Source organism: Streptomyces sp. NPDC001219, assembly GCF_053597915.1.
Map to the genome: position 1 here is coordinate 1 of NZ_JBSFJF010000034.1, position 57,671 is coordinate 57,671.

At 72.3% G+C, this 57,671-nt stretch carries 40 protein-coding genes (1 of these 40 running past the window's edge); 13 read left to right on the forward strand and 27 right to left on the reverse strand.

What is annotated here, in order from left to right:
* Window positions 1-317: 317 nt before the first annotated feature.
* Window positions 318-866 (reverse strand): peptidoglycan DD-metalloendopeptidase family protein, encoded by a 549-nt coding sequence (locus ACWC9R_RS21735; protein ID WP_450733759.1) that lies wholly within the window; start codon window positions 864-866, stop codon window positions 318-320.
* Between the two features lie 1,369 nt (window positions 867-2,235).
* Between ACWC9R_RS21735 and rpsB the strand changes: the two genes are divergently transcribed.
* The 5 genes from rpsB (at window position 2,236) to ACWC9R_RS21760 (ending at window position 6,903) form a co-directional block, all read left to right on the forward strand.
* Complete coding sequence (gene rpsB / locus ACWC9R_RS21740; RefSeq protein WP_235467547.1) at window positions 2,236-3,126, forward strand: 30S ribosomal protein S2; 891 nt, start codon at window positions 2,236-2,238, stop codon at window positions 3,124-3,126.
* 108 nt (window positions 3,127-3,234) lie between these two features.
* The gene (gene tsf / locus ACWC9R_RS21745; protein WP_450733761.1) at window positions 3,235-4,071 is read left to right on the forward strand and encodes a translation elongation factor Ts; all 837 of its coding nucleotides are present in this window, start codon (window positions 3,235-3,237) and stop codon (window positions 4,069-4,071) included.
* Window positions 4,072-4,233: 162 nt separating this feature from the next.
* Entirely contained in the window at window positions 4,234-5,004 is a 771-nt protein-coding gene (gene pyrH / locus ACWC9R_RS21750) for a UMP kinase (protein ID WP_386687803.1), read from the forward strand.
* 175 nt (window positions 5,005-5,179) lie between these two features.
* The gene (frr, locus tag ACWC9R_RS21755; RefSeq protein ID WP_030087489.1) at window positions 5,180-5,737 is read left to right on the forward strand and encodes a ribosome recycling factor; all 558 of its coding nucleotides are present in this window, start codon (window positions 5,180-5,182) and stop codon (window positions 5,735-5,737) included.
* Entirely contained in the window at window positions 5,737-6,903 is a 1,167-nt protein-coding gene (locus ACWC9R_RS21760; RefSeq protein WP_450733763.1) for a phosphatidate cytidylyltransferase, read from the forward strand. The genes frr and ACWC9R_RS21760 overlap by 1 nt, the downstream gene beginning before the upstream one ends.
* Window positions 6,904-6,989: 86 nt before the next feature.
* Here the strand turns inward: ACWC9R_RS21760 and ACWC9R_RS21765 are convergent, their stop codons facing one another.
* From ACWC9R_RS21765 to ACWC9R_RS21775, 3 genes are all read right to left on the reverse strand, one after another.
* Window positions 6,990-7,787 (reverse strand): bestrophin-like domain, encoded by a 798-nt coding sequence (locus ACWC9R_RS21765; RefSeq protein ID WP_450733765.1) that lies wholly within the window; start codon window positions 7,785-7,787, stop codon window positions 6,990-6,992.
* Between the two features lie 226 nt (window positions 7,788-8,013).
* Window positions 8,014-8,649 (reverse strand): DUF732 domain-containing protein, encoded by a 636-nt coding sequence (locus tag ACWC9R_RS21770; protein ID WP_450733767.1) that lies wholly within the window; start codon window positions 8,647-8,649, stop codon window positions 8,014-8,016.
* A gap of 353 nt (window positions 8,650-9,002) precedes the next feature.
* Window positions 9,003-9,404 carry a hypothetical protein gene (locus ACWC9R_RS21775; RefSeq protein ID WP_450733768.1) on the reverse strand — a complete coding sequence of 134 codons (402 nt, stop codon included), beginning with the start codon at window positions 9,402-9,404 and terminating at the stop codon, window positions 9,003-9,005.
* 280 nt (window positions 9,405-9,684) lie between these two features.
* On the opposite strand from ACWC9R_RS21775, the gene ACWC9R_RS21780 reads away from it, so the two are divergent.
* The 5 genes from ACWC9R_RS21780 to ACWC9R_RS21800 all read left to right on the forward strand — a co-directional run bounded on the left by ACWC9R_RS21780 (window position 9,685) and on the right by ACWC9R_RS21800 (window position 15,314).
* Window positions 9,685-9,933, forward strand: a complete 249-nt coding sequence (locus tag ACWC9R_RS21780; protein WP_450733770.1) for a DUF7660 family protein — start codon at window positions 9,685-9,687, stop codon at window positions 9,931-9,933.
* 124 nt (window positions 9,934-10,057) lie between these two features.
* The gene (gene rlmN / locus ACWC9R_RS21785) at window positions 10,058-11,164 is read left to right on the forward strand and encodes a 23S rRNA (adenine(2503)-C(2))-methyltransferase RlmN (protein WP_450733772.1); all 1,107 of its coding nucleotides are present in this window, start codon (window positions 10,058-10,060) and stop codon (window positions 11,162-11,164) included.
* Window positions 11,165-11,424: 260 nt separating this feature from the next.
* Window positions 11,425-12,501 carry a thiamine ABC transporter substrate-binding protein gene (locus ACWC9R_RS21790; protein ID WP_450733774.1) on the forward strand — a complete coding sequence of 359 codons (1,077 nt, stop codon included), beginning with the start codon at window positions 11,425-11,427 and terminating at the stop codon, window positions 12,499-12,501.
* Window positions 12,477-14,222, forward strand: coding sequence for an ABC transporter permease (locus ACWC9R_RS21795; RefSeq protein WP_450733775.1), 1,746 nt, complete (start codon window positions 12,477-12,479; stop codon window positions 14,220-14,222). Before ACWC9R_RS21790 ends, ACWC9R_RS21795 begins: the two co-directional genes overlap by 25 nt.
* Window positions 14,223-15,314, forward strand: coding sequence for an ABC transporter ATP-binding protein (locus ACWC9R_RS21800; protein WP_450733777.1), 1,092 nt, complete (start codon window positions 14,223-14,225; stop codon window positions 15,312-15,314). It abuts the gene before it with no gap.
* A 7-nt stretch (window positions 15,315-15,321) separates the two neighbouring features.
* Here ACWC9R_RS21800 and ACWC9R_RS21805 read toward each other — a convergent pair whose 3' ends face one another.
* The 7 genes from ACWC9R_RS21805 to ACWC9R_RS21835 all read right to left on the reverse strand — a co-directional run bounded on the left by ACWC9R_RS21805 (window position 15,322) and on the right by ACWC9R_RS21835 (window position 21,726).
* Window positions 15,322-16,254: a hypothetical protein gene (locus ACWC9R_RS21805; RefSeq protein WP_450733778.1), complete on the reverse strand. Its 933-nt coding sequence runs from the start codon at window positions 16,252-16,254 to the stop codon at window positions 15,322-15,324.
* Window positions 16,255-16,416: 162 nt separating this feature from the next.
* Window positions 16,417-17,583, reverse strand: a complete 1,167-nt coding sequence (locus ACWC9R_RS21810) for an LOG family protein (protein ID WP_450733780.1) — start codon at window positions 17,581-17,583, stop codon at window positions 16,417-16,419.
* Between the two features lies 1 nt (window position 17,584).
* Window positions 17,585-17,716 carry a hypothetical protein gene (locus tag ACWC9R_RS21815; RefSeq protein ID WP_450733782.1) on the reverse strand — a complete coding sequence of 44 codons (132 nt, stop codon included), beginning with the start codon at window positions 17,714-17,716 and terminating at the stop codon, window positions 17,585-17,587.
* A 33-nt stretch (window positions 17,717-17,749) separates the two neighbouring features.
* Window positions 17,750-18,931, reverse strand: coding sequence for a hypothetical protein (locus ACWC9R_RS21820; protein WP_450733783.1), 1,182 nt, complete (start codon window positions 18,929-18,931; stop codon window positions 17,750-17,752).
* Entirely contained in the window at window positions 18,913-19,653 is a 741-nt protein-coding gene (locus ACWC9R_RS21825; RefSeq protein ID WP_450733785.1) for an ABC transporter ATP-binding protein, read from the reverse strand. Before ACWC9R_RS21825 ends, ACWC9R_RS21820 begins: the two co-directional genes overlap by 19 nt.
* A gap of 217 nt (window positions 19,654-19,870) precedes the next feature.
* On the reverse strand, window positions 19,871-21,232 hold the full coding sequence (locus ACWC9R_RS21830) for an aspartate aminotransferase family protein (RefSeq protein WP_450733787.1): 1,362 nt from the start codon (window positions 21,230-21,232) through the stop codon (window positions 19,871-19,873).
* A gap of 2 nt (window positions 21,233-21,234) precedes the next feature.
* Window positions 21,235-21,726: an Lrp/AsnC family transcriptional regulator gene (locus ACWC9R_RS21835; protein ID WP_190146272.1), complete on the reverse strand. Its 492-nt coding sequence runs from the start codon at window positions 21,724-21,726 to the stop codon at window positions 21,235-21,237.
* A 170-nt stretch (window positions 21,727-21,896) separates the two neighbouring features.
* Between ACWC9R_RS21835 and ACWC9R_RS21840 the strand changes: the two genes are divergently transcribed.
* Window positions 21,897-23,351 (forward strand): gamma-aminobutyraldehyde dehydrogenase, encoded by a 1,455-nt coding sequence (locus ACWC9R_RS21840; protein ID WP_450733789.1) that lies wholly within the window; start codon window positions 21,897-21,899, stop codon window positions 23,349-23,351.
* A 120-nt stretch (window positions 23,352-23,471) separates the two neighbouring features.
* Window positions 23,472-24,653, forward strand: coding sequence for a polyamine ABC transporter substrate-binding protein (locus ACWC9R_RS21845; RefSeq protein ID WP_450733790.1), 1,182 nt, complete (start codon window positions 23,472-23,474; stop codon window positions 24,651-24,653).
* A 17-nt stretch (window positions 24,654-24,670) separates the two neighbouring features.
* On the opposite strand, the gene ACWC9R_RS21850 is transcribed toward ACWC9R_RS21845, so the two are convergent.
* The 16 genes from ACWC9R_RS21850 to ACWC9R_RS21925 form a co-directional block, all read right to left on the reverse strand.
* Complete coding sequence (locus tag ACWC9R_RS21850; protein WP_450733792.1) at window positions 24,671-25,801, reverse strand: acyl-CoA dehydrogenase family protein; 1,131 nt, start codon at window positions 25,799-25,801, stop codon at window positions 24,671-24,673.
* A 46-nt stretch (window positions 25,802-25,847) separates the two neighbouring features.
* Window positions 25,848-32,552, reverse strand: coding sequence for an amino acid adenylation domain-containing protein (locus ACWC9R_RS21855; RefSeq protein ID WP_450733794.1), 6,705 nt, complete (start codon window positions 32,550-32,552; stop codon window positions 25,848-25,850).
* A 25-nt stretch (window positions 32,553-32,577) separates the two neighbouring features.
* On the reverse strand, window positions 32,578-41,772 hold the full coding sequence (locus ACWC9R_RS21860; RefSeq protein WP_450733796.1) for a type I polyketide synthase: 9,195 nt from the start codon (window positions 41,770-41,772) through the stop codon (window positions 32,578-32,580).
* Window positions 41,773-41,871: 99 nt separating this feature from the next.
* Complete coding sequence (locus ACWC9R_RS21865; protein WP_450733797.1) at window positions 41,872-42,168, reverse strand: putative quinol monooxygenase; 297 nt, start codon at window positions 42,166-42,168, stop codon at window positions 41,872-41,874.
* Window positions 42,168-43,136 carry an NAD-dependent epimerase/dehydratase family protein gene (locus tag ACWC9R_RS21870; RefSeq protein WP_450733798.1) on the reverse strand — a complete coding sequence of 323 codons (969 nt, stop codon included), beginning with the start codon at window positions 43,134-43,136 and terminating at the stop codon, window positions 42,168-42,170. Before ACWC9R_RS21870 ends, ACWC9R_RS21865 begins: the two co-directional genes overlap by 1 nt.
* Window positions 43,129-44,382 carry an MFS transporter gene (locus tag ACWC9R_RS21875; RefSeq protein ID WP_450733800.1) on the reverse strand — a complete coding sequence of 418 codons (1,254 nt, stop codon included), beginning with the start codon at window positions 44,380-44,382 and terminating at the stop codon, window positions 43,129-43,131. The genes ACWC9R_RS21870 and ACWC9R_RS21875 overlap by 8 nt, the downstream gene beginning before the upstream one ends.
* Window positions 44,379-45,674 carry a hydrolase gene (locus ACWC9R_RS21880; protein WP_450733802.1) on the reverse strand — a complete coding sequence of 432 codons (1,296 nt, stop codon included), beginning with the start codon at window positions 45,672-45,674 and terminating at the stop codon, window positions 44,379-44,381. Before ACWC9R_RS21880 ends, ACWC9R_RS21875 begins: the two co-directional genes overlap by 4 nt.
* The gene (locus ACWC9R_RS21885) at window positions 45,671-46,933 is read right to left on the reverse strand and encodes an ATP-grasp domain-containing protein (protein WP_450733804.1); all 1,263 of its coding nucleotides are present in this window, start codon (window positions 46,931-46,933) and stop codon (window positions 45,671-45,673) included. The genes ACWC9R_RS21880 and ACWC9R_RS21885 overlap by 4 nt, the downstream gene beginning before the upstream one ends.
* A gap of 56 nt (window positions 46,934-46,989) precedes the next feature.
* Window positions 46,990-47,937, reverse strand: coding sequence for a transketolase (locus ACWC9R_RS21890; protein WP_450733806.1), 948 nt, complete (start codon window positions 47,935-47,937; stop codon window positions 46,990-46,992).
* Window positions 47,934-48,752 (reverse strand): thiamine pyrophosphate-dependent enzyme, encoded by an 819-nt coding sequence (locus tag ACWC9R_RS21895; RefSeq protein WP_450733808.1) that lies wholly within the window; start codon window positions 48,750-48,752, stop codon window positions 47,934-47,936. The genes ACWC9R_RS21890 and ACWC9R_RS21895 overlap by 4 nt, the downstream gene beginning before the upstream one ends.
* Window positions 48,749-50,605: a M20/M25/M40 family metallo-hydrolase gene (locus ACWC9R_RS21900; protein WP_450733810.1), complete on the reverse strand. Its 1,857-nt coding sequence runs from the start codon at window positions 50,603-50,605 to the stop codon at window positions 48,749-48,751. Before ACWC9R_RS21900 ends, ACWC9R_RS21895 begins: the two co-directional genes overlap by 4 nt.
* Window positions 50,602-51,669 (reverse strand): N-acetyl-gamma-glutamyl-phosphate reductase, encoded by a 1,068-nt coding sequence (gene argC, locus ACWC9R_RS21905; RefSeq protein WP_450733811.1) that lies wholly within the window; start codon window positions 51,667-51,669, stop codon window positions 50,602-50,604. The genes ACWC9R_RS21900 and argC overlap by 4 nt, the downstream gene beginning before the upstream one ends.
* Window positions 51,662-52,981 carry a DegT/DnrJ/EryC1/StrS family aminotransferase gene (locus ACWC9R_RS21910; RefSeq protein WP_450733813.1) on the reverse strand — a complete coding sequence of 440 codons (1,320 nt, stop codon included), beginning with the start codon at window positions 52,979-52,981 and terminating at the stop codon, window positions 51,662-51,664. Before ACWC9R_RS21910 ends, argC begins: the two co-directional genes overlap by 8 nt.
* On the reverse strand, window positions 52,978-53,607 hold the full coding sequence (locus ACWC9R_RS21915; protein ID WP_450733815.1) for a degT/DnrJ/EryC1/StrS aminotransferase: 630 nt from the start codon (window positions 53,605-53,607) through the stop codon (window positions 52,978-52,980). The genes ACWC9R_RS21910 and ACWC9R_RS21915 overlap by 4 nt, the downstream gene beginning before the upstream one ends.
* A gap of 13 nt (window positions 53,608-53,620) precedes the next feature.
* Window positions 53,621-54,490, reverse strand: coding sequence for a RimK family alpha-L-glutamate ligase (locus tag ACWC9R_RS21920; protein WP_450733816.1), 870 nt, complete (start codon window positions 54,488-54,490; stop codon window positions 53,621-53,623).
* The gene (locus tag ACWC9R_RS21925) at window positions 54,487-54,675 is read right to left on the reverse strand and encodes a lysine biosynthesis protein LysW (RefSeq protein ID WP_362604154.1); all 189 of its coding nucleotides are present in this window, start codon (window positions 54,673-54,675) and stop codon (window positions 54,487-54,489) included. Before ACWC9R_RS21925 ends, ACWC9R_RS21920 begins: the two co-directional genes overlap by 4 nt.
* A 278-nt stretch (window positions 54,676-54,953) precedes the next feature.
* Between ACWC9R_RS21925 and ACWC9R_RS21930 the strand changes: the two genes are divergently transcribed.
* Window positions 54,954-57,671 carry the 5' portion of a BTAD domain-containing putative transcriptional regulator gene (locus tag ACWC9R_RS21930; RefSeq protein ID WP_450733818.1) on the forward strand. It continues 369 nt past the right edge of the window, so the window shows 2,718 of its 3,087 coding nt (coding positions 1-2,718); the start codon lies at window positions 54,954-54,956; its stop codon lies beyond the right edge, outside the window.

The following is a 57,671-nucleotide window of genomic DNA, read 5'->3' on the forward strand; positions in this document are numbered from 1 at the left end:
AGCCCGCAGCCCGCAGCCCGCAGCCCGCAGCCCGCAGCCCGCAGCCCGCAGCCCGCAGCCCGCAGCCCGCAGCCCGCAGCCCGCAGCCCGCAGCCCGCAGCCGGGTCGTGCCTGTGGCCGGGTGCGGGCCTACGTGTGGTTCGGCTTTCCCACCCACTTTGGCTGTGTCTCGGCCTGGCCGTGTTGGGCTACCCCTGCGGCCAGGCTCACGGCCTTGCCTGAGGGTTGCGTTCGCCGTGTCGTGATCGCCTAGTCGGCGCGATCGCAGTCGTCTTGTGTGGTCACTCACCACCTGGTCAGAGGGCGCGGCCGTAGCGCTAATCGTGTCGCTTTCGTGCGCCCTCGCTCACCTCAGAGCGCCGCGAGGGAAGACGGCGAAGCGCCCAGGCCGCTACGAGTGCGAGGCCTGCCGCCTCTATGAGGGCGGCTGCTGTCGGGGCCGAACTTCCGACCTGGGATGTCGGCTCGGTTCGAACCGGATGTGGGGGAGCGGGATCAGCGCCCGCTGGTACGGGTACCCCGAAGATCGGCAGCAGGCGGGACGGGCCGCCGCGGAGCATGTTCTGGGGCAGCAGCGACAGCGGGTCCAGGTAGGTCTTGCCGCGGCGCAGGCCCCAGTGGAGGCAGGGCTCGCGGCAGTGGAACGGGCCGCCCTTCTGCAGGAGGGCGACCGGCTGGCCCGCCGTGACGCGCTGGCCCTTCTTGACCGTGGACCGCACGGGTTCGTAGGTGGTGCGTAGGGGCGGGCGGCCCGAGCGGGAGACCTCGAGGGTCAGGGTGCCGCGGCCGGCGACGGTTCCCGCGAAGGTCACCCGGCCCGGTGCCGCGGCTCGCACCACGGCACCGGCGGAGGCGGCCAGGTCCACCCCTCGGTGCCCCGCCGCCCAGGGGGCAGGAGGCGGTTTCCAGCCCCTGAGCACGGTGGGCTGTAAGCCCGCAGGCCCTCCCACCGGCCACGATCTGTCCTCGGCGGATGGCGTGGCACGCTCCGGAGGTGCCATGTCTCTGGGAGCCCCTACCAGCCAGCCGCGTCCCACACCCACCGCACGCGTCACCGCACGATCCACCGGCCGATCCACTGATTGGTCGGCTCTGTCGTCCATGGCCCGGACCACCATCCCCACCACCGGCCGGCCCGCCATGAGCCCCAGCCCGTGCGCTGGCCCACGCTCTATCACGGGCTCCACGCTGCGCCCCGCCGCTCCGCTCGTGGACGGAGCCGTGGCGGCAGCGTTCGCGAGTGACGGGGCGAAGAGTGTGAGGACCGCGGCCGCGGTCGGGGCCAGGAGTACGCCCATCGCGTGGGCGGGGAAGAAGCAGCTCGGCCCGTATCCGTTCGGATCGCGCCGCGGTGCAGGGGGCAGCGGCGCGGGCGACCGTAAGCGCGACCCCGGCTGGGACAGGGGGCGAGGCGGCCGGAAGGGGGACCAGAGACGGAATTGGGCTCGGGGCCGGGACTGGGGCCCGGACTGGGACGGAGGAGGAAGAGAGCCAGGTGCGTGCCCCTTCCGACTGTGGCGCCCCCGTCCCGGCCGACTCCGGTCCCCGGAACCCGACCCCTGCCCCGTCATCCGGCAGCCGCGCCCAGGCCCCGGACCGCGGTCGCCTTGCTCCAGCCGATCAACCGGCCATACCCGATCAACCGGCCGTAGCCGATCAGCTGACCGTGATCGATCGGGCCGCCCTGGCCGACCGGCTGACCTTGATGGATCGAGCCGCCCCAGTCGATCAGCGGACCGCTGTCGACCGAGCCGCCCCGGCCGACCCGCCGGTCGGGCTCGGTCCGCCGGCCCAGGCCGGTCGTCGGGGCGTGATCCTGTGAAGCGCCCGCCGGTGCCCGTGAAGGTACGGAAGCGTCGGTTCGGTCCTGGGGTTCGTCGTGTGGTTCGTCGCATGTGCTGACGGTGGCGCAGTTCGTCGGGGCGTGTGGATCTTGGGTTGAAGCTGTGGATGAGCGGCTGGTTGTGGACAACGGTGTCACTCGTGTGGGGCTCGAAACGGAGCGTGTCGCCCGGTGCATCGGCAGTCCCGTACACTTCTGATGGCGATCCGGGTCACCGGGTCGACTTCGCACGCCCCGCCGTCAGTGCACCAGTCCCGTTCGGGCAGCACGACGGCCGCGCCCCTCGGTCCTCGGACGGCTCCGCAAGGTGTCATCCCCGGCAGGCGCGTCGGGGCGTCAGGCACCGCGGCCGACCGGCCGCAGTGAAACCGAGTACAACAAGGAGTACGGCCATGGCCGTCGTCACGATGCGGGAGCTGCTGGAGAGCGGCGTCCACTTCGGGCACCAGACCCGCCGCTGGAACCCGAAGATGAAGCGCTTCATCTTCACCGAGCGCAACGGCATCTACATCATCGACCTGCTCCAGTCGCTGTCGTACATCGACCGCGCCTACGAGTTCGTCAAGGAGACCGTCGCCCACGGCGGCTCGGTCATGTTCGTCGGCACGAAGAAGCAGGCCCAGGAGGCCATTGCCGAGCAGGCGACCCGCGTGGGCATGCCCTACGTGAACCAGCGCTGGCTCGGCGGCATGCTGACCAACTTCTCGACCGTCTACAAGCGCCTGCAGCGCCTGAAGGAGCTCGAGCAGATCGACTTCGAGGATGTGGCCGCCTCCGGCCTCACCAAGAAGGAGCTCCTGGTTCTCTCCCGCGAGAAGGCCAAGCTGGAGAAGACCCTCGGCGGTATCCGCGAGATGCAGAAGGTGCCCAGCGCCGTCTGGATCGTGGACACCAAGAAGGAGCACATTGCCGTCGGTGAGGCGCGCAAGCTCAACATCCCGGTCGTCGCGATCCTCGACACCAACTGCGACCCGGACGAGGTCGACTACAAGATCCCGGGCAACGACGACGCGATCCGCTCCGTCACCCTGCTCACCCGCGTGATCGCCGACGCCGTCGCCGAGGGCCTCATCGCCCGTTCCGGTGCCGCCACCGGCGACCAGAAGCCCGGCGAGAAGGCCGCTGCCGCCGAGCCGCTGGCCGAGTGGGAGCGCGACCTGCTCGAGGGCGAGAAGAAGGCTGACGACGAGGCCCCCAAGGCCGAGGAGAAGCCCGCCGAGGAGGCCGCCCCGGCCGCCGAGGCTCCCGCCGCCGAGGCCGAGAAGCCGGCTGAGCAGGCCTGACCCGCAGCATCCGGTTGACGACGGCGGGGGAGGGCGCCACAAGCGCCGCCCCCGCCGTCCACCCGTAGATCTTTCGACTTCGAGATTTCGAGAAGAGATTCACAGACCATGGCGAACTACACCGCCGCTGACGTCAAGAAGCTCCGCGAGCTCACCGGCGCCGGCATGATGGACTGCAAGAAGGCCCTGGACGAGGCCGAGGGCAACGTCGACAAGGCCGTCGAGGCGCTGCGCATCAAGGGCCAGAAGGGCGTCGCCAAGCGCGAGGGCCGTTCCGCCGAGAACGGTGCGGTGGTCTCCCTCATCGCCGACGACAACGCCTCCGGTGTCATCGTCGAGCTGAAGTGCGAGACGGACTTCGTCGCCAAGGGCGAGAAGTTCCAGGCCGTCGCCAACGAGATCGCCGCGCACGTCGCGAAGACCGCTCCGGCCGACATCGAGGCCCTGCTCGCCTCCGAGATCGAGGCCGGCAAGACCGTCCAGGCGTTCGTCGACGAGGCCAACGCCACCCTGGGCGAGAAGATCGTCCTGGACCGCTTCGCGCAGTTCTCCGACGGCTACGTGTCGGTGTACATGCACCGCACCATGCCCGACCTTCCCCCGCAGATCGGTGTCCTCGTCGAGCTCGACAAGGAGAACGCCGAGGTCGCCAAGGGCATCGCCCAGCACATCGCCGCGTTCGCCCCGAAGTACCTCGCCAAGGACGACGTCCCGGCCGAGGTCGTCGAGGCCGAGCGCCGCGTCGCCGAGGAGACCACCCGCGCGGAGGGCAAGCCCGAGGCTGCTCTTCCGAAGATCGTCGAGGGTCGCCTCAACGGCTTCTTCAAGGACGCGACGCTGCTCGGTCAGCCGTACGCGCTCGACAACAAGAAGTCCGTCGAGAAGGTCCTCCAGGAGGCCGGTGTCACCCTGAAGCGCTTCTCGCGCATCAAGGTCGGCATCTGAGCCTGTCGCGAAGGCAGCGAATGACCTACGACCCCGCTAGGGTCGTACGCAGTCGGCCGCTCAACGGCCGGCCGCAGATGTGACGAGGAGGCCATTGCCGCACAGGGATCTGAACCAGACCCACGGCAATGGCCTTCTTCGTATGTGCACGAGGAGAGCTCAATGATTCACGGTGCCGACGGCGCGCACGCAGACCATTCCGGCCACGGCGGCAGGCGACGCTTCCTGCTGAAGCTGTCGGGCGAAGCATTCGCCGGCGGCGGCGGACTGGGCGTCGACCCCGACGTCGTGCACGCGATGGCCCGCGAGATCGCCGCCGTGGTGCGCGACGGCTACGAGATCGCCATCGTGATCGGCGGCGGCAACTTCTTCCGTGGCGCCGAACTCCAGCAGCGCGGCATGGACCGGGCCCGCTCCGACTACATGGGCATGCTCGGCACGGTCATGAACTGTCTGGCCCTCCAGGACTTCCTGGAGAAGGAGGGCATCGACTCCCGCGTCCAGACGGCCATCACCATGGGACAGGTCGCCGAGCCGTACATTCCGCTGCGTGCGGTGCGCCATCTGGAGAAGGGCCGGGTCGTGATCTTCGGCGCCGGTATGGGCATGCCGTACTTCTCCACCGACACCACCGCCGCCCAGCGCGCCCTGGAGATCGACGCCGAGGCCATGCTGATGGGCAAGAACGGGGTGGACGGCGTCTACGACTCCGACCCCAAGAAGAACCCGGACGCGGTGAAGTTCGACGCCCTCGAATACGGCGAGGTGATCACCCGGGACCTGAAGGTCGCCGACGCCACAGCCATCACGCTGTGCCGGGACAACAAGCTCCCGATCCTCGTCTTCGAGCTGCTCGCCGAGGGCAACATCGCGCGTGCGGTGAAGGGTGAGAAGATCGGCACGCTCGTCAGCGATCAGGACACCCGGGCCTGACGGCCTCAACTGCCGCGATTCCGTACGGGCATCGGCCCGTACGGGCGGCAACGCCGTACCGGGGTAAGACCCCGGTACGGGGATGGACAACGGCCTGCCGGTCGGACACCGTGCAGGAGAACACGCGCGGCAGGGGCGAGGCTCTGCTTCTTACCGAAAAGACCAGGAGCAAGTGGTGATCGAAGAGATCCTCCTCGAGGCCGAGGAGAAGATGGAGAAGGCCGTCGTGGTCGCCAAGGAGGACTTCGCCGCGATTCGCACCGGGCGTGCGCATCCGGCGATGTTCAACAAGATCGTGGCGGACTACTACGGCGCCATGACGCCGATCAACCAGCTGGCGTCGTTCTCGGTTCCCGAACCGCGGATGGCCGTGGTGACCCCGTTCGACAAGAGCGCGCTGCGCAACATCGAGCAGGCCATCCGCGACTCCGACCTCGGCGTCAACCCGAGCAACGACGGCAACATCATCCGAGTGACGTTCCCGGAGCTGACCGAGGAGCGCCGCAAGGAGTTCATCAAGGTCGCCAAGAACAAGGGCGAGGACGCGAAGATCTCGATCCGCAGCGTCCGGCGCAAGGCCAAGGAGACCCTCGACAAGCTGGTCAAGGACAAGGAGACCGGCGAGGACGAGGTGCGCCGCGCCGAGAAGGAGCTCGACGACACCACCGCGAAGTACGTGGCGCAGGTGGACGAGCTGCTCAAGCACAAGGAATCCGAGCTCCTCGAGGTCTGATGAACGAGTCTTCCTGGGGGGCCCCGCCCGGCGCCGGTCAATGGGGACCGCCCGACCACGGCCCGGCCCCCTCGCTGCGCGGGTCGGCGCCCCCCGTTCCGGCGGGTCCGGTGTACGACCGGGGCGATGCGGCGCAGACTCGGCCCATGCCCTTTGTGCCCGGGCAAGGCGGACGCCAGGATGACAACCGGGGATATCGGGACATCCGGGACACCCGGGACCACCTGGACGACCGGGGGGCTGCTCGACGGAGCGGCCCCCTGTTCCGCGACGAAAAGCCGCAGGAGCCCATGCCCACCTCTCTTTCCGGGTCCGACAGCTCGCCGGACTCAGAGAAGCCGAAGAAGAAGAGCGCGGGCCGCAACCTGCCCGCCGCCATAGGGGTCGGCGTCGGCCTCGGCGCGATCATTCTCGCGTCGCTCTTCGTCTACAAGCCCGTCTTCATCGGCGTGATAGCGATCGCCGTAGTGGTGGGCCTGTGGGAGCTGACCTCGCGGCTGGCGGAGCGCAAGGACATCAAGGTGCCGCTGGTGCCGCTCGCGGTCGGCGGCACCGCCATGGTCGTCGCCGGATACGTCCGCGGCGCCGAGGGAGCCTGGGTGGCGATGGCGCTCACCGCGCTCGCCGTGCTCGTGTGGCGGATGACCGAGGCGCCCGAGAACTATCTGCGGGACGTCACCGCCGGCGTCTTCGCGGCGTTCTACGTGCCGTTCCTCGCGACGTTCGTGGCGCTGATGCTCGCGGCCGAGGACGACGGGCCGCAGCGGGTGATGACGTTCCTGCTGCTGACGGTCGTCAGCGACACCGGTGCGTACGCGGTCGGCTGGCGGTTCGGGAAGCACAAGCTCGCCCCGCGCATCAGCCCCGGGAAGACCCGCGAGGGACTCGTCGGCGCGGTGCTCTTCGCGATGGCGGCCGGTGCGCTGTGCATGGAGTTCCTGATCACGGACGGGGCCTGGTGGCAGGGTCTGCTGCTCGGCCTCGCCGTCGCGGCCAGCGCGACCCTCGGCGACCTCGGGGAGTCCATGATCAAACGGGACCTCGGCATCAAGGACATGGGCACCCTGCTCCCCGGCCACGGCGGCATCATGGACCGGCTCGACTCGCTGCTGCCGACCGCGCCCGTGGTCTGGCTGCTGTTCGTGGTCTTCGTGGGCTCCGGCTGACCGCAGGGTTCTCGCGGGTGAGGGCAGGGAGAGGATTCCTCTCCCTGCCCTTTTCCGTGCCTTCCCTCCCCTGAGCCGCCCGCCGGCTACCGGGGCGGCGACAGCGTCTCGACCGCCGCGCGCAGTGGCTCCGGTGACGTGGCGAACTCGCCGAGGAACGGATACGACAGTTCCGTGACCAGGAACAGGTTGGTGGCGACGAGGACGCTCACCGCCGCGACCATCCCGTAGTGGATCAGGGCCTGCTCGGAGCCGAAGGTGGCGGAGAATCCGAGGACCAGTCCACTGGTCAGCAGGACCGCCAGCCACAGGGACAGCGGCGGGCCGATGTTGGTGCGTGCCTCGAGCAGCCGTTCCGTGCGGGCGAGGCTCAGTTCCCTCAGGGACGCGAGCGAGCTGGTGAGGAAGGCTCGCTGGGTGTCGTTGCGGGGCTGAATGCGCTCGTACGTGCTGTGCAGGCGGTGCAGCGCGTTCTCGGCCTTGGGCGTGGCATCGCCTGCCGCGGCGCGGGGCCACTCGGCCGCCGCCGCGCGCCCGTACGCCAACAGGCTCTGCCTGATCCGTGCGCTCTCGGCCTCGCCGAACACCTCGCGGCCCCTGGCCAGCTGTGTCGCCATGGCGCCCTCGGTCCGCGTCGTCTGGTCCGCCGCGTTCACCTGGCCCCAGAGGGCGAGGACGATGAAGCCGATGAGGAATCCGTAGACGACCGCGATCACGGGGAAGAGGAACTGCGCGATCTCGTTCTGCTCGCCCCGCTTGAGGCGGGGGATGCGGCGCCGGACCACCGCCTGGAAGGCCGCCGTCCCGCCGGCGATGCCGACGACGAGCCCGGCCAGCAGCAGCCAGGAAGGCACGTTGATCACGATCCAACGGGTCACGGCCACTGCTCCACGCTCCTGACGTACCCCACACCCGCCACCATGGCGCGGTGGCCAACGAAGGCGGCGGGGGGTGGACACGTCTGCTTGGTCTTTTTGGTGCGAGGGAGGGGGAGCTGCCCGGGGGAGAGGCTCGGTCCGGCTCGGCGCCTCGCGCCGGCAGGCGGACCACCATGGGTGACCGTGCCCTCCGTGGCCCAGTGTTCCGGCCTGGGCTTCCGGATGATCCGCGCTACTTCAAAGCTGCCGCCACAGCGGACGTATATGACGGGCAGTAGACGGGCGGGGCTTCGGTAACGATGGCCAGCCCCTTCGCTCCTGGGTATGCGGCCTGCGCCGTTTCGAGTACTTCTCGGGGGCTGTCACCCGCATCGAGTTCTGTACATATGAGCTGCCCCTGAACTCCGAGGTCGTCGGCTTCCACCGGTCCGAGTTCGGGGGCGTGGGCTTTCACGGCGTCGGCGTATCGATCGTCCTTGTCTGACGACGCGGGTACATCGTCCACGACCTGGGGGGAGGGGGAATGGGGTTCCGGGCTATCAGGCGCTGGGGGAAATCCGCAGGCTTCACGGGTGGCGGCGACGGTGAACATCACAGGGCCGTCCCCGTGCACTTTCTGCTTGCAGATGATCCATGTATCGAATGTGGAATCACTGCGATCCGCTTTCGTTTCTACGTCCAGATATGCCCTCAACGTCATCGGCGAGCTCAGTGCGGATTCCGCTTCGCTCTTGGTCTTGCCGACGAAGTCAGCGATGGGCAGCTGGGATGAGGCCGCCTTCTTCCCCTCCTCGTTGTGTGAAGTGCCGCTGCACCCGGCCAGGGTGAAGACCAGAAGCGCACAGGTGGCCGCGTTACGTCCTCGCACAATGCATCCCCCGTTCTGAAGCTCTCGGTAGGGCACTGTAGCGCTCTGCGGTGATGTTTTTCAGGGTGACGATGATCGGACGCCAATCCCCTCGGCAGAACCAGACGGCTCCTGGCGAAGCCTGGCGATCTCTGACGTTCTTCTGATCAGTCTGTGGCCCCGGACGTACCTGATCGAAGCCCTGATACGAGGATTCGGCCGAAATTTCGACGCCGTGCAGTGAGCCTTAAGAACTGGCCCAAAAACCCTTCGCCTGCCCCTGGGCTGACCCCGCACGCTTTTGAGTGGCGTCTGCCCAATGCACTTCAGGACGAGGAGCTGTGTGTTCCACCTGGATGCTTGTATACCTCTTTTCAGGTTCGCCGCAGAGCCGTCCTCATCTCCTCAGTTAACGCACTGCGGGCCTCGTGAGCGGTCCGCCAGGCACGGATGTACTCCACGGAGTCCGAGTCATGACCGGCAACCACGACGTCATGGAAGTCGAGCACGCTGAGAGTGGCGCGTCCGGCCATTTCGACAACCGGCTGCTGGGCCACTAATTGCAGTTGCTGCTGTGCTGCGTACACACCATGCTCGCCGATCGCGACGTGACCCCTGCCGATACGTTCCGGACGAAGCTCGCTCCGGGAAAACGCATCCCGGGCCTGAGCGAGGGCCGTGAGGTATTCCATGCAGGCGGTGCGCAGCGCATCGCGCTCTCGCTCTGATGTGTCACGGCGCCAGCGGACGCGGTCAGCAACGAGCGTGCTGACCACACCAAGAACCGTACCCAGAGCCGTGGCAACAACCGTTGACCACTGCATACGCCCCCCAAGAGCTTGCCTGGGCCCAAGCCCAGAGCCACTACCAACCCTTGGTCGCCATCGGACCATGGCGGAGCGGGTTTCGACAGCCTTGTGGAACGCATCGCCTGACATCCATTGCTGACATCAACGACTACAAGCAACGGTGGCTTCGGGCCGACCAGCAGGTCCGTCGCGGCGATCACTGGCAGGCTTACAAAGCAGTAACCCCAGGGCGGTAGCGTCCACGCCCATGACTTCGTCTCCTGATCGCGTGGATAGCAGGGAAGCGCTGGCGTCGTTTGTCCGCTCCCTGCACCGTGACTATGCCGACAGCGCCGTCTCGTGGGGCAACACTGATCTTGGTGATTTCCTGGAGGCTCTCGCCGCTTGGGTCGATGACGCGCCCGGCTGGTATCGGAATGCCGGTCACGACCTACCTGACAACGGTGACTGGGCTTTCTTCGCCAGAGCTCTGAGCGCAGCCACCGTGTACGAGTAGCACCCCGGCCAGAGCCCTGGGCCGTGCGAGGTCAGCCACCAACGGCAGAAGGAAACAGCGCGTGACCGTCCCCTCACCGCTCCGACCTGGGGCCCCGTAAATGATCTGCCACACTGGACCCACCATGCCTGCACCCGGAGAACTCACTTTTGTCGCGCCGCGCGGGGCCAAGAAGCCGCCGCGGCACCTTGCCGATCTCAGTCCTGTCGAGCGTCGCGAAGCGGTGGCCGCGATCGGGGAGAAGCCGTTTCGTGCGAAGCAGCTGTCGCAGCACTACTTCGCCCGGTATGCGCATGACCCGGAGCAGTGGACCGACATTCCGGCGGCGGCGCGCGAGAAGCTGGCGAGTGAGCTGCTGCCGGATCTGATGACGGTCATGCGGCACATCTCGTGCGATGACGACACCACGCGCAAGACGCTGTGGAAGCTGCACGACGGGACGCTCGTCGAGTCGGTGCTGATGCGGTACCCGGACCGGGTCACCATGTGTATCTCCTCGCAGGCCGGCTGCGGGATGAACTGCCCGTTCTGCGCCACCGGACAGGCGGGGCTGGACCGTAACCTCTCGACCGCCGAGATCGTGCACCAGATCGTCGACGGGATGCGCGCGCTGCGCGACGGGGAGGTGCCGGGCGGGCCGGCGCGGCTGTCCAACATCGTCTTCATGGGGATGGGGGAGCCGCTCGCCAACTACAAGCGGGTGGTCGGGGCGATCCGGCGGCTGACGGACCCGGAGCCGGACGGGCTGGGGCTGTCGCAGCGGGGGATCACCGTCTCCACCGTCGGCCTGGTGCCGGCGATGCTGCGGTTCGCCGACGAGGGCTTCAAGTGCCGGCTGGCCGTGTCGCTGCACGCCCCCGATGACGAGCTGCGGGACACCCTGGTGCCGGTCAACACGCGCTGGAAGGTGCGGGAGGTGCTGGACGCGGCGTGGGAGTACGCCGAGAAGTCCGGGCGGCGGATCTCGATCGAGTACGCGTTGATCCGGGACATCAACGACCAGGCGTGGCGCGGTGATCTGCTCGGCCGGCTGCTGAAGGGCAAGCGGGTCCATGTGAACCTCATTCCGCTGAACCCGACGCCCGGCTCGAAGTGGACCGCCTCGCGTCCCGAGGACGAGCGGGCGTTCGTCCAGGCCATCGAGGCGCACGGGGTGCCGGTGACCGTCCGGGACACCCGCGGCCAGGAGATCGACGGCGCCTGCGGTCAGCTCGCGGCCTCGGAGCGCTGACCGCCCGCTGGTACGGTGTGTCGAACAAGCACACATTCCGACAGGGGAGCGCCACAGCGCTGAGAGTGCGGAAGCGTCGTAGTCCTACGGTGCCCGCAGACCCTTGAACCTCGCCCGGGTCATTCCGGGTAGGAAGTTCGGTCGTCACTCATGCTGTTGCGCCCTGCCCCGGGTCCCCTCCGTCCGGTACGTCCTCGTACGACGGAGCGGCGGAACCGGGGCAGGGCCGCGTCTCTTCCTGGCCAGCCAGGAGGAAGTCAGTGAACACCACCAGCAGGATCACCGCGACGGTGGTGGCCGCCGCGGTCGGCATGGCCACCCTCGCCGCCTGCGGGGGCCAGGGCGGCGGGAGCGCCGACGCCAAGACCGTCACCCTCGTCAGCCATGACTCGTTCCACGCGTCCAAGTCCGTCCTGGCCGCCTTCGAGAAGGAGAGCGGCTACAAGGTGACGGTCCTGCGGGGCGGGGACGCCGGCAAGGCCGTGAACCAGGCGATCCTGTCCAAGGGCAACCCCCAGGGCGACGTGTTCTTCGGGATCGACAACACCCTGCTCTCGCGCGGTCTGGACGAGGGGCTCTTCAGCCCGTACGAGGCCAAGGGACTGGACAAGGTGCCCGCGGAGCTCCAGCTCGACAAGGGCCAGCACCGGGTCACGCCGCTCGACTACGGCGACACCTGCGTCAACTACGACCGCGGCTACTTCGACCGGCACAAGATCGCGCCGCCGAAGACCTTCGACGACCTGCTCAAGCCCCAGTACAAGGGCATGCTCCTCACGGAGAACCCCGCCACGTCCTCGCCGGGGCTCGCCTTCCAGCTCGGCACCATCGCCAAGTACGGCGAGAAGGGCTGGCAGAGCTACTGGAAGAAGCTCAAGGCCAACGGTGTCGAGGTCGTGGACGGCTGGGACCAGGCCTACAACGACCGGTTCTCCGGCTCCGCGGCCGGCAAGGGCAAGGGCGACAAGCCGCTGGTGGTCTCGTACGCCTCCAGCCCGCCCGCCGAGGTGCTCGGCAAGAAGCCCGCGCCCAAGGAGGCGCCGACCGGTGTCGCGGCCGGCACCTGCTTCCGGCAGGTCGAGTTCGGCGGTCTGCTCAAGGGCGCGCGGAACGAGAAGGGCGGCAAGGCGCTGCTGGACTTCCTGCTGAGCAGGAAGTTCCAGGAGGACGTACCGCTGACGATGTTCGTCAACCCGGCCCGTGCGGACGCCGCGGTGCCGGAGGTGTTCACCCGGTACGGCACGGCGATCGACAGGCCGACGACGCTGGCGCCCGAGGCGATCACGAAGAACCGCGAACAGTGGATCAAGCAATGGTCCTCGCTCGTCCTGAAGTAACGCCCCCGGACACCACGGGTGCCCGGCGCGGCAGACCCGCGCGGGGAACGGCGGTGCGGCTCGGCCTGATGGCGGTGCCGCTCGCCTTCTTCGCGCTGTTCTTCGCCTACCCCGTGGTGGCCATCGTCGGGCGGGGGCTCAAAGACGGCGGGCAGTGGCAGTTCGGCCGGTTCGGTGCCGTGCTGAGCGACCCGGACATCGTGCATGTGCTGTGGTTCACCGTCTGGCAGGCGGCCGCCTCGACCGGGCTGACCCTGCTGATCGCGCTGCCCGGCGCCTATGTCTTCGCGCGCTTCGACTTCCCCGGAAAGCAGCTGCTGCGGGCGGTCGTGGCGGTGCCGTTCGTGCTGCCGACCGTCGTCGTCGGCTCCGCCTTCCTCGCGCTGCTGGGGCGGGGCGGGCTGCTGGACGACCTGTGGGGCGTGCGCCTGGACACCTCGGTGTGGGCGATCCTGCTGGCGCATGTCTTCTTCAACTACGCCGTGGTCGTCCGGACCGTCGGCGGGCTCTGGGGGCAGCTCGACCCGCGGCAGGAAGAGGCGGCGCGGGTGCTGGGGGCCGGGCGGTTCGAGGCCTGGCGGCGGGTGACGCTGCCCGCGCTGGGGCCGGCCGTCGCGGCCGCCGCCCTGATGGTCTTTCTGTTCACCTTCACCTCCTTCGGGGTGGTGCAGATTCTGGGCGGCCCCGCCTTCTCCACACTGGAGGTGGAGATCTACCGGCAGACCGCGGACTTCCTGGACCTGCCGACCGCCGCCGTCCTCACCCTGGTCCAGTTCGCCGCGGTGCTGGGCGTACTGGCGCTGCACGCCTGGACCGTGCGCCGCCGGGAGTCCGCGCTCCGGCTCGTGGACGCGGCGCGGACCGCCCGCCGGCCGCGCGGCCCCGGCCAGTGGGCGCTGCTGTGGGGGACGCTCGCCGTGATCGCCGTCCTGCTCCTGGCGCCGCTGCTGGTGCTCGTGGAGCGGTCGTTCGCCGGGCCGGACGGCTACGGCACGGTCTTCTACACCTCGCTGGGGTCCGCCGCGAACGCCGACAGCACCTTCGCCGTCGCCCCCCTGGACGCCCTGGGGAACTCCCTCGCCTACGGGGCGGCGGCCACCGCGATCGCGCTGCTGGTGGGCGGACTGGCGGCCGCCGCGCTGACCCTGCCCCGGCTGCGCCGCGGCCCGTCCGGGCGGACCCCCGCGATCAGCCGGTTCGTCCGCGGTTTCGACGCCCTGCTGATGCTGCCCCTGGGAGTCTCCGCGGTGACCGTGGGCTTCGGCTTTCTGATCAGCCTCGACGCGCCCCCGCTCGATCTGCGTGCCTCGTGGTGGCTGGTCCCGCTCGCCCAGGCGCTGGTGGGGGTGCCGTTCGTGGTCCGCACGATGCTGCCGGTGCTGCGGGCGGTCGACGGCCGGCTGCGGGAGGCGGCCGCCGTGCTCGGCGCCTCGCCCTGGCAGGTGTGGCGCGAGGTCGACCTGCCGCTGGTGCGGCGGGCGCTGCTGATCGCCGCGGGCTTCGCCTTCGCCGTGTCGCTCGGCGAGTTCGGCGCGACGGTCTTCATCGCGCGCCCGGACCAGCCGACGCTGCCGGTCGCCGTGGCCCGGCTGCTGGGACGTGCGGGCGAGCTCAACTACGGGCAGGCGATGGCCCTGTCGACCCTTCTGATGGTGGTGTGCGCCGCCGCGCTGCTCGTGCTGGAGCGCCTCCGCCCCCTCGACCGATCCGGGGAGTTCTAGATGACGGCACGGACCGGCACCACCGCACCGGCCGGCACCACGGCGCGGGAACTGCTGCGGCTGGGCGGGGTGACCGTCCGCTTCGGCACGAGCGGGCGCCCGGCGCTGGACGCGGTCGATCTGGACGTCGCCGACCGGGAGATCGTCTGCGTCCTGGGGCCCAGCGGCAGCGGCAAGTCCACCCTGCTGAGAGTCGTCGCCGGGCTCCAACAGGCCGACGCGGGACAGGTGTTGCTGGAGGGCCGGGACCAGTCGGGCGTGCCCACGCACCGGCGCGGGGTGGGTCTGATGTTCCAGGACCACCAGCTGTTCCCGCAGCGCGATGTCGCGGGCAATGTCGCCTTCGGGCTGCGGATGCGGCGTTCCGCGCGCGGCGAACGGGAGCGCACGGTCGCCGGACTGCTGGATCTCGTCGGGCTGCCGGGCGCCCAGCGCCGCGCCGTGGCGTCCCTGTCCGGCGGCGAACAGCAGCGGGTCGCCCTGGCCCGCGCGCTGGCCCCGCACCCGCGGCTGCTGATGCTGGACGAGCCCCTCGGCCAGCTCGACCGCGGGCTGCGCGAACGGCTCGTCGTCGAACTCCGGCGGCTCTTCCGTGAACTGGGCACGACCGTGCTGGCCGTCACCCACGACCAGGGCGAGGCCTTCGCGCTCGCCGACCGGGTGGTGGTGATGCAGGACGGCCGGATCGCGCAGACCGGCACCCCGCTGGAGGTCTGGCAGCGGCCCGCGAGTGAGTTCGTCGCCCGCTTCCTCGGCTTCGACAACGTGGTCGAGGCGACGGTGCAAGGCGAGGCCGCCGCCACCCCCTGGGGAAAGGTGCCCGTCCCGGCGGCCACCCCGGACGGGCCGTGCCGGCTGCTGGTCCGCCCGGCCGGTGTCCGGCTGACGGCCGCGCCGGACGGTCTGCCGTGCACGGTCGCGGCCCGCACCTTCCGCGGTACCCATGTCGCGCTGCTGCTCCGGCCCGCCACCGGGCCGCAGGTGGAGGCGGCCTGCGCCCTGCGGGACGCGCCCGAAGTGGGCGAGCGGGTGGGCATCGCCTTCCAGGCGCGGGACGTGGTGGTGCTGGACGGCTCCGCTCCGGCGGGCTGACCGCGCCTCAGCGGGCCGCGGTCTCCAGCGCGTCGCCCTCCCGTGCCCCGGCCTGCGGCGCGCCGGGGTCCGGCTCCGGCGCGCCGAACCAGGCGACCGCGACGGCGCCGGCCACCGCCACCACGAAGCCGAGGGCGGCTACCCAGGCGAAGCCGGGCCGGGACGCGTCGCCCAGCCACAGCACCCCGAGAATGCCGGGGACCACCGTCTCGCCCACCACCAGCGCCGCCGTGGCGCCGTTCACCGAGCCGATCTGCAGGGCGACGGTGTGCAGATACATGCCCCCGATGCCGGCGACGAGGATCGCGTACAGGGCCGGGTCGGCGAGCAGCGTCGGCAGGTGGAAGGGGTCCACGCCGTTCAGCACCCGGACGCCGACGCCGAGCGCGCCGAAGCCCAGACCGGAGAGCAGGCCCGCCAGGATCGCGGCCCGCCCGCCGAGCAGCCGCACGATCAGGGTGCCGCCGCCGATGAGCACGACCGAGGCGACGAGCAGCCACCAGTGGCTGGCGATCGGGGTGTGGCCGCTGCCCTCCGGCCCCGCGGCCGTGGCCAGCAGCACCAGCGCTCCGCAGACCACCGCGATGGAGGACCACTCGGCCCGGCTGAGCCGGATGCCGAGCAGCTTGATGCCCAGGACGGCGGTGATCACGAGGTTGGCGCTGATCACGGTCTGGGAGAGGAACAGCGGCAGCAGCCGGGCCGCCAGCGCGCCCAGCCCGAAGCCGACGAAGTCCAGCACCGTGCCCACCATGAACTCCCAGGTCACGGCCGCCTTCGCGGTCGACGACAGGCTGGGGCCGCCATGCTGGGTGACGCCGCTGCCGGCGGACTCGGCCGCCTCCCGGCGGGCGGATTTACGGGAGCCCACCGCCTGCAGGACCGATCCCGTGCCGTAGCAGGCCGACGCCGCCACCGCCGTCAGAAGGCCGATGATCACCAAGAGCTCCGTTCGCCCGCTGTGCGCATGACGCGTTCATTACCTTCTGGCAGACGTGCATTCCGGGACGGAAGTTGCTTCCGGCGGCGCACCTCTCGTGCACCGCCGGCCGGGGCGGTGGCCCGGGCTCTCCGCGCGGGGCGGCGGCGTACGGCCGGCCGGTCAGGAAGGCGCCTGGGCGCGGAGGCGGGCCAGCGCGTCCGGGGCCTCGTCCACCGAGTCGACCAGGGCGATCCGGGCCGCCATGGGGCGCTCCGCGGCGAGCGCCTGGAGCAGCGGCCAGGCGGGGAGCTTCTCCGTCCAGTGCGCGCGGTCCACCAGCACCATTGGGGTCGGCTCGCCCCGCGACCCGTAGTAGTTCGGGGTCGCGTTGTCGAAGATCTCCTGTACGGTCCCGGCCGCGCCCGGCAGGAAGACCACACCGGCGTTGGAGCGTGCCAGCAGGCCGTCCTCGCGTACCGCGTTGACGAAGTACTTGGCTATGTGGGACGCGAAGGCGTTCGGCGGCTCGTGGCCGTAGAACCAGGTGGGGATGCCGGCCGAGGTGCCGCCGCCGGGCCAACTGCCGCGTATCTCGAAGGCGGCGTGTGCCCAGTCGGTGACGGACGGGGTGAAGTGCGGTGTCTTGGCGAGGAGTTCCAGCGCCGCGTCGAGCATCTCGTCCTCGAAGGGGGCTGCGTACGCCCCGAGATTCGCCGCCTCCATCGCGCCGGGGCCGCCGCCGGTCGCCACGGTCAGCCCGTCGCGGGTGAGCCGGCGGCCGAGCCGGGCCGCGCCCGCGTAGGCAGCGGTGCCGCGCTCCAGGGCGTGGCCGCCCATGACGCCCACCACCCGGGCGCCGGCGAGGTGTTCGTCCAGGGCGTCGGAGACGGCGTCGTCATGGATGCTGCGCAGCATGGAGGCGAAGATGTCGCCGTCCGACTTGGTCTCCTGGTACCAGCGGTAGGTGTGGGCGTCCGGGGTGGCGTCGAAGCCGCCGTCGGCCAGCCCCGCGAACAGCTCGTCCGGGTCGTAGAGAGCGCCCCGGTACGGGTCGAACGGGAGGTCCGGTACGGGCGGGAAGACCAGGGCGCCGCTCGCGCGGATCTTGGCGGCGGCGTCCGGCTCCATGGCGCAGCCGAGGAACACGGACTCCGTGGTGTCCGCGCCGAGCAGCGCGAACGTACGGTCCGTCAGGTCGACCGACTGGACGCGGTGTCCGGCGAGGCTGCCGGAGGCGACGACCTGGTCGAACTCCTCCAGGGACTCGATCTCCCGGTCGTCGTGGTCGTCGTGGGCGCGGGTGCGGCGGGACGCCGGCGGCTGTGAATTCGACTGCACGTCCGACATGTTAGGGCCGCAGGGTGGCCACCAGGGGGCCGAGGTGCCCGTCCGTGGCCGCAGCGTCGAGTGCGGCGCGCAGCGCACCGTCGTAGGTCGGGCGTGCCCGCTGCCGCACCTCCCGGCCCTCGTCCTTGATCACGCTGGGACCGGGCCGGCCCTGCCCCCCCACCCGTCAACGCACCAGCGGAAGCGTGGCCATCTCCGCGACGGTCCAGGTCAGCGGCGCCAGGACGAGGGCCAGCGCCAGGAAGCGCAGGGCCGCGGCGCGGTGGAGGACGGAGGCGGAGGCGCCCAGGCGGCGGAGGGCCGCCGTGGTGTGGGCGCGGGCCGAGCGGGACTCCACCGCGGCGGTGAGCGCGCTGGCGGCGACACAGGCGAGCACGACCGCCGCGCCGACGGCGGTGAGCGGTCCGAACGGACTGGAGGGGGAGGCCTCATACACCTTCACGGCGGCGTACGCGGCGGAGCCGACCGCGCACAGGACCCCCAGCGGGCGGCCGAGGCGGTGCGACTCCTCCTGGAGCACCCGCCCGGACAGCAGCCGCAGCGCGCCGGGACGGCCGGCGCACAGCAGCCGGCCGCACAGATGCACCAGCCCGGGACCGGCCAGCACCAGCCCGAACGCCGACAGCGCCCAGCCGGCCAGCACGCCGGGAGGGCTGCCGACCAGCCGGCCGGGGAGCGGCAGCAGGCCGCCGGGGGCGTGGCCGCCGCGGCTGGCGTAGGCCTCGATCGCCAGCCCGGCCGCGGCCATCGCGATGCCCCACGGGAGTCCGGAGGGCGGGGCGGTCCGGGGGCGGACGTCGCTGTCGGGGGCGCCGGCCTCATGGCGGGGGCGCAGGGCGACGGCGGCCGCGGCCGCCGCGGTCAGCGGCACGGTCGCCAGCAGCAGGAGCGCGCCGGCGAGCGGCACGGGGTGGCCGGCGCCGAGGAGGTCGCCGTCGACCCCGAGGGCGGAGGGGCGGCCGAAGAGGCCCGGGCCGCCCAGGTCGCCGCGCAGCCGGAGGAAGACGAGCAGGGCCAGCAGGACCCCGAGGAAGCAGGACAGTGCGGTGGAGACGGTGGCGAGCAGGGTGAGGCGGAAGGGGCCCAGGCCGGCGGCGGTCATCCCGCGCTGGAGGCGGGCGGCGGGGTCCGTCCGCGCGGTGGACACCGCGAACTGGGCGGTGGCGGCGAGCGGGGCCGCGCACCACAGCAGGCGCACCAGCGACTCGTCGGCCGCGGACGGGTGCCCGGCGGCGTGGCCGACGGTGGAGAGCAGCAGGAAGCCGGTGCCGGCCGCGGCGGCGGTGACGGAGAGGCGGCGCAGCTGGACGAGGGGGCGCGAGCCGCGGGCTAGACGGAGAGCGAGCACTCTGCCCTGCTTTCCTCGTCGTCGGAGCCGGTTCCGGCGGGCGCCCCGTGTGACTGGTGCCCGTCGAGGAGCGTGAGGGACCGGTCGGCGAGCGTGGCGACCTCGGGGTCATGGGTCGCCAGGACCACGGTGATCTGGTGCGAGCGGGCCGCGGTGGTGAGGGTGCGCAGCACCTGGGTGCCGTCGGCGCGGTGCAGCGGCGCGGTCGGCTCGTCGGCGAACAGCACCTGCGGGGTGGTGGCGAGCGCGCGGGCGATGGCGATGCGCTGGCGCTGGGACTGGTCGAGCTGTGCGGGGCGGCGGCTCGCGCACATGCCGACGTCGAGGCGGTCCAGCCATTCGAGGGCGGTGTGCTTGGCGGAGCGGGTGCCGGTGCCGCGGAGCAGGAGGGGGAGGGCGGCGTTCTCCCAGGCGGTGAGCTCGTGGACGAGGTGCGGTTCGGTGTCGATCCAGCCGAACCGGTCCAGGCGCAGCCGTTCGCGGCTGGGGGAGGAGAGGGTGTGCACGGGGGCGCTGTTGAACCACACCTCGCCCTCGGCCGGGACGAGTTGACCGGAGAGACATTTCAGGAGGGTGGTCTTGCCACTGCCGCGCGGGCCGGTGACGGCGAGGATCTCGCCTTCGCGGACGCCGACGGAGACTCCGGTGAGGGCGGAGGTGCCGCCGTACGCGTGGTGCAGGCCGCGGGCCCAGAGAACGTCGTTGTCAGGCGGGGCCACCATCTGCGCACCTCTTGTTGTAGGCGTCGAATCGTTCCCCCGACCGGGTGAACGACCATGGAGGGTATCGGTCACAAGCACGGTAAGGATTGGTGACCCCCGGTATTCGCCGCTTGGCAGCACAACGGCCCAGATTCACTCGTATGGCTTGAAGTGAGTGAGTCTGGGCCGCTGGGTATTCACTTGTGCCTGATGAGGCGGCGCGCGGGCGCCCTACGGATCAGAGCTTGGTCCAGGCCTCGGTGAGGACCGTGCGCAGGATCTGCTCGATCTCGTCGAAGACCGACTGGTCGGCGATCAGCGGCGGGGCCAGCTGGATGACCGGGTCGCCACGGTCGTCGGCGCGGCAGTAGAGACCGTTGTCGAACAGCGCCTTGGAGAGGAAGCCGTACAGGACGCGCTCGGTCTCCTCCTCGTTGAAGGACTCCTTGGTGGTCTTGTCCTTGACGAGTTCGATGCCGTAGAAGAAGCCGTTGCCGCGGACGTCGCCGACGATCGGCAGGTCGTGCAGCTTCTGCAGGGTGCTCAGGAAGTTGCCCTCGTTGTCGAGGACGTGCTTGTTGAGGCCCTCGCGCTCGAAGATGTCGAGGTTGGCGACACCGACGGCCGCGGAGACCGGGTGGCCGCCGAAGGTGTAGCCGTGCAGGAAGGTGTTGTCGCCCTTGTAGAACGGCTCGGCCAGGCGGTCGGAGATGATGCAGGCGCCGATCGGGGAGTAGCCCGAGGTCATGCCCTTGGCGCAGGTGATCATGTCCGGGACGTAGCCGAACTTGTCACAGGCGAAGGTCGTGCCGAGGCGGCCGAAGGCGCAGATGACCTCGTCGGAGACGAGCAGCACGTCGTACTGGTCGCAGATCTCGCGGACCCGCTGGAAGTAGCCGGGGGGCGGCGGGAAGCAGCCGCCGGCGTTCTGCACCGGCTCCAGGAAGACCGCGGCGACGGTCTCCGGGCCCTCGAAGAGGATCTGCTGCTCGATCTGGTCGGCGGCCCAGCGGCCGAAGGCCTCGGGGTCGTCGCCGTGGATCGGGGCGCGGTAGATGTTGGTGTTCGGGACCTTGTGCGCGCCGGGGACCAGCGGCTCGAAGGGGGCCTTCAGGCCGGGCAGGCCGGTGATGGACAGGGCGCCCTGCGGGGTGCCGTGGTAGGCCACGGCACGGGATATCACCTTGTGCTTCATCGGCTTGCCGACGAGCTTGAAGTACTGCTTGGCGAGCTTCCAGGCGGTCTCGACCGCCTCGCCGCCGCCGGTGGTGAAGAAGACCTTGTTGAGGTCACCGGGGGCCTCGTTGGCCAGCCGCTCGGCCAGCTCCACGGCCTTGGGGTGGGCGTAGGACCACACGGGGAAGAAGGCCAGCTCCTGCGCCTGCTTGTAGGCGGTCTCGGCGAGCTCGACCCGGCCGTGGCCCGCGTTGACCACGAAGAGGCCGGCGAGCCCGTCGATGTAGCGCTTGCCCTTGTCGTCGTAGATGTTGGTGCCCTCACCGCGCACGATCGTGGGCACGGGGGCATTCTCGTACGACGACATGCGGGTGAAGTGCATCCACAGGTGGTCGTATGCGGTCTTGGAGAGGTCGCCGCTCATTGCTATCTCGTTCCCCAGGTGTAGGTCTGCTTCCGGAGCTTGAGGTACACGAAGCTCTCGGTGGATCGGACGCCGGGAAGCGTGCGAATCCGCTTGTTGATCATTTCCAGCAGGTGGTCGTCGTCCTCGCAGACGATCTCGATGAGGAGATCGAAGGAGCCTGCCGTCATGACGACGTACTCGACCTCTTCCATGGTCGTCAGGGCATCGGCCACGGGGTCGAGGTCACCTTCGACGTTGATGCCGACCATGGCCTGCCGCCGGAAACCGACCGTGAGGGGGTCGGTGACCGCGACGATCTGCATCACGCCCTGATCGAGCAGTTTCTGTACGCGCTGGCGTACCGCCGCCTCGGACAGGCCGACGGCCTTGCCGATCGCGGCATACGGACGGCGCCCGTCCTCCTGGAGCTGCTCGATGATCGCCAGGGAGACGGAGTCAATCGACGGGGTGCCGGTTCTGTCATGACCGTTACGGGGAGCCACGCCGTTCACTGTGCACGAGCCTCGTCTGTCTCGCAACCCCAAAGCGATGAAATTAGTCGTGTCGCGATCGAAAATTCACTGATTCCGTTGTTCCTGGGTGGCGGGTGTGTTGAAAACGTGGGTCCCATGGCTAGGGTGGATGTCCAAACCACCAGACTTCTGACTGAAGGGGGCGCACAGTGACCACCTCACTGCGTCGTCTGCGCAACTACATCGACGGGGAGTTCCGGGACGCCGCCGACGGGCGGACCACGGAGGTGGTCAACCCCGCGACGGGTGAGCCGTACGCCACCGCCCCGCTCTCGGGTGCCGCCGACGTGGACGCGGCGATGGCGGCCGCCGAGGCCGCCTTCCCCGCCTGGCGCGACCTGATCCCGGCCGAGCGCCAGAAGGTCCTGCTGAAGATCGCCGACCGCTTCGAGGAGCGGGCGGAGGAGCTGATCGCCGCCGAGTCGGAGAACTGCGGCAAGCCGGTCGCGCTCGTACGGTCCGAGGAAATCCCGCCGATGGTGGACCAGATCCGCTTCTTCGCGGGCGCCGCCCGGATGCTCGAAGGCCGCTCGGCCGGCGAGTACATGGACGGCTTCACCTCGATCATCCGCCGGGAGCCGGTCGGCGTCTGCGCCCAGGTCGCGCCGTGGAACTACCCGATGATGATGGCCGTGTGGAAGTTCGCCCCGGCGCTGGCCGCGGGCAACACCGTCGTCATCAAGCCCTCCGACACCACGCCCGCCTCCACGGTGCTGATCGCCGACATCATCGGCAGCGTGCTGGACGAACTGGGCCACTCCCGCGGCGTGTTCAACGTGCTCTGCGGGGACCGCGAGACCGGCCGGCTGATGGTCGAGCACAAGGTCCCGGCGATGGCCTCGATCACCGGCTCGGTGCGCGCCGGCATGCAGGTCGCCGAGTCCGCGTCCAAGGACCTCAAGCGGGTCCACCTGGAGCTGGGCGGCAAGGCCCCGGTCGTGGTCTTCGAGGACACCGACATCCCCAAGGCCGTCGAGGACATCTCCGTCGCCGGTTACTTCAACGCCGGCCAGGACTGTACGGCCGCCACCCGTGTGCTCGTCCACGAGTCCATCCACGACGAGTTCGTCGCCGCGCTGGCCAAGGCCGCCTCGGAGACCAAGACCGGCGCGGTCGACGACGAGGACGTGCTCTACGGCCCGCTGAACAACGCCAACCAGCTCAAGCAGGTCAAGGGCTTCATCGAGCGGCTGCCCGCGCACGCCAAGATCGAGGCGGGCGGCGAACAGGTCGGCGACAAGGGCTACTTCTTCGCCCCGACCGTCGTCTCGGGCCTCAAGCAGGACGACGAGATCGTCCAGCACGAGGTCTTCGGCCCGGTCATCACCGTCCAGTCCTTCTCCGACGAGAAGCAGGCCGTGGCGTGGGCCAACGACGTCGAGTACGCCCTGGCGTCCTCGGTGTGGACCAAGGACCACGCCCGCGCCATGCGGATGTCCAGGAGCCTCGACTTCGGCTGCGTGTGGATCAACACCCACATCCCGCTGGTCGCCGAGATGCCGCACGGCGGCTTCAAGAAGTCCGGCTACGGCAAGGACCTGTCGGCCTACGGCTTCGACGACTACACCCGGATCAAGCACGTGATGACCTCCCTCGACGGCTGAGCCGGAGGAACCCACCCCGTCGGGCGCCACGGAACGCTCGACACACCGTCGCGGGCGGAGGCCCGGCAACTGACGCTCTGTCGCTTGCCGCCTCCGCCCGCGACGCGTGAGAGTGCGGCCATGGCAGATCTTTCGCGGCGGGCGCTGCTCCGGGGCATGGGCGGACTGGGTGTGACGGGGGCGCTGGCCGCCCTGAGCGGATGCGGGGTGCCGCCGGCCTACGTCGAGGCGGCGGACCGCGGCGGCCCGGACCGTTCGGCACGGGACCGCAGGCTCGTCTTCGCCAACTGGCCGCTCTACATCGACGTCGACGACCACGACAAGCAGCGCCGCCCCACCCTGGACGCCTTCGAGCGGCGCACCGGGATCTCCGTCACGTACACCGAGGAGATCAACGACAACGACGAGTTCTTCGGCAAGATCAGCCCGGCGCTGATGAACCACCAGAGCACCGGCCGCGACCTGATCGTCATGAGCGACTGGATGTGCGCCCGGTTCGTCCGGCTGGGCTGGGTGCAGGAGATGGACCGCGCCGCCCAGCCGCACGTCGCCCGGCACCTCGACCCGCTGCTGCGCACCCCGCACTTCGACCCCGGCCGCAGGCACTCGGTCCCCTGGCAGTCCGGGATCACCGGCATCGCCTACAACCGGAAGAAGCTCGGCCGGGAGATCAGGCACACCTCCGACCTGTGGAAGGGCGACCTGCGCGGCCGGGTCACCCTGCTCTCCGGGCTCGACGAATCCTTCGCGATGCTCATGCAGGGCAACGGGGTGGACATCACCCGCTGGACGGCCGACGACTTCCACCGGATGACCGACCAGGTCCGGCGCCTCGTAAGCAAGGGCCACATCCGGCGGTTCACCGGCAACGACTACATCAAGGACCTGGACTCCGGGGACGTGCTCGCCGCCCAGGCCTACTCGGGCGACGTGATCCAGCTCCAGGCGGACAACCCGGACATCGAGTTCGTGGTGCCGCAGGAGGGCGCGGAGCTGTGGGCGGAGAGCCTGCTGATCCCCGACCGCGCGGAGCACAAGCGCAGCGCCGAGCAGCTGATCGACCACTACTACCGCCCGGAGGTGGCCGCGGACCTGGCCGCCTGGGTCAACTACGTCTGCCCCGTACCGGCCGCACGGGACGTCCTCGCCTCCTCCAAGGACAAGGAGCGCGCCGCACTCGCCGAGGACCCGCTGGTCTTCCCCGACGACGCGATGCGCAGGCGGCTGGTCATCGCCCGCGACATCACCTCCGGGGAGCGCACCGAGTTCGCCAAGGAGTGGAACGCGATCGTGGGGCTGTGAGGGGGAGGGGCCGGGCGTCAGAGGTGCGGTGAGGCAGGGGCGCCCCCGAGCCGCAGGTCGCCGACCCCGTCGAGGATCTTCTCCGAGGACGCGACATGGCGGCCCGCGGTGATGAGGTCGCGCAGGCAGCGGTCGAGCGGGGTGTGCTCGGTGTAGACCGCGGCCGCTCCCACGGCGTCGTACAGGAGCTGGACCGCCTCCCGGCAGGCCCGGTGCGCGAACTGGCGGGCCAGTGCGGCCGTGCCGCGTTCGGGCGCCAGGCCCGCCGCCTGCGCGGCCCAGGCCTTCTCCAGCGTGGCGTACACATAGGCGTCCGCCGCGCCGATCAGCGACTCGGCGTGTGCGAGGTCGGCCGGGGTGCCCGGCCGGGGCAGCGCGGTGCGCCGGGCCGTGAGGATCTCCCTGGCGGCGTTCAGCGCGGACCGGCCGATGCCCAGCGGCACGCCCGCCATCTTGAGGGCGAGGTTGTCGGCGCGCAGGTGGAGCGGCGCCTGCCCGGTGCCGGTCTGCGCGAGCCCGAAGGTGTGGCGTTCCGGGACGAACAGGTCGGCGACCTCGAAGTCGTGGGAGCCGGTGCCGCGCAGCCCCGTGGTGTGCCAGGTGGCGAGCACCCGCGCGTGCGCGGCGTCGAAGACGGCGATCCTCGGGGCGCCTTCCGGGGTCAGGAACCCGGCCATCACCCGGTCGGCGTGGGTGATCCCGCTGCCCTGGGCCCAGCGGCCCGACAGGAGGTAGCCGCCGTCCCGCCGGACCGCCCGCCCGGCCGGCGGCAGCACCGTCGCGGTGACCAGGTCCGGGTCGGGGAACAGCTCGGTGAACACCTCGGCGGGCAGGGAGACCACGGCCAGCGAGGCGTTCAGCGCGACGGCCGCGCACCAGCCGACCGAGGCGTCCCCCTCCGCCAGCAGGTCGACGGCGCGGGTGAGCTCCGGCACGGTCATCTCGACGCCGCCCAGCTCCGGCGGCAGGGCGGCGCGCAGCAGGCCGGTGGCCTTCAGGCCGTCGAGGACGTCACCGGGAATCCGGCCCACCCGCTCGATCTCCGGCGCGCGCGCCGGGAGGCCCGGGGCGTACGCCCGTACGCGCTCCATGACCGATGCGGCGGTGAGGGCCGTCCCGGCACGGGTCGGCAGTTCCATGGTGGTCATCCGGTCCTCCTGGTGCGGCTGCTTGTCCTGGTGCGGCGGGTTCGGGTCACAGGTCGGCCAGCGCCTTGCCGAGTTCGGCCGCCAGCGTCCGGAGGTTCGGGGACCGCATGACGCTGTAGTGGTCGCCGGGCACGTCGACGCTCTCGGCCCGGTCGCCGAGGAGGTCCAGCCACTGCCGGGTGGTCGCGGCGGCGGCCCCGTCCATGGCCTGCAGGAGCCGGACCCTGCCCTGGTAGGCGGCGGGCTCGTGGCCGGCCAGCGCGCGGCTGAGGTGCAGGAAGCGGCTCGCGAGCTGTTCCAGGGTGGCGGCGTCGATCTCGTCCGGCAGGACGGCGGCCTGCCGGGCCCGCGTCAGCAGCTCCTCCACCGGGGAACGGCCGCCCGTGGGCTCGAAACCGTCCGGCTCGGGGCTCCAGTCGCGTCCCGCGAGTCCGGCCAGGTCGCGGGCGAACCGGGCCAGCAGCGCCGCGTCGGAGGCGGGTTCGGCGCGGCCGGGCGGTTCCAGCAGGTCGACGGCCGCGACGAGTTCGACCGTATGCCCCTGCCCGGTGAGCAGGTGGGCGATCTCCAGGGCGAGCACGCCGCCCATGGACCAGCCGCCGAGCCGGTACGGGCCGTCCGGGAACCGTTCGGTGATCGCGTCGGCGTAGTGCGCGGCCAGGCCGGCCAGGGTCTGCGGCGCAGGGTCGAGGTCGGGGTACTGGAGGGCGTACAGCGGCTGGTCGTCGTCCAGCAGGGCGCCGAGCCCGGCGTAGCAGAGGACGTCGCCGCCGACCGGGTGGACGAAGAGCAACGGGGGCCGCGTCCCGGCGTCCCGGACCGCGACCAGGGCGGGCCTACCCGCGTCGCCGGGCTGTTCGCGCAGCACCTCGGCGAGCGACGCGACGGTCGGCCGGGCGAGCAGCGTGGCCACCGGCAGCGAGCGGCCGGTGCGCTGCCGGAGCCGGGCCATCATCCGCACCGCGAGCATCGAGTCGCCACCGAGGTCGAAGAAGTTCGCGGTGACGCCGACGGGCCCGTGGGCGGGCCCGAAGAACTCGGCCCAGATCTCGGCGAGGAGCCGTTCGGCCGCGTCGCGCGGTGCGACCGCCTCACCGGAGCGCGCTGTGGTCTCCCCGGGCGACGGGAGCCGGTGGCGGTCCACCTTGCCGTTGCCGGTCAGCGGCAGTGCGTCCAGGAGGACGATGCGGGCGGGCACCATGTAGCCGGGCAGCTCCCGGCCGAGCGCCTCCCGCAGCTCCACCTCGGAGGTGTCCGAGACGGCGTACCCGACGAGCCGTCGGGGGCCGCCCCGCTCGCCCTCGGCCACCGCGGCCGCCGCGCGGACGTCCGGCCGGCGCAGCAGCGCCGCCTCGACCTCGCCGAGTTCGATCCGGTGCCCCTGGATCTTCACCTGGGAGTCCGCGCGCCCCAGGAACTCGATGGTGCCGTCCGGCAGGTAACGGCCGAGGTCACCGGTCCGGTACAGCCGCTCTCCCGTCACCGGGTGGCGCAGGAAGGCCGCGCGTGTCTTCGCCTCGTCGCCGAGGTAGCCGCGGGCCAGGCCGGCACCGCCGATGTAGAGGTCGCCGGGGACCCGGGCCGGGCGCGGCCGCAACGCCTCGTCCAGCACATGGAATTGCTGGTTCCGCATCGGCCTGCCGTACGGGACGCTCGTCCAGTCCGGGTCCACGTGGGTGACCGGGTACTGGATCGACCAGATGGACGCCTCGGTGGCTCCGCCCAGGCTCCAGATCCGCGCGTGCGGCAGGGTCGCGGCGATGGCTCCGGGGAGGGTGACCGGAATCCAGTCGCCGCTCAGCATCACCAGGCGCAGCGACGGCGGACCGCCGAGGGCCCGCACATGTGCCACGAACATGTCCATCAGCGCGGGGACGCTGTTCCAGACCGTCACACGGTGCCGGTTCACCAGCTCCAGCCAGGCGGCCGGTTCACGCTGCGCCGACGCGTCGGGCAGGACCACGGCCCCGCCGGCCGAGAGCAGGCCGAACACGTCGTAGACCGAGAGGTCGAAGTGCAGCGCGGACAGGGCCAGGACGCGGTCGTGCGCGGTCACGCCGTACCGGTCGTTGATGTCCTGGATCGTGTTGACCGCACCGGTGTGCTCGATCATCACGCCCTTCGGGACCCCCGTGGACCCCGAGGTGAAGATGACATAGGCGAGGTCGCCGGGCCTGGCCGGAGAGGGCGGCAGAGGGCCGCTCGCACCGGTGTCCGCCGGCTCGGTGTCGACATGCAGCGAGCGGGTTCCGTCCGGCAGGTCGAGGCCGTCGGCGACCGCCGACCGGGTCAGCACCAGCTCGATGCCGGCGGTCTCCATGATCATCCGAAGCCGGCGGCCGGGCATGGCCGCGTCGACCGGTACGTACGCGGCACCGGCCTTGAGGATGCCCAGCGCCGCGACGACCTGCTCCCAGCTCTTGTCCATCACGATGCCGACGAGCACGCCGGGCCCCGCGCCGTGGCCGGTCAGCCACCGGGCGATCCGGTCGGAGCGGCGGTCCAACTCGCCGTAACTGAGGGTGCGTTCGGCGGTGATGACGGCGGGCGCGTCCGGCCGGCTCCCGGCCTGCCGCAGGAACGCGTCGTGCAGCAGCTCGGCGGGGACGGGGGCGTCCGTGGCGTTGACCGCCTTCCGCAGCTCCAGGTCGGCCACCGGCGCGGGCACGGACGGCGGGCGGCGCCACGCCCCCGCGCCGCACAGGTCCCGCACCAGGTCCAGATAGGCGTGCCACATCCCGTCGACGACACCGTCGGGGAACATCTCCTCCACCACGTCCCAGTTGAGGACCAGTTCCCCGGCCTCCTCCAGCGCCTGGTGGTCGAGCCACACCTGCGGCGTCCGTATCGAGCTGGACGCCAGGCGACCGGAGGCGCCGAGCGTGGTCAGCGCCGTGAGCGCGCCCCGCGCGCCGTCGCCCTGCCCCGAGAAGCCGATCGTGCTGGTGAAGACCACCGGCATGCCCGCCAGGCCGGTTCCGCCCCGGGTGCGGTTGAGTTCGCGCAGCACCTCGACGCCACTGACGTGGCCGTGTTCGAGGTCGGTCAGCAACTGGTGCTGCAACCGCCGGGCGCCCGAGGTGAAGTCCTCGGCGGGGGAGGCGTCGACCTCCAGCAGGGTGGTCGCGCTGAGGTTGCCGATGACCCGCCCGGCATCCTCGTGCAGCGGCCGCCGGTTGAACGCCAGCAGGTTGAGGGTGAACCGCGGCGAGGCGCTCCAGGCGGCGAGGACCTGCGCATACGCGGCGCACAGGGCGGCCGAGGGTGAGACGCCGGCCGCGGCGGAGCTGTCCTTGAGGCACTGCCATGCCGCGGCCTCGATGCGGGCCGTCCGATGGGTGAACACCGGGCGCCGTGGCGCGGGCCCCGGCCGCAGCGGCAGGCGGGGTGCGGGCGGGAGGGAGGCGACGCGTGCCTGCCAGTAGGCGAGCGACTTCGCGCGTGGCGCGGCGTCCGTCTCGGCGGCGGCGAGCACGTAGTCGCGGTAGGTGAGGCCCGGGGCGGGCGCCACGGGCGTCCCGTGATGATAGGTCTCCGCCCATTCCTGGAACAGCAGCCCGGCGCTCCGGCCGTCGATGATCAGTGCGTCGAAGTTGAGGTGCAGCCGGGTCGTGTGCGCGTCGAGCAGGGTCGTCCGGATGTCGAACAGCGGCCAGACCTCGGTGTCGAAGACCTGGTGCCGCATCTCCTCGCGGATCTCCGCCAGGCGGCGGTCCCGTTCGGCGGCCTCACAGGTCCGCAGGTCGACCGTGGCGATCCGGTAGTCGGGGACCTCGGCGAGCACCCGTTGGTGCCCGTCCCCGGACACGACCGCGCGGAGCATGTCATGCCGGTCGACGAGGTGCCGGAAGGAGGCGGCGAGCCGCTCGGGGTCGGTCTCCTCCAGGTCGATCTCGACGAGGAAGGAGGTGGAGACGTTGCCGAGTTCGAAGGCGTCGGTCCGGCCGACCAGGTAGGCCTGCTGGAGGTGGGTGAGCGGGAACGGCTCGTGGCGGGCCGCCGGGTCGGCGACGAGTGCCATCCCGGGCTCCCCGGCCCTCTCCACGCCACCGCGGGCCGCCTGGACGGTCCGTGCGATCTCGGCGGTACTCCGGCCGTCCAGCAGGTCCGGCAGCGGAACGTCGACGCCGAGCCGCCGGGCCAGGGTCTGCCGGATCTCCATCGCGATCAGCGAGTCGATGCCCAGGCTCCGCAGCGGCAGGTGCAGGTCATCGCCGGTGACGGCGGCGCCGCGCGCCCGGCCGACGATGCCGGCCGCCACCTCGGCGGCGTTCTCCGTCGCGGGCGCGGCAGGGCCGTCCGCTTCGGGTGCGGCGGGCCCGGCCGCGCCGGGCACCGCCTCCAGGCGTACGCCGTCGGCGAGCGCCACGGGCCTGCCGTCGGCGCCGACGAGCCGTACCTGCGCGACCAGCGGCCCGCCGGGAGCCGGTGCCTGCGCCCTGCGGCCGTCTCCCGTCCAGAGCCAGTAGCGCTCGCGCTGGAACGGGTATCCGGGCAGCGAAGCGGGCGGCCCGGCGGGGTCGCCGTGCACGCGCGCCCAGTCGATCCGGGCGCCCCGGGTGTAGAGCGCGCCGAGGCTGTCGAGGAGGGTGCGCCGGGCGTCCTCCCCCTCGCGCAGCGACGGCAGGAACACGGCCTGCTCGGCCGTCCGGAGCCGGTCGGGGAGCGGCGCGGCGGACCCGATCTCCACGAACGTCCGGTGTCCGTCGCGCAGCAGCGCGGCGATGCCGTCGGTGAACGACTCCGGCGCGCCGGCCTGCGCCGGAGTCCGGGCCGCCGCCCGCAGCGCGTCCTCCGGGCTCATCGCGCCCGTGACACGCGCGGCCACCAGCTCGCCGGTGCCGTGGCCGAGGACGGCGGCGGGCTCCACGCCCCACGAGCGCCACAGCTCGGCGAGCGCGTACGCGACGGCGAACGGTGTGGGCGGGCCACCGGGCGTCTCGGCGCACCGGTCCAGGGCGCGGCGGAAGACCGGCTCGGCCGCGGCCAGTTCGGCGGCCGCGTCGGCGGACAGCGCGTCCGGGCGGCCGGTGAAGAGGAACACCGGGCCCCGGCCGGTCTCCGGCGCCCGCGTGCCGACCCGGACCCCGGGCGGCGGTGTCCGGTCGGGTCGCGTGCGCGTGAGGAGGTCCCGCAGCCCGGCGCGCGAAGACGCGACGGCCGTGAGCCGATGGGTGAAGTGCGCCCGGCCGAGGGACGTGGTCCGGCAGACCGACGCGAGCGGGTCGCCGGCCGCATCGTCGGCGAGCAACTCGGCGTAGTGGGCGGTGAGTTCGGTGAGTGCGGCCGGTGTCTTGGCCGACAGGGTGAGCAGGTGGGGCCCGTCCTGCCCGGCGGGCCGGGCCTCCGGGCCCGCCGGTGCCTCGACGGCGGGGACGGGAGCCTCTTCGAGGATCACGTGTGCGTTGGTGCCGCTGATGCCCTGCGAGGACACCGCGGCGCGCTTCGGCCCCGGCGTCCCGGGCCACGCGGTCTCCTCGGCGACGAGCTCGACCGCGCCCGCCGACCAGTCGACATGCGGGGTGGGCTCGTCCACGTGCAGGGTGGCGGGGAGCCTGCCGTACCGCATCGACAGCACCGTCTTCATGACCCCGGCGACCCCCGCCGCCGCCTGGGAGTGCCCGATGTTGGGCTTCAGCGAGCCGAGCCGCAGCGGCGTCTCCCGCTCCCGCCCGTAGGCGGCCAGCAGGGCACGCGCCTCGATGGGGTCGCCGAGCGGGGTGCCGGTGCTGCTCGCCTCCACCACCTGGATGTCAGCGGGCGCCAGCCGCGCGTCCTTCAACGCCTGCCGGATGACCCGCTGTTGCGCGGACCCGCTCGGCGCGGTGAAGCCGTTGCTGGTGCCGTCCTGGTTCACCGCACTGCCGCGCACCACGGCCAGCACCCGGTGGCCGAGCCGCCGCGCGTCCGACAGCCGTTCCACCAGCAGCACTCCCACCCCCTCGGAGAACCCGCTGCCGTCCGCGGCGGCCGAGAACGGGCGGCACCGGCCGTCCGGTGACAGCCCCTGCATGCGGGTGAACTCGGTGAACAGCTGCGGTGTGGCCATGACGGTCGCGCCGCCCGCCAGCGCCATCGTGCACTCGCCGCGGCGCAGTGACTGGACGGCCAGGTGGAGCGCGACCAGCGAGGACGAGCAGGCCGTCTCCACGGTGATCGCCGGACCGCGCAGACCGAGCGTGTAGGAGAGCCGGCCGGACGCGACGCCGCCCGCCGTCCCCGTCGTCAGGAAGCCCTCGGCCTCCTCGGGCACGTCGCCGCAGCCCAGCCCGTAGTCGTTGCAGGACAGCCCGGTGAACACCCCGGCCTCGGTGTCGCGCACCGACTCCGGGTCGATCCCGGCGTCCTCGAAGGCCCGCCAGGCGGTCTCCAGCAGCAGCCTCTGCTGCGGGTCCATGGCCAGGGCCTCGCGCGGGCTGATGCCGAAGAAGCCCGCGTCGAAGTCCGCCGCGTCGTGGAGGAAGCCGCCGGAGCCGGTCAGGCTCCGGCCGCCGTTCCCGGGGTCGTGCAGGCCGTCGTCCCAGCCCCGGTCACGGGGGAACGGGCCGACGGTCTCGCCGCCCGAGGCCAGCAGCCGCCACAGGGCGGACGGCGAGTCGACCCCGCCCGGATACCGGCAGGCCATGCCGACGATCGCGATCGGCTCGCGGTCGCCCTCCTCCAGCTCGCGCACGCGCTCGCGTGTCCGGTGCAGGTCGAGGGTGAGGCGCTTGAGGGCTCCGAGCAGCTTCTCGGGTGTGTCTGATCCCATGACGGATCGGTCCTCCGCAGGCGGGTCAGGAGCGGGAGAGCTCACGGTCGATGTAGTCGAGCAGTTCCTCGGCGGTCGCGGCCTCGACGAGCGCCGTCACGTCCGCTTCGCCGCCCTCGGCGGCCGCCGCCGGGGCGGCCGGTGCCTCCTCGGACGGGAGGAGCCCGGCGGCGGCGAGGAGTTCGGCGTCCAGGACGGCGACCAGCTCGGGGAGGGTCGGCGCCTCGAACAGCAGGGTGACGGGCAGCTTGAGGGCCGTCGCCGTGTTGAGGCGGTTGCGGAACTCGACCGAGGTGAGCGAGTCGAGCCCCAGCTCGCCGAACGGCCGGTCGTCGGGGATCGCCTCGGGCCGGGAGGCCAGGACGGCGGCCAGGTGGGTCCGGATCAGGTCGGCCAGGACCCCGGCGCGTTCACCGGCGGTCAGGCCGCTCAGCTCGTCCCGCAACGGCCGGTCCCGCCGGTGTTCGCGCACGTTCCCGGGCCGGCCCGCCCCGGCGTCCGCCGCCACCTCGCGAAGGACCGGCGGCAGCTGTGTTCCGAGGCCGCGCAGGGTCTCGCGGTCGAGCCGGGCGGGCGCCAGGACGGCGTGCGGGGACGGCAGCGCCGCCTCCAGCAGGGCCAGGCCGTGTGCGGGAGCCATCTCCACCAGCCCGGTCCGGGCGAAGCGGGCGCGGTCGGCGGCGCTGAGGGCGCCCATCATGCCGTCCGGGTCGTCCCACAGGCCCCAGGCCAGCGCGAGGGCCGGCATCCCCTGGACACGGCGGTGCCGGGCGAGCGCGTCGAGGAACGCGTTGGCGGCGGTGTAGCCGCCCTGCCCGGCGCCGCCGAGCGTCCCCATGACCGAGGACACCAGGACGAACGCGGTGAGCGGGTGACCCGCGGTCAGCTCGTGCAGATGCCAGGCCCCGTCGGCCTTGACGCGCATCACCCGGTCGATCTGCCCGGGGGTGAGCGAGGTGACCGGAGCGTCGTCCACCACGCCCGCGGCATGGATCACGGCGGTCAGCGGGTGCCGGCCGGGGACGGCGTCGAGCATCGCGGCGACGGCCTCCCGGTCGGCGACGTCCACGGCCGCGAACCGCACCTCGGCGCCGAGCGCCCGCAGGCCGGACGCCAGCTCGGCCGCTCCGGGCGCGTCACCGCCGCGGCGACCGGCCAGCAGGAGCCGTCGGGCGCCGTGTTCGGTGACCAGGTGCCGCGCGAGGGCCCGGCCGAGGGCGCCGGTGCCGCCGGTGATCAGGACGGTGCCGTCCGGGTCGAGCAGCGGCGGGACGGTGAGCACGACCTTGCCGATGTGGGTGCCCTGACGCAGCAGCCCGAAGGCTTCGGGCGCCCGCCGGACGTCCATGTCGGTGACGGCGGGCCAGCCGAACGCGCCCTCGGCGAACAGCTCGACCGTCCGCTTCAGGAGGCGGGCGAGGTGCTCGGGCGGCAACTGGAGGAGGTTGAAGGCCTGGTAGCGCGCGCCGGGGTGGGCGGCGGCCACCTCGGCCGGATCGCGCGGATCGGTCCTGCCCAGTTCGACCAACAGCCCGCCGGGACGCAGCAACCGCAGCGACTCGTCGACGAGTTCGCCGGTCAGCGAGTTCAGTACGACCGCCATGCGCCGTCCGCCCGCGCCGAAGCGGGCGCCGAACCCGGGCTCGCGGGACGAGGCGAGATGGTCGTCGTCGAGGCCCAGGGCACGCAGAGCGGGCCACTTGGCGGGGCTCGCGGTCGCGTGGACCTCCGCGCCCAGGTGCCGGGCCAGCTGGACGGCGGCCATGCCGACGCCGCCCGCCCCGGCATGGATCAGGACGGGGTCGCCGGCCCGCACGCCGCCCAGCTCGGTCAGCGCGTGCAGGGCGGTCAGGTGGGCGACCGGTACGGCGGCGGCCCGGGGGAACGACCAGCCCTCGGGCATCTTGACGAGGGTGCGGTGGTCGGCGTGGGCGACCGTGCCGAACGCGGCCGGGAAGAGGCCCATGACCCGGTCGCCGACGGTCAGGCCGGTGACACCGGGACCGGTCGCGGTGACCACCCCCGCGCCCTCCAGGCCGAGGGGGCCGGGGTCGCCGGGGTGCATGTCGAGCGCGCCCAGGACGTCGTGGAAGGTGAGCCCGGCGGCGCGGACCGCGATCCGGACCTGGCCGGGACCGGGTTCGGCGGCGGCCTCCGGGGCGGGCCGGAGCTCCAGGGCGGTGAGGGTGCCGCGTTCGGTGAGGTCGAGGCGCCAGGCAGCGGTGTCCTCGGGAGGCCGGAGCGCGGGGTCGCCCGCCGCGGGCACGAGCCGGGGCGCCAGGACGGCGCCGTCACGGACCGCCACCTGGTGCTCGTCCGGTGTCAGTGCCGCGGCCGGAACCTCTGCGGCGTCCGGGGCGAGGTCGACCAGGGCGAACCGGCCCGGGTGCTCGACCTGTGCGGTGCGGACCAGGCCCCAGACCGCCGCCTGCGCGAGGTCCCGGACCGTCTCGCCGGGCCGTACGGCGACCGCCCCCTGGGTCACCAGTACCAGGCGGGACCCGGCGAGCCGGTCCTCGGCGAGCCAGCGGCCGAGCAGGTCCCGCGTCCGGTGGACCGCGTTCCTGGCCTCCGCCGCCACGTCGGTCCCGGCCCCGCCGGCCGGGCCCCGCGCGGACGGGCACCGTACGACGGCGTCCCCGGGAGGCTCGGACGCCGCGACCAGCGCGTCCAGGTCGAGGGCGTCCCACGGGACGGGTATCCGTCCGGCCGTCGATCCGGCCGTTCCCTCGGGCAGCGGGTCCCAGCCCAGCGCGAACAGGGAGTCGCGCGCCACGGTGGCGGGAGCGGCGGGGCGGGCCGCTGCGACCGGGCGCAGTTCCAGTGACTCGACGATGCCCGCCGGTTCGCCCGAGGCGTCGAGCAGGGTCAGGGGGAGGCAGCCGTCCACCGCGGGCGCCGCGTGCACCCGCAGGGACGTGCGGCCCCCCGTGCCGAAGAGGGACACTCCGCGCCAGCGCAGCGGCTGGCTGCGCTCGCCCCCGCGGCCCAGGGCGTCGGCGAGCAGGCCGTGCAGGGACGCGTCGAGCAGGGCGGGGTGCAGGTGATAGGCCCCGGCGCTCGCGGCCTCGGGCTCGGGCAGCACGGCCTCGGCGAACTGCTCGCCGTCGCGTCGCCAGACGGCTCGTAGGCCCTGGAACGCCGGTCCGTGCTCGTACCCCTGCAGGGCGAGGTCCTCGTACATGCGGGCCAGCGCTACCGGTGTCGCACCGGCCGGCGGCCAGTCCACGGGGGCCGGTGGTGTGGCCGTGCCGGGGCCGAGGGTGCCGGTGGCGTGCTCGGTCCACTCCCCGCCGGTCACCCGGCCCGATATCCGGCAGGTCCGGAGCCCGTCGCCGTCCTCGCCCGCCACCCGGACGCGCAGGTCGGCGGTGCCGTCCTGCGGGAGTTCCAGCGGCGTGGCGACCGTCAGTTCCTCGATCCGCGCCGTGCCGGCCCGCGCGCCCGCGTGCAGGGCCAGCTCCAGGAACGCGGTGCCCGGCACGACGATCGTTCCCGACAGGGCGTGGTCGGCCAGCCAGGGGTGGGTGCGGGCCGAGAGCCGCCCGGTGAACACCGTCTCGCCGTCGCCGAGTTCGACGGCCGCGCCGAGCAGCGGGTGGCCGGCCGGGGCCTGGCCGAGGTCGGCCGTGCCGGACGGTCCGGCCGTGCTCGTGAGCCAGTAGCGACGCCGCTGGAAGGGGTAGGCGGGCAGGGCGGCCGGGTCGGCGTGGCCGCCGGCCGTTCCGGTGAGCCGGTCCCATGCGAGCGGCAGGCCCTGGACGTATGCCTCGGCGGCGGAGGTGAGGAACCGGCGCAGGCCCCCGTCGTCGCGGCGCAGCGAGCCGGTCACGATCCCGTCGGCCCCGGCCTCCTCGAGGATCTGGCCGATGCTGCCGGTCAGCACCGGGTGCGGGCCGACCTCGACGAACGTGGTGTGGCCGGACGCGATGAGCGCCTCGACCGCCTCCTGGAAGCGCACGGTGTGCCGCAGGTTCCGGTACCAGTAGGCCGCGTCGAGTGCGCCGCCCTCCTGCCAGTCGGCGGTGACCGAGGACATCAGCGCGATCCCGCCGGTGCGCGGTGCCAGCGGTGCCAGCCCGGCCAGGATCTTCGCGCGCACCGGCTCGACCGCCGGGCAGTGCGAGGCGAAGGCCGCCGGGATCAGGCGGGCGTTGACGCCCTCGGCCCGGTACGTGTCGACCAGCCCGGCGATCGCGTCCGGGGACCCGGCCACGGCGGTGGTGGCCGGTCCGTTGACCGCGGCGATGCTCAGCGTGCCGAGGCGTTCCCGCACCCGCTCGGCGGGCAGCGGGATCACGGCCATCGCTCCCTTGCCCATCAGGTCGACGGCGATGCCGCTGCGCAACGCGATGGCCCGCGCGCCGTCGTCGAGGGAGAGCGCACCGGCCACGACGGCGGCGGCGATCTCGCCCTGGGAGTGGCCGACCACGGCGTCCGGGACGACCCCGGCCGACCGCCACAGCTCGGCCAGCGACACCATCACGGCCCACAGCGCGGGCTGCACGACGTCGATCCGGTCGAGCAGGGGCGCCCCGGCCAGGACCTCGGCCAGTGACCAGTCGATGTACGGCGCGAGCGCGCGCTCGCACTCGGCCAGCCGGGCGGCGAAGACGGGGCTTTCGGCGGCGAGCGCCGACGCCATGCCCCGCCACTGGCCGCCCTGTCCGGGAAAGACCAGAACGGTCCGGCCGGGCTCGCCCGCACGGCCGGTGACCACGCCGGGGACCTCCTCGGCACGGGCCAGCGCGGCCAGGGCCCGGCCGGCCTCGTGCCGGTCACGGGCGATCACCACCGCGCGCTCGTCGAGGGACGCCCGCGCGGTCAGGGCCGGCGCGGCGCCGACCGGGTCGAGCGGCCCGTCGGCCAGCATCCGGGCCCGCTCCCGCAGCGCGTCCGGGGTCCGGGCCGACAGGACGACCGGCACCACGGGCGGCCGTACCGGCTCTTCGGTGGGTCCGGGCCCGGCGGGCGGCTCCGCCAGGATCACATGGGCGTTGGTGCCGCTGATCCCGAACGAGGAGACGCCGCCGCGCCGGGGCCCGCCGGTGACCGGCCAGGGACGGGCCCGGTCGAGCAGGGCCACCGACCCGGCCGCCCAGTCCACGTGCGGGGACGGCTCGTCGACGTGCAGCGTGGCGGGCAGGGTCGCGTTCCGGAGGGCCTGGACCATCTTGATGACGCCGCCGACGCCCGCCGCCGCCTGCGCGTGTCCGATGTTGGACTTCAGGGACCCCAGCCACAGCGGCCGGTCCCGGTCCCGCCCGTAGGCGGCCAGCAGGGCGTTCGCCTCGATCGGGTCGCCGAGGGCGGTGCCCGTCCCGTGCGCCTCCACGGCGTCGACCTGCCGCGGCACGAGCCCGGCATCGGCGAGGGCGTCCGCGATGACGCGCTGCTGGGCGACGCCGCTCGGCGCGGACAGCCCGTTGGAGGCACCGTCGGAGTTGACGGCGCTGCCGGCGATGACCGCCAGCACGGGGTGGCCGTGGCGGCGGGCGTCCGAGAGCCGTTCGACGACGAGCATGCCCGCGCCCTCGCCCCAACCGGTGCCGTCCGCCCGGGCGGAGAAGGCCTTGCAGCGGCCGTCGGCGGCCAGCACCCGCTGGCGGGAGAGCTCCACGAACATGCCGGGGGTCGCCATGACGGTGACCCCGCCGGCCAGGGCGAGCGAGCACTCGCCGGCCCGTACCGCCCGCACCGCCTGGTGCAGCGCGACCAGCGACGCCGAGCACGCGGTGTCCACGGTCAGCGCGGGCCCGTGCAGGCCGAGGACATAGGCGATCCGCCCGGAGATGACGCTCGCGCTGGTGCCGGTCAGCAGATGTCCCGCGACGCCGTGCCCGGCCGCCTCCAGGCTCGGCCCGTAGGCGGAGTGCATCGCGCCGGCGAACACGCCGGTCCGGCTGCCCGCCAGCGACGCGGGGTCGATCCCGGAGCGCTCCAGCGCCTCCCAGGTGACTTCCAGGAGCAGCCGCTGCTGCGGGTCCATGGCGAGGGCTTCCCGTGGGCTGATCCCGAAGAAGTCCGCGTCGAAGTCCGCCACGTCCGGTACGAAGCCGCCCTGGCGGACATAGGACGTCCCGGTCCGTTCCGGGTCCGGGTGGTGGAGCGCCGCCAGGTCCCAGCCGCGGTCGTCCGGGAAGCCGCTGATGGCGTCCGTTCCGGTGTCGACCAGGTGCCACAGGTCATCGGGCGAGCGCACCCCGCCGGGGAACCGGCAGGCCATCCCGACGATGACCACGGGGTCGTCGGCGTCCTCGGCGTCCGCCCGCTCCCGCACGGCGGCGGGTGAACCACCGGTGGACGCGCCCGCCTTCAGCTCATCGATCGCCGCGGCCAGGGCGGCCGGGCTCGGGTGGTCGTACAGGAGGGTGCTCGCCAGCTTCAGGCCCGTCGCGGCCGACAGCCGGTCGCGCAGTTCGAGCGTCATGGCCGAGTCCAGGCCCATCTCCCGGAACGTCCGGCCGGGCCGGACCTCGTCGGCCGGTCCGGCGTCCAGCACGACCGCCGTGAGGCTCCGGACCAGCTCCAGCACCGATCGCCGGTCAACTCCCGTGTCCGGAACCGGGGTTGCCTCGGACGCCTGCTCGGTGGCCCCGGGCATCCCGGACGGCCAGCAGGAGCGGCGCTGGAACGGGTAGGCCGGCAGGTCGGTCAGCGGTGCCGAACCGGGCAGCAGCGCGGCCCAGTCCACCGCGACGCCGTGCACGAAGGCCTCGGCCGCCGCCGTGAGGAACCGCCCGCGGTCGCCGTGGCCGCGCCGGAGCGTGCTCAGCACGGCGCCGTCCCCGCCGTGGGTGTCGAGCGTCTGCCGGATGCCCATCGCCAGCACCGGATGCGGGCTGACCTCCAGGAACGTGGTGTGGCCCGCGTTCAGCAGTTCCTCGACGGCCGGTCCGAACCGCACCGGCTCCCGCAGGTTGCGGAACCAGTACCCGGGGCCCAGCCCGGCGGTGTCGACCGGTCCGGCGGTGACGGTCGAGTGGAACGGCACGCCGATGGAGCGCGGGGTGATCCCGGCGAAGGCGCCGAGCAGTTCCTCCCGCAGCTCCTCGACCTCCGCGCTGTGCGAGGCGTAGTCGATCGGCACGCGCCGGGTCCGCACCTCCTGCCCGTAGTGGGCGGCCAGTGCGTCGAGCGCGGTGGCCGGCCCCGCGACCACCGTGTGCGCGGGGCCGTTGACCGCCGCGACCGACAGCGAGGCGTCCACCGACGCGAGGTCCCGCTCCACCCGTCCGGCCGGAAGCTCCACCGACAGCAGCCCGCCACGGCCCGCGATCCGGCGCAGCACCCGGCTGCGCAGGGCCATGATCCGTGCGCCGTCCCGGAGCGAGAGGGCGCCCATGGCGGTGGCGGCGGCGATCTCGCCCTGCGAGTGGGCGACCACGGCGGCGGGTTCCACCCCGGCCGAGCGCCACAGCGCGGCCAGCGACACCATCACCGCCCACAGCGCGGGCTGGATCACCTCGTCGCCCGCCAGTGGCGGCGCACCGGGGACCCCGCGCAGGACATCGGTCAGCGACCAGTCCACGTACGGGCGCAGCGCGTCGGCGCAGTCACCGATCCGCTCGGCGAAGACCGGGAAGGTCTCAGTCAACTCCGCTGCCATGCCCGCCCATTGCGAGCCCTGGCCGGGAAAGACGAACACCGGCCGGACAGCGGGACCCTCGTGCCGGCCCTCCACCACGGCCGCCGACGGCCGGCCGGCCGCCCGTGCCTCCAGCGCGGCGAGGAAGCCGTCCCGGCCGTCGGCGACGACGACGGCGCGGTGCTCGAAGGTGGTGCGGGTGACGGCCAGCGACCGGCCGACCGAGGCCACGCCGACGTCCGGACGCGCCGCCACGTGCGCGTGCAGCCGTGCGGCCTGGTCACGCAGCGCGGAGGCCTCCCGCCCCGACAGGACCCAGGGCAGCGCCCCGGTGTCGTCCTCGCCGGCGGCAGGCTCCGCGCCCTGCCCGTCGGAGAGGATCAGGTGGCAGTTGGTGCCGCCGATCCCGAACGAGCTGACTCCCGCGACCAGCGGCCCCTCCGGCGACGGCCAGGGCCGGGTCTCGGTGTTCACCCGCAGCCGCAGCGCGTCGAGCGGGAGGTGCTCACCGGGCCCCGAGTGGTTCAGGCTGGGCACGAGTTCGCGTGCGCTGACACACAGGACGGCCTTGATGAACCCGGCGATCCCGGCCGCGCCCTCCAGATGGCCGATGTTCGTCTTCACCGAACCGACCAGCAGCGGGGCGTCCTCCGTACGGGCCGCACCCAGCGCCGCACCGAGCGCAGCGGCCTCGACCGGGTCGCCGGCCCGCGTCCCCGACCCGTGCAGCTCGACGTACCGGACCTCGCCCGGCTCGACGCCCGCGTCGGCACAGGCGGCGAGCAGCACCCGCTCCTGCGAGGCACGGCCCGGCGTCGGCAGCGTCTCGGTCGCACCGTCGTTGTTCAGGGCGCTGCCGCGGACGACGGCATGGATGCGGTCGCCGTCCCGGACGGCGTCCGCCAGGAGCTTGAGGACGACGACCCCGCCACCCTCGCCCCGGACGTAACCGTTCGCACGGGCGTCGAAGGTGAAGCAGCGCCCGTCCGCCGACAGCGTCCCGGCCCGCTCCAGGGCCAGGGTGCTCTCCGGCGCGAGGATCAGGTTCACACCACCGGCCAGCGCCAGGTCGGACTCACCGTTCCGCAGGCTCGCGCACGCCAGGTGCACGGCGGCCAGCGACGAGGACTGTCCGGTGTCCACCACCAGACTCGGGCCGTTGAGGCCCAGCGTGTAGGAGATCCGGTTGGCGGTCACGCCACGCTGCAACCCGATGAGCGTGTGCCCGGTCACCGCGTCGGGACCCAGGCCGTGCAGCAGCGTCGCGTAGTCGTCGGCGATCACCCCCAGGAACACGCCCGTCCGGCTGTCCTTGAGGGTGCCCGGCAGGGTCCTGGCGTCCTCCAGGGCCTCCCAGGCCAGTTCGAGGGCCAGCCGCTGCTGCGGGTCCATGGCCACGGCCTCGCGCCGCGAGATACCGAAGAACCCGGGATCGAACCCGTCGACCCTGTCGAGGAACCCGCCGCGCGCCGGGCCCCGGCCGTCCCGCCGTCCGGTGACCGCGTCACCGCCGCCGCGCAGCAGCCGCCAGAACTCCTCCGGCCCGTCCGCCTGCGGAAACCGGCAGCCGATCCCGACCACCGCGACCGCGTGTGAAGGGAGATCACGCCTGTCGTGACCAGCAATTCCCATCGTTGATGCACCCCAGTGCTCGTGCCGAATCGGCGGGTCCCGCGAAGGCGTGCGGGGCCGTCGGTGAAGACGGCCCACACCCCGTCGCCCTGTCGTCTGCTACCGCGCGTCGCGCACCGGGCTGCTCGGGTGCACCTCGCGCTCGATGCGCGGCATGAGCTCCGGGAGGTAGATCTTCTGGATGGCGTCGCCGGAGCCGTGCGCCTCCCAGTGGGAACGGCTGGCCCAGCGCTCGACGAGGACGAAGCGGCCCGGGTCGTCCTCCGAGTGGTAGGCCTCCCAGCTGACGCAGCCGTCCTCGGCGAGACACAGGGGGCGCATGCGGGCCAGGGCATCGGCCACCGGCGCGATGTCGTCGCTTTCGGGGACCCGGACGATGACGATGAGGTCGAACATCACTGCTCCTTGGAGTGGGGGGAGTCGGCCTGGGCGGCCAGGGCGTTGCGGGCGACCGCGGGCAGCCACTCGGCGATCGGGGTGAAGCGGTAGCCGAGGGCCGCCGCCCGGTCGCTCGCCATGCCGAAGTCGGACGGGCAGGAGAACGGGGACAGGCCGGGGTCGCCGGAGGGATCGTCCTTCTCGATCACGTCGGCGGTGAGTCCGGTCGCGCTCTCCACCGCGGCGCAGACGTCGTAGACGTCGGCGGTGTCCGGAGAGGCGACGTTGACCGCTCCGGTGGCGTCGGAGAGGGCCGCCCAGGCGAGGAAGCCGGCGGCCTCGTCGGCCCGTACCAGTGAGGTGCGGCCGGGCGCCGTGTGGGCGACGACGGGCCGCCCCTCCCTGACGTGGTCGAGGTGGAACTGCAGCCGGCCGGTGAAGTCGCCCTCCGCGGCCAGGACATGGGCGACCCGGGCCAGCAGCACCGGCACCTTGGCGGAGCGGGTCAGCGCGGCCTCGGCCTGGCGCTTGCCCTCGCCGTAGTGGGCGTCCAGGTACCCGGGGGTGTACCAGGGCAGGTCGGTGTCGAAGTCGTAGGCCGCCGGGTCGAGTTCCTCCTCGCGGGCGCGGGCACCGAACGGCGGGGCCGGGAACCGCCAGCGGAAGGTGTCCTTGTTGTACACCTCGATGGTGCTGGTCATGACGATCTTCCCGGCCCGGTCGCCGAAGGCCTCGCAGACCTCCACGGCGGCGATCGGCGTGTAGCACATCTGGTGCACCACCGCGTCGAAACGCTCCCCCGCCACCGCGGCGGTCAGCTCCCCGGGGACGGTCACGTCGGCGCGCAGCCGCCGTACCGCGTCCCCGAAGGAGTCGGGGGTCCGCCCGCGGTTGACCAGGGTGACCCGGTGCCCGTCGTCCAGCAGTTGCCGGACCAGCACCTTGCCGAAGTACCGGGTGCCCCCGATGACGCAGATGTCAGACATTCTCCCTCACCTTCTCCTCGTTCTCCGTGCCATCCGTGCCTTCTGTGCCCTCGGTCCGCCGCGGCTCCCCGGCCTCGCCGGAGTTCCGGCCGCTCAGGCAGACGAGTGCACAGCCCGCGGCCAGCAGGGCCGCGACGTACCAGTTGCCGCCCACCACATCCAGGGAGCGCGACAGGTCGAACAGGATTCCCGCGGCGAGGGAGCCGACCATGTTCCCCGCGCTGCGGAAGAAGTGCATCGCGCCCATGGCCCGGGCCAGCCGGTGCTCAGGGACCCTGCGGGCGATCCAGAGGTCGAACGACGGCACGAAGAGAATCTCTCCGAGCACCACCGTCAGACAGCCGACCACCACCCAGGGGCCGGTGCGGCCGGCCCCGAAGGCGACGAACGCGAGGGTCATCCCGGCCAGGCCGACGGCCATCACCGCCCCCGGGCTGAACCGCTTGTTGAACAGCTTGAACAGCGGGTACTGGAGCACCAGGATGCTGAGCCCCGTGATCCAGAACGGCGAGGACGGCGCCCACCCCGGGACGTACGCCGCCATGTGCAGCGGGATGCCGACCACGAAGCCCAGGGACAGGAACCAGAACGCGGCGGACAGCAGGAAGTAGCGGGTGGCGCCGCGCACTTCGATGCCCTTGAACGCCGCCAGGCTGAACAGCGGGGCGCGGCCGCCGGCGGCCGCCGCGCTCCCGAAGCCGTCCCGGGGGATCAGCGCCGAGGCGATCAGACAGAAGCCGATGAAGAACGCGAACACCACCGAGAACAGGGTCCGCAGCTCCACCTCGGCCAGTACGGCGCCCAGCAGCGCGCCGCCGAAGAGGCCGACCTGCCCCGCCATCTGGAACGCGGAGAATGCCTTGGGGCGTTCGTCCTCGGGGAAGGACACCAGGACGTTCTTCAGCCCCGGGAAGGAGGTCCCCGACCCGAAGCCGATGAAGAACGCCAGCACGCTGTACGCGAGCACGCCGTCGGTGAACCCCATGAGCCCGAGCGCCAGGGCCTCCATCGCGGTGCCGAGGAAGACGCCGCCACGGACGCCGCAGCGTGCCGCGATCCCCTCGTAGCAGAAGGTGGCGAGCAGCCGGCCGACGTACGTCATACACATGACCACGCCCGCCCAGAAGCCGCTGTCGGTCCCGCCGAGGGTGGCGACGAGCACGGGGAACCAGATGTAACTCCCCACGTTCGCCAGGAGGATGCCCCCGGTCACGCCGATGAGCGCGCGCTTGCGTTCCCTGATCAAGACTCCTCCTTCCGGTCCGCCCCGGCGGCACGCAGCCCGGCGATGGCACGCGTGACGGCCTGCCGGTCGACCGGCACACCCCGGACGACCGTGCTCAGCGGGAGGGCCGACAGCGGCCGGCCCGGGGCGTGCAGGTTGTAGGTGGCGGCCGCGCCGACGCCCAGCGGATGGGCCGTGCCCGTGCCGCCGCTCAGCTCGTCGAAGTAGCGGCGGCCGCCGACCGTCGCCTGGTGCCGCAGCGGCCCGTCGAGCGAGGCGTCGTCGCCGCGCAGCAGGCCGAGTTCGCTCAGGAACGAGTAGCCGTGGTACGCGCCCGTGTTGCCCGAGTCGGTGCCGATCAGCAGCTTGCCCTCGCGGAGCGTGGCCAGGGCGTTGCGGCGCATGTCGGCCAGCGCCGCCGTGCGGGTCTCCTGGCAGCCGTACTCGATGCCGTAGGGCTTCTCGATGGCCTGGGAGAACTCCAGGTTGCGGAGGTCCTGGGTCTCGGCGAAGCCCTCGCGCCCGTACTCGGCCCGGAACTCCTCACCCGTCATGATCATGGTGCGCAGGCCGGCCAGGGTGGAGACGAACCGGGCACCCTCGAACTCCTTCCAGTCGGCCGCGTCGAGCGTCCGGTCCCGCACGGTGTGGGCGAAGAGGCGGAAGCCGCACTCGTAGGCCCAGCGGGTCTCCTGGAGGGTGTTGCAGTCGATGACGGCGCTGATGCCGCGCTCAGCGGCGATCCGGGCGGAGAACTCGAGCACCCGCCGCGACAGCCGGGAGAACTTCACCGGGCTGTCCGGCTGTTCGGTGCCGTCGGTGAACATCACCTTGAGGAAGGTGCCGCCCCGCTCGACGTTGGACCGTATCGCGTGTTCGAGGTCGGTCTCGGTGGCGATCATGTGCACCGGGGCCGGGAACTCGACACCGTGGCCGGTGAGGCCGGCGGCGTTCGTCATCGCGGTGGCCGCGTAACCGCAGTGCACCAGCTCCGGGTAGGGCAGCGCCGACTCCGCGGCGCCCTGCTCCCAGTCCTCCTTGACCAGCGGGAACCCGAACATGTCGACGACATGCGTGACCCCGCTGTACAGGTACTGCAGCGCGACGATACGGGCGTCTTCCAGGGAGTCGTCGAAGTTGGCGGGAAGGCCCACGTGGGCGTGCGTCTCGACGTAGCCCGGCCACAGCTCGGGCGTCGCGAGGTCATCGGCCTTCCGCTCGGCGACGGGGCGGATACCGGAGAAGTGCCCGTCCTCGACGGTGACGTCGAAGACCGCCGTCGGGTCCAGCTCCGGGATCGCGACGCGCGTCATCGGGCCACCTGCACGGCGATGGTGAACTCGATGTCGTCCAGGGCCGCCTGGACGCGTCCGGCCGCCTCGTCCCGGTCCCGGCCGGTGAAGATGAGGTGGCCGAGCCAGTCGAAGTTGCTCTTCGACAGGCGCGACACCCGACGGCCCGGCTTGGCGTAGGCGAGGGCCTCGACGAAGCCCGGGGTGTCCTTGATCCGGTCGAACCCGACGGAGACCAGCTCGCCCTCGACCGGGGAGCCGAACCAGTGGCCGCTGGCGATGACGTCGCCGGGAATCGGCAGCTCGGGACGCTCGCCGAGGGCCTGGCGGATCACCTCCAGGTAGGCGTTGACGCCGCTGGAGAGCTCCATCAGCTGCGGCACGATGCCGCCGGTGAGCCGGCCGTTGACCTCGCACAGCACCGGGCCGTCCGCGGCGAGGAAGTACTCGGCGTGGATGAAGCCGAAGTCGATGCCGAGGCCCTTGAGGACCTGCTCGTTCATCGCGTACAGCTCGTCCTGGAGCGGGTGGCCGCGGAAGTAGGTGAGGCCCATCTCGATGAAGTACGGGAAGCCGCTCAGATTGCGGTCCGTGATGCCGAGGTTGACGATCTCGCCGCCCTGGAGCACACAGGCCTCGACGGAGACCAGCGCGCCCTCGACGAACTCCTCGACCACGATGTCCGGGATACGGGTCACCCCGCGCCCGTAGTCGCCGACCGACGCCAGCTCCGTGAGGTAGGCGGCCAGTTCCTCCTCGTCGCGGAGCAGCAGGACGTGCAGGCTCGCGGTGCCGTCGGAGGGCTTCACCACGCACGGGAAGCCGATCTCACGGACCGCGGCCTCCATGGCGTCGCCGGACGTGGGCTCGGCGACGTGCACGAAGCGCGGCTGGCGCACGTCGGTGTCCTGCAGGGCGAGCCGGGTGCGGTGCTTGTGACGGGCGTTGAGGGCCGCCTCGACGCTCATGCCCGGCAGGCCGAGGGAGCGGGCCACCGACGCCGCGTGCACCGTGTGGTACTCGCTGTAGGTCATGACGCCGTCCACCGGCTTCGCCGCGTGCACCTCCTTGGCGAGCCGCTCCAGCTCGTCGATGGAGAACACCGTCTCGCTCTTGATCACCTCGCACCGGGTGTGTGCGAACGCGGCCTCGGCCAGCGGCGAGGCGCCCAGATAGAAGCCGGGGTCGGCGGACACGAAGGTCACGTCGTGCCCGAGCTCCAGGGCGTTGGCGATGCCCGCGATGCCGTTGGGGTTGCACTCGATCATGAGGATATGCATGGGAGGTTCCTTGTCTTCAGGAGGTTTCTGGGCTGATGCGGAGAGACGGGCGGAGGTCAGCTGACGCGGCCGCCCGCGGGTACCGGACCCGGGGCGCCGGCGCGCATCCGGGCCACCGCCGACAGCACGGCGGGCAGATCGAAGCCGAGGCGGGCCATGACCTCGTGGTGGTCGCCGCCCTCGGCGGGCCAGTCGTGGCCCGCGTTCACACCCGCCACCTCGCAGCGGGGCAGCAGCAGCGCGAGCGCCTCGGCCACACCGCCCTGACCGCGGTGTTCCTCGACCACGACGAACCGCGTGTGCCGGCCCGCCAGTTCCGCGGCCGCCTCGGCCAGGTGCGCGTGGTCCACATAGGTCAGATGCGCGTGGGAGACCCCGGTGGCGGAGCGGGCGGCCAGCGCCAGGCGGGTGCCCTCCTCGCCCACCGAGACCAGGCAGACGTCCTCGGGCTCCGCCGCGGACTCCCAGTTGACCAGGGGGATTTCGGCGCCGGGCAGGGGCAGGGACTCGTCCGCGGCGTTCCGGCCCGTGCGGATGTAGTGCGGCCTGCCGCTGCGTACCGCGGACCGGACCACCGCACGCATCTCCGCCTCCCCGTAGGGGGCCGCGATGGTCACGCCGGGGATGCTGCGGAGCACCGCGAGGTCCTCCAGGCAGTGGTGGGTGGTGCCGAACCAGGCACCGGACACGCCCGCGTACGGCGCCACGACGGTGACCCCGGCGTTCAGGTAGCCCAGCGTCAGCTTCAGGCTCTCCGCCGCGCGCAGCGCCGCGAAGGGGGCGAAGGTGCTGACGAACGGCTTGTACCCGCCGGCCGCCAGTCCCGCCGCCATGTCGACCATCGCGCCCTCGGCGATACCCAGGTTGAAGAACCGGTCCGGGTGCGCGGTCTGGAAGGGGTGCTTCTTACCCCCGAGGTCCGCCTCCAGGCAGACGACGGCGGTGTCCTCCGCGGCGAGCGCGGTCAGCTCGTCCCGGTAGGCGTCACGACCGGAGAGAGTCATCGGATCGCTCGCTTCCACTTCGCGGCGCGCACGGCGTCGATGGTCACGTAATGAGAGCCGGCCCTGCCCTCCACCGCCGGCACGCCCTTGCCCTTGACGGTGTGGGCGATGACGGCGAGCGGACGGCGGGCGGCCGACCGGTCCGCGGCGAACAGCTCGGTCAGGGCGGCCAGATCGTGCCCGTCGGCCTCCACGGCCTCGAACCCGAAGGCGGCGAACCGCTCGGTGAGGTGCGGCAGCGGCGAGATGTCGGCGACGAGCCCGTCGTTCTGCCCGCCGTTGCGGTCCACGACGAGCACGAAGTTGCCCAGCTCGCGCGCCGCCGCCACCTGGCAGGTCTCCCAGACCAGCCCTTCCTGGAGCTCACCGTCGCCCGCGACGGCGATGCCCAGGCCGCTCCGTCCGCCGATCCGGCGGGCCAGGGCCCAGCCCGCCGCGTACGGGACGCCGTGCCCCAGGCTCCCGGTGGGGAACCGGACACCGGGCACCTTGGGACCCGGATGGCCGGTGTAGGGCCGGCCCGCCTGGCCGTACAGCGGCGCGGGGTTCTCCGGCAGCACGCCGCTGACGTGCAGCGCGGCATACAGGCCCGCGGCGGCGTGCCCCTTGCTCAGCACGACCTCCGTACCGTCACCGGCCGAGGCCCGGTGCAGGGCGGCGATCAGGATGTCGAGCACCGACAGGCTGCCGCCCAGATGGCAGCCGCGCTCGGACGCCGCCATGTCGACGACCAGCCGCCGGGCCTCCAGGGCCCGTTCGGCCAGGGTGGAGGCGAGTACCCCGGCGCCGGCGGGACTGTCGAGTACGGCGGTCATCGCCGGCTCCCTTCCGGAAGGGCGAACCAGCGGTTCACCGCGTCGGCGAGCAGCGCGCGGGCGGTGCGGTACTCCTCGCCGCCGATGCGCTCCTCGTCGGTGTGATCGAGGGCGGAGTCACCCGGCCCGTACGCCACCATCGGCACGTCGTGCCAGGTGGTCGCCAGGGTGTTCATGTCCGACGTCCCCTTCTTCACCACGAAGCGGGGCCGGACCCCGGCCTCGGCGAAGGCCCGGACGAAGGCCTTGGCCAGGGGGCCCGAGCGGCCGCCCTGGTGGCCCGGCGTGGCGCGCAGCGCCTCGATCCCGACGCCGTCGCCGGCGTGCCGGAGCGCGGCGGCGCGCAGCGCCTCCAGATCGGCTCCCGGCGGCACCCGGAAGTTGAGGGTTCCGTGGGCCCGGTCGTGCTCCCGGCCGCGCTCGCAGCGGATGTCGATGACCGCGCTGAGCGCCTCGGGCGCCTGCGCGAGGACCGAAGCGCGGATCTCCCCGAGGACCCGGATCAGGCGGTCCGGGGCTGACACCGCGTCCATGCCGGCCGAGTGACCGGTGGGCACCGAGGCGGTCACCGCCAGCTTGAAGAGCCCGAAGTAGCCGAGGGTGAGCTTCCCCGAGCCGCTGGGTTCACCGATGACGACCGCGTCGGCCGCATGGTGGTCGCGGACGTGGAACGCGCCCTTCGAGGAGGAGATCTCCTCCTCGACCGCGCCGATCACGGTCAGTTGACCGTCCTCGGGCACGGCGGCGTCCGCGAGCACCTCCAGGAAGGCGGCGAGGCTGCCCTTGGCGTCGACGCTGCCGCGCCCCCACAGCTCACCGTCCCGCCACTCGGCGGGCCGGCGGTGCGGGACCGTGTCGAGGTGGCCCAGGAGCAGCAGCCGCCGCGCACCGGTGCCCCGGGACGCGACGAGGTTGCCCGCCGGGTCGACATGGGCCTCGATGCCCCGCTCGCGGCACCACTCGGTGAGGCAGGAGGCGAGTTCCGCCTCGTCGCCGGAGACCGAGGGCACACAGACCGCGCGAGTGAGCAGGTCGAGGTCGTCGGCGGGCCCCCGGGTGCGCCAGAACCGGGTCCACCCGGACGCCTCGCCCATGGTGTGCGGGCCGGTGATGGCCACGTCGGCGCTGCTGCCCTCCAGGGCGATCTCGGCTGCGCGCACCTTCTGGCGCATGCGCCCGCCGGCGTACCGCGCCCCGTCGCCCGGGTAGGCGTCGCGCAGCGTGGAGTCCGGGACGTCCGGGTCGGTCAGCAGTCCCGCGGTGCCGGTGACCAGCCGGAGGTGGTCGGCGTCCAGGGCGACCGCGAGCACCGCGGCCAGCACGTCGGCGTCCACGTTCAGCGGAGCGCCGCCGTCCCGGTCCGCGACCGGCGGGGACAGACAGACCACGTCGTACGTGTCGAGCAGGGCGTTCAGCGCCGCGGAGTCCACCTCGGCGGGCACGCCCGCCCGGTGGTCCCGGACCACGACGGGGCGGCCTTCGGCCGACAGTGCCTTCAGCGGGCGGTTGCCCCGGCCGGCGACCAGGCCGCCCCGCGCACCGACGGCCGTGAACACCCGCAGGCCCAGGGCCCGCAGGCCGCGTTCCACGGCGGGCAGGGTGACCCGCTCGTAGGCGTCGACGAGGTGGTCCATCTCCTCGGGAGGGCAGTAGCGCACCACGTCGCCGTTGGTCAGCCGGAGCGTGGGGACCGGGCGGCCGATGGCCGCGTAGTGGCGTTCGATGCCGGTGGCCCCGCCCGCCACCAGGAGTACCCGGGCGCCGCGGGCGGCGACGTCGGCGATCTCCTTGTGGACGGCCTCGCGGTCGAGCGTGGCGCTGCCGACCTTGATGACATACAGCGGCCGGCTCATGGCGACACCGCCGTGACCGGCAGCCCGGCCGCCTCGTCGAAGCCGTGGATGAGGTTCATGGCCTGGATGGCCTGGCCCGCCGCGCCCTTGATCAGGTTGTCGAGGGCGGCCACCGTGACGCACTGACCGTCGCGGACGGCGACCGCCACCTCGGCGACGTTGGAGCCGGTGACGGCCTTGAGCATCGGGAAGTCCTGCGGCGCCTTGGGCGCCGGGCGGACCCGCACGAACGGTCTGCCCACGTACGCCTTGGCGTAGGCGCGCTTGACGTCCAGGGCGGTGACCCCGGGCCGCAGTTCGGAGTAGGCGGTCACCATGATGCCGCGCGCCACGTCCATGCTGTGCGTGGAGAACCGCAGATCGACAGCGGCGCCCGTGAAGTCGGCCAGGGCCTGCTGGACCTCCGGCGCGTGCCGGTGGCCGTGCAGCTTGTGCACCCGGAAGTTGCCACTGCGCTCGGCCGGGGGCTCGCCGCTCCCGCGGCCGCCGCCGGTGGACCCGGTCTTGGCGTCGACCACCACCCGGTCGGCGACCAGCGGACCGGCGCCGGCGAACAGCGGGTACAGGGCGTAGACCGTGGTGACGGCCATGCAACCGGGCAGGCTGACGAAGCGGCTCTCGGGGATACCGGGGCTCAACTCCGGTACGAAGTAGGCGAAATCCTCCAGCGGCGGGTGGGACGCCGTCCCCGGGTAGTACCTGCTGACCTCCTTCGCGTCGCGCAGCCGGAAGTCACCGCCCAGGTTCAGCACGCGCTTGGCCCGGTCGGCGACCAGCGGCAGGTGCGCGGGCAGTGCGCCGGTGGGCAGGCAGCCGAAGGCGACATCGACGGTGTCGGTGTCCGCGAGCTCGGCCAGCGGCCGGAACGTGAGACCGGACGCCTTGGGGTGGTTGCGCAGCCAGGGGTGGCTGCTGCCGACGGTGGTGCCCGCGGCGCGCTCCGCCGAGAGGAACGCGAGTTCCACCCGCGGGTGCTCCAGGAGAAGCCTGATCACCTCGCCGCCGGTGTAGCCGCTGGCGCCGAGGACGGCGACGCGGAGCTTCTCGTGCGCTGCCTCAGCCAAGGCGGGCCGCCTTGTCGTAGGGGCGACTGTAGTCGCGGGTCTCGACGAGCTTGCGAATGGCGTCCGGACGGCGGGCGACCTTACGGAAGGCGTCGGCGTACCGGAGGATGCGCTCGTACTCCACCGGGGACCGCAGCTCACGGCAGAGGACGAGGGTGCTGTCCAGCATGCCGAGGGTGACCGGGAAGTCCTCGGGCCGGTGGTCGCGCACGGCACCGGGGTTGAGGGTGAACGGGTAGCCGTTGCCGAAGCCGTCCCGGTGCTGGAACGGCAGGTGGCACGGAATCGGGGTGTTCTGCCACTCGCGGGCCGGGACGCCCTCGGCGACCAGGAGTTCGTGCACGGCCTCCTTGACCGCGAACACCGGGATGTCGCCCAGGCCCACGGCCTCGGGGTGCAGGGTGGTGCGGTACATGTTGTAGGCGTGGACGTGCCCGCTGGGGACGTGCGGCGGGGTGAACAGGCCGGTCTCGCCGAGGACTTCGCCGAGCAGCGCGGCGTTGCGTGCCCGGATCTCGTCGTAGTACGGCAGCCGCTTGAGCTGGCTGGCGCCGAAGGCCGCCGCGACCCACGACATGCCGTAGTCGATGCCGTGCCGCTCCAGGTAGGCCAGCGCCCGGTCGTAGCGCTCCTCGGTGGCGAAGAACGCGATGCCGCCCTCGCCGCCGAGCGGGAAGTTCTTGTCGGCCATCAGGCTCTGGCCGGCGGCGTCCCCGATGGAGCCGGCCACCTGCTCGCCGACCTTCGCGGAGTGGGCGTGCGAGGCGTCCTCGACGAGGGCGATGCCGTGCCGGTCGGCGAGGGTGCGCAGAGCCGACACATCGGCGGGCAGGCCGTGCACGTGCACCGGCATCAGCGCGCGGGTGCGGTCGGTGACCGCGGCGGCCGCGGCCTTGGGGTCCATGCAGTAGGTGACCGGGTCGATGTCGACGAACACCGGGACCGCGTGCGCGGCGACGACGGCCTGCGCGGTCGCGATGAAGGTGAACGCCGGCACGATGACCTCGTCGCCGGGCTGCACACCGGCGCCCACGAGGGCCATGTGCAGGCTGGAGGTGCCACTGGCCGTGGGCAGCGCGTGCGCCGCACCGACGTAGGAGCGGTACGCCTCGGCGAAGTCGGCGACGACCTTTTCGGGAGCCTGACGCTGGGCGAGCATCAGGTTGAAGACGTCTTCCTTGGTGATGACCGGGAAGAGGGTCCGGCGCGACGCCTTGGGAATCAGGGCCTCGCCGCCGAGGGCGGCGAGTTCGGAGGTGAGTTCGGCGGGGTCGGGCAGGGGCAGCGGGGCTGCCGGGAAATCAGTGATCATGAGCGTGCTCCGGTGGGAGTGGCGGGACGTGCCGCCTGGGTCAGGGCCATCCGCACGCAGGCGGCCACGAGGGGGCTGAGCCGGTAGTTGAACTGGACCCCGGGCACCAGCGAGGCGTCGGCCTCCTCCTGCGTCCACATCGTCCGCAGGTCGTAGGCGCCGAAGATCTTCAGTCGCTCGGCACGGGCCCAGACCCTGTCGTCGTCGGTGAGGACGGCGGCGGCCGGCCCGAAGCCGAGCCCGGTGAGGTCCACGACCAGGGCGGGGGCGGTGGACTCCCGGGTCAGCTCGCCCAGCTGGTCGGCGTTCGCGGAGTCCAGCGACACGTAGTCGTACGCGGCCGGCCCCGGGTCCCCGGCAGTGACGCCGAGCCAGCTGAGGAAGCGGCCGAGGGCCGCGTCCGGCTCGGGGACGGCGGCGGTGTCGCCGTGCCCGATGCCCTGGCCGGCGAGCGCCGCGTGGACCGCGGCGGTACGGCTGTTGACGAGCACGGCCCGTGCGCGTCCGGTCTGCTTGGTCAGCAGTCGTTCCAGTCCGGGCAGTTCCCGGTCGCTCTTCTCGATGCTCATGACCACGCCAGTGGTGAGGACGCGGGCGAGCACCGTAGCGGTGTCGAACAGTTCCATGGGTTTCTCCGTGTCACACGGCCGAGGCCGTGAGGGTCTCCGCGACGTAGGCGGCGAGGTGGCCGGCCACGTTCACTCCGTGCTGGGCGGAGGAACGGGCGAATTCGGGATTGGCGTTCACTTCGAGCACGAGCAGCCCGCCCGTGGACCGGTCCTCGACCAGGTCCACCCCGTAGAAGCCGGGGCCGAGGGCGTCGACGACCTGGCCGCAGAGCTTCTCCATCTCCACGGTGACCTCGACGCGACGGACCTCGGCGCCCAGGTGGGTGTTGGTGCGCCAGTCGTCCGACACCCGCTGGATGGCCACCACCGGGGTCCGCCCGACGACCACCACCCGCAGATCGTGGCCGGGCTTGTCGACGTACTCCTGCACGACGACGGGGAACTGCTTTCCCATGGCATCGGTGGACTCGCGGCCCGCGGCCCACGCCTCCACACAGTCGAGGTGGGTCATCTTGCTGACACCCCGCCCCCAGGAACCGCTGACCGGCTTGACCACGGCGGGCATGCCCATGTCGGCGACGGTCTTGCGGACCTGGTCGAGGCTGAAGGCGTGCCGGGTGTCGGGGTGCGGAATTCCGTGCCGCGCGAAGAGCAGCGACTGCAGCCCCTTGTCGTTGCACGTCTCAATGGCCGCCGCGCGGTTGAGGGTGGGGACTCCGGCGTGTTCCAGGCGGCGGGAGACGCTGATCGCGTCCCGGTGGGAGAGGTTCCTGATCAGGGCGAGAGCGGGCGGGCCGGGGTGGCCCGCCACGATCTCGGCCAGATCCTCCATGAGCAGCGGTCGCGCCGTCAGACCCTGGTCACGCAGTGCGCCGAGGAGCAGCTTCTCCTCCGGGCGCAGCATCGTGACCGAGAGCAGGACCTGGTCGGAGGTTGTCACTCGCCCCAGTCCTCTTCCACCTCGGGGGCGAGGTCCAGGCGTATGCCCGTCGCGGACTTCTCGACGACCTCGTGCTCCTGGCCGCAGGCCCCGCACTCGGTGATCTCACCCTTTTCCCAGTCGTCGCGCACCTCGAATTCGGTGTCGCATACGAGACAGCTGGCGACAGTGGTCGCAAGTGCCATTTCCCTGACTCCCTTGTGTCGAATTGCGTCGCAGGAATTGCCGGCGTCGTGGATTGCGCAGGAATTTCGTTCCGAGCGCATTCCGGGGCCGCCGCCTCCGGCACCGGTGGATGCCTCGCGATGCATGGAAGAACGCCACTTCCGGTGGCTGCGAGAAGCCTGCCGGGCGGCGATACCGCTCACCTACCGGTCCGATACCGCTCGCTGCGGCAGCCGCCCGAAGCTGTCCTGTGGGTGTTTGGCCTGGTATCTTCCAGGCAGCACAAGGGGGGTGCACAGTGACGGGCGCGGAAAATCGCGGGCTGCGGTTCAACGTTCTTGGATCTCTGGAATGCCTGGCTGACGGGCATCGGATCAAGCTCGGCGGGCCGCTTCAGGAGCGCATTCTGACGTACCTGCTCCTGGAGTCCGGACGGACGGTGTCCATCGAGCGCCTCATCGAGACGGCCTGGGGAGAAGCCGCACCCGATACCGCCAAGCAGCAGGTGCGCAAAGCCGTTGCCGACCTCCGGCGGCGCATCCCCGAGGGGCCGGCGCTGATCGTGACCGAGGACGCCGGCTACCGGGTGTCCGTGCAGCCGCTCCAGGTCGACCTGCACCTCTTCTCGCACCATGTCCAGAGGGCCGCTTCCGACCGCTCGGAGGGCGAACTCGGCGCGGCGGCGGGGGAGTTGCGGAAGGCGCTCGCGAGGTGGCGTGGCCCGGTGCTGAACGGGACGGGCGGACCGGTCCTCGACGCTGCGTCGACCGTGCTGGAGGAACGGCGCCTGGCAGCGGTGGAGGAGCTGTTCGCGCTCCGACTCCAGCTGGGCGAGGACAGTGACCTCGTCAGCGAATTACGCGAGTACGTCGCCGCCTACCCGCTGCGCGAGGGCCTGCGCGGCCAGCTGATGCTCGCTCTGTACCGCACCGGACGGCAGGCCGAGGCGCTCCACGAGTACGCCGCCGTACGGGACTTACTGGCGGACGAGCTCGGGATCAGTCCCTGCCCGGATCTGGCCGGCCTGTTCGAGAAGATCCTCCGGGCCAGCCCGGAGCTGGACACGCCCTCACCGGCGCCCGCGGCTCCTGCCCTCCGGCCGGCCGACGCGGCGCGGGCCACCGAGAGCGCCCCGTGCACCCTGCCGTACGAACTACCGGACTTCACCGGCCGGCACCTGGAACTCAGGGACCTGCTCGACCGGGGACAGGCGGGCGAGGGGGTGCGGATCGTCGCCGTCGACGGGATGGGCGGCGCGGGCAAGACCACCCTGATCGTGCGTGCGGCCCACCGCCTGGCCGCCGCGTATCCGGACGGGCAGCTCTACATCGACCTGCGCGGCTTCACCCCGGGGGAACACCCCCTGGTACCCGAGGAGGCGACGCGCATACTGCTGCGCGCCCTGGGGACCCCCGCCAGCGCCGTCCCCGACGACACCGAGAGCCGGCTCGCCATGTGGCAGGCCGCCTCGGCCTCGCGGAGACTGCTCCTCGTCCTCGACAACGCGGCCGAAGCCGCCCAGATACGCCCGCTGCTGCCCGTCACGTCCGAGTGCCTGGTCCTCGTGGCCAGCCGCTGCCGGCTGCTCGACCTCGACGGGGCCCACTGGATATCGGTGGGCACCCTGCCGCCGCAGGACAGCGCGGCGCTGCTCACCCGGACGCTCGGCGAGGAACGCGTGGCCGCCGACCCCGAGGCCGCGAAGTCACTGGCCACCCTCTGCGGGCATCTGCCGCTCGCCCTGCGCATCGCCACGGCCAGGCTCCACAACCGCCCCCGCTGGACGCTGCAGTACTTCGTCGACCGGCTCCGCGAGGAGGACGCCCTGCTCACGGAGCTGCGCTCCACCGAACGCAGCGTCGCCACCACCATCCAGCTCTCCTACGAGGCCCTGGGCGAGGAGCACCGCCGGGCGTTCATGCTCCTCGGCGTGCACCCCGGGCCGAACTTCGACCCTCACGCGGCCGCGGCCCTCACGGACATGACGCCCAAGGACGCCGAGCAGATGCTGGAGGACCTGCTCGACTCGCAACTGCTGCAGCAGCACGAGGCGGGGCGGTACTCCTTCCACGACCTCATCCGCAGCTTCGCCCGCAGCCTCTGGGACGACTCCGTGCGGCACGAGAAGGACACCGCGGTCGGCCGGCTGATGAACTACTACCTGGGCGCCACCAACGAGGCGTGCCGGATTCTGTTCCCCGGCCTGCGCCAGTACGCGTCCGCTCCCACCGGCAACGCGCCGGGGCTGCCCGCGCTGCGCAACGCACAGACCGCCCGCCGGTGGTACGAGCGGGAGAGCAGGGCCCTGCAGGCCACCGTCCGGCTGGGGCAGCGGCACGACTTCCACCGGCTGGCCAGCTACCTGGCCAGGAACACGGTGCTCCACCTGCACGCGCAGGGAGCCATCCGGGACTTCCGGGAGCTGGCGGAGGTCGCGGTGGCCGCGGCCCGCCGGGCGGCCGACACCCAGGCGCTGTGTCTGAGCCTGGCCAACCTGGCCTCGGCCCACCAGATACTCGGCGAGTTCCGGCTGGCGGCGGAGGCGGCGGAGGAGGGCCTGCGGGTGGCCCGGTCGCACGGGGACCCCGTCAGCGAGGCGGCCTTCCTGGACCTGCTCGGCTGGGCACGCATCGTGCTGGGCGGCCTTTCCGAGGGGTACGACCTCCTGCTCCAGGGCATCGGGCTGCACCGCGAGTTCGGAACCCCCAGACGGGAGTCCATCGCCCTGTGCAATCTCAGCACCCTGCACCTGTGGCACGGCCGGACCACGGAAGCGGTCTCCGCCGCCGAACGGGCCGTCATGCTGTGCCGGGAGGTCGGGGAGCAGGAGCACGAGGTGGCCGCCCTCAACGACCTGGTCATCGCGCACCTGGGCGGAGGCGACGACGCGGCGGCCCAGCGGTACCTCGACCGGGCCCTGGCACTGGGCGAGGAGTCCGCGATGCCCAGGAACCGGGCCATGTCCCTGGCGCTGCGGGCCGTTCTCCACCAGCGGAGCGGTCAGAACGACGAGGTG

What these genes read in the sequence shown, in the direction of transcription:
- ACWC9R_RS21900 (WP_450733810.1), bottom strand. Translation starts at nt 50,605, where the DNA reads ATGAGCCGGCCGCTGTATGTCATCAAGGTCGGCAGCGCCACGCTCGAC.
- ACWC9R_RS21915 (WP_450733815.1), bottom strand. Translation starts at nt 53,607, where the DNA reads ATGGAACTGTTCGACACCGCTACGGTGCTCGCCCGCGTCCTCACCACT.
- ACWC9R_RS21825 (WP_450733785.1), bottom strand. Translation starts at nt 19,653, where the DNA reads ATGGTGGCCCCGCCTGACAACGACGTTCTCTGGGCCCGCGGCCTGCAC.
- rlmN (WP_450733772.1), top strand. Translation starts at nt 10,058, where the DNA reads ATGCCTGCACCCGGAGAACTCACTTTTGTCGCGCCGCGCGGGGCCAAG.
- ACWC9R_RS21865 (WP_450733797.1), bottom strand. Translation starts at nt 42,168, where the DNA reads ATGTTCGACCTCATCGTCATCGTCCGGGTCCCCGAAAGCGACGACATC.
- ACWC9R_RS21855 (WP_450733794.1), bottom strand. Translation starts at nt 32,552, where the DNA reads ATGGGATCAGACACACCCGAGAAGCTGCTCGGAGCCCTCAAGCGCCTC.
- ACWC9R_RS21810 (WP_450733780.1), bottom strand. Translation starts at nt 17,583, where the DNA reads ATGTCGGACGTGCAGTCGAATTCACAGCCGCCGGCGTCCCGCCGCACC.
- ACWC9R_RS21850 (WP_450733792.1), bottom strand. Translation starts at nt 25,801, where the DNA reads ATGACCACCATGGAACTGCCGACCCGTGCCGGGACGGCCCTCACCGCC.
- rpsB (WP_235467547.1), top strand. Translation starts at nt 2,236, where the DNA reads ATGGCCGTCGTCACGATGCGGGAGCTGCTGGAGAGCGGCGTCCACTTC.
- ACWC9R_RS21760 (WP_450733763.1), top strand. Translation starts at nt 5,737, where the DNA reads ATGAACGAGTCTTCCTGGGGGGCCCCGCCCGGCGCCGGTCAATGGGGA.
- ACWC9R_RS21895 (WP_450733808.1), bottom strand. Translation starts at nt 48,752, where the DNA reads ATGACCGCCGTACTCGACAGTCCCGCCGGCGCCGGGGTACTCGCCTCC.
- ACWC9R_RS21780 (WP_450733770.1), top strand. Translation starts at nt 9,685, where the DNA reads ATGACTTCGTCTCCTGATCGCGTGGATAGCAGGGAAGCGCTGGCGTCG.
- ACWC9R_RS21830 (WP_450733787.1), bottom strand. Translation starts at nt 21,232, where the DNA reads ATGAGCGGCGACCTCTCCAAGACCGCATACGACCACCTGTGGATGCAC.
- ACWC9R_RS21880 (WP_450733802.1), bottom strand. Translation starts at nt 45,674, where the DNA reads ATGACGCGCGTCGCGATCCCGGAGCTGGACCCGACGGCGGTCTTCGAC.
- ACWC9R_RS21885 (WP_450733804.1), bottom strand. Translation starts at nt 46,933, where the DNA reads ATGCATATCCTCATGATCGAGTGCAACCCCAACGGCATCGCGGGCATC.
- ACWC9R_RS21860 (WP_450733796.1), bottom strand. Translation starts at nt 41,772, where the DNA reads ATGGGAATTGCTGGTCACGACAGGCGTGATCTCCCTTCACACGCGGTC.
- ACWC9R_RS21890 (WP_450733806.1), bottom strand. Translation starts at nt 47,937, where the DNA reads ATGACTCTCTCCGGTCGTGACGCCTACCGGGACGAGCTGACCGCGCTC.
- tsf (WP_450733761.1), top strand. Translation starts at nt 3,235, where the DNA reads ATGGCGAACTACACCGCCGCTGACGTCAAGAAGCTCCGCGAGCTCACC.
- ACWC9R_RS21845 (WP_450733790.1), top strand. Translation starts at nt 23,472, where the DNA reads ATGGCAGATCTTTCGCGGCGGGCGCTGCTCCGGGGCATGGGCGGACTG.
- ACWC9R_RS21870 (WP_450733798.1), bottom strand. Translation starts at nt 43,136, where the DNA reads ATGTCTGACATCTGCGTCATCGGGGGCACCCGGTACTTCGGCAAGGTG.
- ACWC9R_RS21800 (WP_450733777.1), top strand. Translation starts at nt 14,223, where the DNA reads ATGACGGCACGGACCGGCACCACCGCACCGGCCGGCACCACGGCGCGG.
- ACWC9R_RS21795 (WP_450733775.1), top strand. Translation starts at nt 12,477, where the DNA reads ATGGTCCTCGCTCGTCCTGAAGTAACGCCCCCGGACACCACGGGTGCC.
- pyrH (WP_386687803.1), top strand. Translation starts at nt 4,234, where the DNA reads ATGATTCACGGTGCCGACGGCGCGCACGCAGACCATTCCGGCCACGGC.
- ACWC9R_RS21910 (WP_450733813.1), bottom strand. Translation starts at nt 52,981, where the DNA reads ATGATCACTGATTTCCCGGCAGCCCCGCTGCCCCTGCCCGACCCCGCC.
- ACWC9R_RS21925 (WP_362604154.1), bottom strand. Translation starts at nt 54,675, where the DNA reads ATGGCACTTGCGACCACTGTCGCCAGCTGTCTCGTATGCGACACCGAA.